General features: G+C 65.2%; 32 protein-coding genes (1 of these 32 only partly in view). 19 read left to right on the top strand and 13 right to left on the bottom strand.

Annotated features, from left to right (window positions below; all coding sequences use genetic code 11):
* Positions 1-458 precede the first annotated feature (458 nt).
* The 4 genes from RBB39_RS05310 to RBB39_RS05295 all read left to right on the top strand — a co-directional run bounded on the left by RBB39_RS05310 (position 459) and on the right by RBB39_RS05295 (position 4042).
* Positions 459-1808, top strand: a complete 1350-nt coding sequence (locus RBB39_RS05310) for an MFS transporter (protein WP_045992599.1) — start codon at positions 459-461, stop codon at positions 1806-1808.
* A gap of 278 nt (positions 1809-2086) precedes the next feature.
* Positions 2087-2776 (top strand): SDR family oxidoreductase, encoded by a 690-nt coding sequence (locus RBB39_RS05305; protein ID WP_045992600.1) that lies wholly within the window; start codon positions 2087-2089, stop codon positions 2774-2776.
* Between the two features lie 64 nt (positions 2777-2840).
* Positions 2841-3320 carry a peroxiredoxin gene (locus RBB39_RS05300; RefSeq protein ID WP_108450219.1) on the top strand — a complete coding sequence of 160 codons (480 nt, stop codon included), beginning with the start codon at positions 2841-2843 and terminating at the stop codon, positions 3318-3320.
* Positions 3321-3604: 284 nt separating this feature from the next.
* Entirely contained in the window at positions 3605-4042 is a 438-nt protein-coding gene (locus RBB39_RS05295) for a GFA family protein (RefSeq protein WP_108450220.1), read from the top strand.
* 178 nt (positions 4043-4220) lie between these two features.
* On the opposite strand, the gene RBB39_RS05290 is transcribed toward RBB39_RS05295, so the two are convergent.
* A complete protein-coding gene (locus RBB39_RS05290) occupies positions 4221-5777 on the bottom strand; it encodes a phospholipase D family protein (protein ID WP_240184322.1) in 1557 nt (518 codons plus the stop codon).
* A gap of 338 nt (positions 5778-6115) precedes the next feature.
* Here RBB39_RS05290 and RBB39_RS05285 point away from each other — a divergent pair, with 338 nt between their 5' ends.
* Genes RBB39_RS05285 through RBB39_RS05270 form a run of 4 tightly spaced genes read left to right on the top strand, consistent with a single transcriptional unit; the run spans position 6116 to position 11382 of the window.
* Positions 6116-6658, top strand: coding sequence for a fimbrial protein (locus RBB39_RS05285; protein ID WP_306168875.1), 543 nt, complete (start codon positions 6116-6118; stop codon positions 6656-6658).
* On the top strand, positions 6655-7446 hold the full coding sequence (locus RBB39_RS05280) for a molecular chaperone (protein WP_306168874.1): 792 nt from the start codon (positions 6655-6657) through the stop codon (positions 7444-7446). Before RBB39_RS05285 ends, RBB39_RS05280 begins: the two co-directional genes overlap by 4 nt.
* 9 nt (positions 7447-7455) lie before the next feature.
* The gene (locus RBB39_RS05275) at positions 7456-10065 is read left to right on the top strand and encodes a fimbria/pilus outer membrane usher protein (RefSeq protein ID WP_306168873.1); all 2610 of its coding nucleotides are present in this window, start codon (positions 7456-7458) and stop codon (positions 10063-10065) included.
* Complete coding sequence (locus tag RBB39_RS05270; protein ID WP_108450119.1) at positions 10066-11382, top strand: fimbrial protein; 1317 nt, start codon at positions 10066-10068, stop codon at positions 11380-11382.
* A gap of 18 nt (positions 11383-11400) precedes the next feature.
* Here RBB39_RS05270 and cobA read toward each other — a convergent pair whose 3' ends face one another.
* A complete protein-coding gene (gene cobA / locus RBB39_RS05265; RefSeq protein ID WP_306168872.1) occupies positions 11401-12366 on the bottom strand; it encodes a uroporphyrinogen-III C-methyltransferase in 966 nt (321 codons plus the stop codon).
* Positions 12329-15160: a nitrate reductase gene (locus RBB39_RS05260; protein ID WP_306168871.1), complete on the bottom strand. Its 2832-nt coding sequence runs from the start codon at positions 15158-15160 to the stop codon at positions 12329-12331. The genes cobA and RBB39_RS05260 overlap by 38 nt, the downstream gene beginning before the upstream one ends.
* 693 nt (positions 15161-15853) lie before the next feature.
* Between RBB39_RS05260 and RBB39_RS05255 the strand changes: the two genes are divergently transcribed.
* From RBB39_RS05255 to RBB39_RS05230, 6 genes are all read left to right on the top strand, one after another.
* A complete protein-coding gene (locus tag RBB39_RS05255; RefSeq protein WP_045994380.1) occupies positions 15854-16453 on the top strand; it encodes an ANTAR domain-containing response regulator in 600 nt (199 codons plus the stop codon).
* Complete coding sequence (locus tag RBB39_RS05250; protein WP_306168870.1) at positions 16450-17544, top strand: CmpA/NrtA family ABC transporter substrate-binding protein; 1095 nt, start codon at positions 16450-16452, stop codon at positions 17542-17544. The genes RBB39_RS05255 and RBB39_RS05250 overlap by 4 nt, the downstream gene beginning before the upstream one ends.
* Before the next feature lie 315 nt (positions 17545-17859).
* Positions 17860-19173 (top strand): NAD(P)/FAD-dependent oxidoreductase, encoded by a 1314-nt coding sequence (locus tag RBB39_RS05245; protein ID WP_306168869.1) that lies wholly within the window; start codon positions 17860-17862, stop codon positions 19171-19173.
* Positions 19173-21740, top strand: coding sequence for a nitrite reductase large subunit NirB (gene nirB / locus RBB39_RS05240; RefSeq protein ID WP_124802556.1), 2568 nt, complete (start codon positions 19173-19175; stop codon positions 21738-21740). Before RBB39_RS05245 ends, nirB begins: the two co-directional genes overlap by 1 nt.
* A gap of 86 nt (positions 21741-21826) precedes the next feature.
* Positions 21827-22192, top strand: coding sequence for a nitrite reductase small subunit NirD (gene nirD / locus RBB39_RS05235; protein ID WP_124802558.1), 366 nt, complete (start codon positions 21827-21829; stop codon positions 22190-22192).
* A gap of 485 nt (positions 22193-22677) precedes the next feature.
* Positions 22678-24081, top strand: a complete 1404-nt coding sequence (locus tag RBB39_RS05230) for a PhoH family protein (protein ID WP_124802560.1) — start codon at positions 22678-22680, stop codon at positions 24079-24081.
* A 102-nt stretch (positions 24082-24183) separates the two neighbouring features.
* On the opposite strand, the gene RBB39_RS05225 is transcribed toward RBB39_RS05230, so the two are convergent.
* The 4 genes from RBB39_RS05225 to RBB39_RS05210 form a co-directional block, all read right to left on the bottom strand.
* Entirely contained in the window at positions 24184-25749 is a 1566-nt protein-coding gene (locus tag RBB39_RS05225; protein WP_185696364.1) for a sensor domain-containing diguanylate cyclase, read from the bottom strand.
* Between the two features lie 186 nt (positions 25750-25935).
* Positions 25936-26598: an alpha/beta hydrolase gene (locus RBB39_RS05220; protein ID WP_108131499.1), complete on the bottom strand. Its 663-nt coding sequence runs from the start codon at positions 26596-26598 to the stop codon at positions 25936-25938.
* 114 nt (positions 26599-26712) lie between these two features.
* Entirely contained in the window at positions 26713-28482 is a 1770-nt protein-coding gene (locus RBB39_RS05215; protein ID WP_124802564.1) for an SLC13 family permease, read from the bottom strand.
* A gap of 282 nt (positions 28483-28764) precedes the next feature.
* Positions 28765-28971: a cold-shock protein gene (locus RBB39_RS05210; RefSeq protein WP_045994373.1), complete on the bottom strand. Its 207-nt coding sequence runs from the start codon at positions 28969-28971 to the stop codon at positions 28765-28767.
* A gap of 401 nt (positions 28972-29372) precedes the next feature.
* Here RBB39_RS05210 and RBB39_RS05205 point away from each other — a divergent pair, with 401 nt between their 5' ends.
* Positions 29373-31022, top strand: coding sequence for an FMN-binding glutamate synthase family protein (locus RBB39_RS05205; protein WP_045994372.1), 1650 nt, complete (start codon positions 29373-29375; stop codon positions 31020-31022).
* 101 nt (positions 31023-31123) lie between these two features.
* On the opposite strand, the gene RBB39_RS05200 is transcribed toward RBB39_RS05205, so the two are convergent.
* On the bottom strand, positions 31124-32119 hold the full coding sequence (locus RBB39_RS05200) for a cation diffusion facilitator family transporter (protein ID WP_306168868.1): 996 nt from the start codon (positions 32117-32119) through the stop codon (positions 31124-31126).
* Between the two features lie 259 nt (positions 32120-32378).
* Between RBB39_RS05200 and RBB39_RS05195 the strand changes: the two genes are divergently transcribed.
* A complete protein-coding gene (locus RBB39_RS05195) occupies positions 32379-34313 on the top strand; it encodes an alkaline phosphatase D family protein (protein WP_222569211.1) in 1935 nt (644 codons plus the stop codon).
* Between the two features lie 132 nt (positions 34314-34445).
* Here the strand turns inward: RBB39_RS05195 and RBB39_RS05190 are convergent, their stop codons facing one another.
* The gene (locus tag RBB39_RS05190) at positions 34446-35579 is read right to left on the bottom strand and encodes an AI-2E family transporter (protein WP_045994370.1); all 1134 of its coding nucleotides are present in this window, start codon (positions 35577-35579) and stop codon (positions 34446-34448) included.
* A gap of 333 nt (positions 35580-35912) precedes the next feature.
* Here RBB39_RS05190 and RBB39_RS05185 point away from each other — a divergent pair, with 333 nt between their 5' ends.
* Positions 35913-36785 (top strand): SIMPL domain-containing protein, encoded by an 873-nt coding sequence (locus tag RBB39_RS05185; RefSeq protein ID WP_306168867.1) that lies wholly within the window; start codon positions 35913-35915, stop codon positions 36783-36785.
* Positions 36786-36987: 202 nt separating this feature from the next.
* Here the strand turns inward: RBB39_RS05185 and serS are convergent, their stop codons facing one another.
* Positions 36988-38265 carry a serine--tRNA ligase gene (gene serS / locus RBB39_RS05180; RefSeq protein ID WP_045994369.1) on the bottom strand — a complete coding sequence of 426 codons (1278 nt, stop codon included), beginning with the start codon at positions 38263-38265 and terminating at the stop codon, positions 36988-36990.
* A 341-nt stretch (positions 38266-38606) separates the two neighbouring features.
* Here serS and RBB39_RS05175 point away from each other — a divergent pair, with 341 nt between their 5' ends.
* Both RBB39_RS05175 and RBB39_RS05170 read left to right on the top strand, forming a co-directional pair.
* Positions 38607-41774, top strand: a complete 3168-nt coding sequence (locus tag RBB39_RS05175) for an FAD-binding and (Fe-S)-binding domain-containing protein (protein WP_306168866.1) — start codon at positions 38607-38609, stop codon at positions 41772-41774.
* 97 nt (positions 41775-41871) lie between these two features.
* Positions 41872-43815, top strand: a complete 1944-nt coding sequence (locus tag RBB39_RS05170) for a sodium:proton antiporter (protein WP_045994367.1) — start codon at positions 41872-41874, stop codon at positions 43813-43815.
* Between the two features lie 56 nt (positions 43816-43871).
* On the opposite strand, the gene trpC is transcribed toward RBB39_RS05170, so the two are convergent.
* The 3 genes in view from trpC to RBB39_RS05155 are tightly spaced (at most 45 nt apart) and all read right to left on the bottom strand, a layout consistent with a single transcriptional unit that may run on beyond the window.
* Positions 43872-44672 (bottom strand): indole-3-glycerol phosphate synthase TrpC, encoded by an 801-nt coding sequence (gene trpC, locus RBB39_RS05165; RefSeq protein WP_045994366.1) that lies wholly within the window; start codon positions 44670-44672, stop codon positions 43872-43874.
* 45 nt (positions 44673-44717) lie between these two features.
* Positions 44718-45737 (bottom strand): anthranilate phosphoribosyltransferase, encoded by a 1020-nt coding sequence (gene trpD, locus RBB39_RS05160; protein ID WP_045994365.1) that lies wholly within the window; start codon positions 45735-45737, stop codon positions 44718-44720.
* A 19-nt stretch (positions 45738-45756) separates the two neighbouring features.
* Positions 45757-45824: the final stretch of an aminodeoxychorismate/anthranilate synthase component II gene (locus tag RBB39_RS05155; RefSeq protein ID WP_045994387.1), read on the bottom strand. The gene runs 514 nt beyond the window's last position; 68 of the gene's 582 nt are visible here — the last part of the coding sequence; its start codon lies off the right edge, out of view; it ends in the stop codon at positions 45757-45759.

The following is a 45824-nucleotide window of genomic DNA, read 5'->3' as shown; positions in this document are numbered from 1 at the left end:
AGCGGCGGGTGACCGCTCCTCCTTGTTCTCTTTTTGTTCGCATCTCTGTTCGCACATCTTCTTGAGTCGTTCCCCTTTCTCTTTCTCTCCCTTCTCTCTCCCTCTACCTTCTCTCTACCTTCTCTCCTTCTGCTCCTTCTCTCTCTTCCTGCTCCTTCTATCTTCGCCGCGCTCCTCTACCTTCTCCCTTTGGCACCAAGTCGGCGCACAGGGGCGGTGTCGAGTGCACAATGATGCAGCGCAATGATGCGATCCTGCTGAAGTGCTATTCCGCATAAAAACCACAAGGTGTTGATATAACGAGATTTCAATAGAAACAGGCATCCCGCTTGCTTAGTAGTGGTTAGCGAGAGCCAGACGTAGACCAGGCCCCAGCGGTACGAGTGCGTCGGACCCGACCTTCAATGGCGAAGGCCACACAAGTTCGAGTGTTCGTCCACCCAGCGAGGGCTGTGTTCATGAATCTGCGCAACAAGGCCAACAGGATTCGCCTGTTTTCCTTCTCGACTCCCCAGATGCGAGCCTTTCACTTCTCCTGGTTCGCCTTCCACCTGTGCTTCTTCGGCTGGTTCGGCATCGCGCCATTGATGGCCGTGGTCAGAGATGACCTCGGACTGACCAAGACCCAGATCGGCAACACCATCATCGCCTCGGTGGCCATCACGGTAATCGTGCGTCTGGCCATCGGCGTCCTGTGTGACCGCATCGGGCCGCGCCTGGCCTACACCTGGCTGCTGTGCCTGGGCGCCATCCCGGTGATGAGCATCGGTTTCGCCGACAGCTTCGAGTCCTTTCTGATGGCCCGCCTGGCCATCGGCGCGATCGGCGCCTCCTTCGTCATCACCCAGTACCACACCTCGGTGATGTTCGCGCCCAATGTGGTGGGTACAGCCAACGCCACCTCCGCCGGCTGGGGCAACCTGGGCGGTGGCACTACCCAGATCCTGATGCCGTTGATCTTTTCTGGCCTGTTGATGCTGGGCGTCAGCGAGACCCTGGGCTGGCGCCTGGCCATGGTGGTCCCAGGTGTGGTGATGTTCATCGCCGGTCTGTGCTATTACCGCTTCACCCAGGACGCGCCCGACGGCAACTTCAAGGACCTGCGTGCACGCGGCGAGCTGCCGGAAGCCTCCGGCGAAGGCTCCATGTCCAGCACCTTCGGCGCCGCCGCCCGGGATATCCGCGTGTGGGCGCTGTTCGTGGTCTATGCCGCCTGTTTCGGCGTCGAACTCACCATCAACAACATCGCCGCCATCTACTTCTTCGACAACTTCGACCTGACCCTGGCCACCGCCGGCATGATCGCCGGACTGTTCGGCCTGATGAACCTGTTCGCTCGCACCATGGGCGGGGTCTTCTCTGACCTGTTCGCCCGCAACGCCGGGCTCAAGGGTCGCGTACGCTGGCTGTTCATCGCCATGCTGTGTGAGGGCGTGGCACTGATGTTCTTCTCCCAGATGCACGTACTGGCGCTGGCCATCGGCCTGATGCTGGTGTTCAGTCTGTTCGTGCAAATGGCCGAAGGCGCCACCTTCGGCGTGGTGCCCTTCATCAACCGTCGCGCCCTCGGCGCGGTGGCCGGTATCGTCGGCGCCGGCGGCAACGCCGGTGCGGTGGCGGCGGGATTCCTGTTCCGTTCCGAATCGATCAGCTACCAGCAGGGGCTATTCTACTTGGGCGCGGCGGTGATCCTGGCCTCGCTGTGCGCGCTGCTGGTGCGCTTCAGCCCCGAGGTCGAAGCCGAAGAAGCCGCCGCCTACGAACAGGCTGCCTCAGGCGAGACAAGGGGCGCGCTGTCGCTGCGCTGAGTCCGCTGTTGCGACCCCTGGCAAGACGACCTGGGCCCGGCATCCTGCCGGGCCTTCTCGTATCGGGCCCAGCCTGACGAGCCCCTCCCGTGCAGGTCCGTCCGCCAATATCCGACAGGACTCATCCTTTTCTGCTACCCGATATCCGGGAAAAGATGCCCCTTGAAAGTCGCAGACGCCGCCCGAAGGATTGCAACAAAGGCAATGGACGAGCATGCTGAATCAATCATACAGAGATAGCCCGTCAAGCCCCGTCACCGAGAGACCAGGAGGAAGCGATGCGAGAACGAGTGTTGCTGATCACCGGAGCGTCAAGCGGCATCGGGGCCGCCACGGCCAGGGCGGCCGCTCGAGAGGGCTATCACCTCGTCCTGGCGGCCCGTTCGAAGGACGGACTCGAGGCCCTGGCTCAGGAGCTGGGACCGGAGAACGTGCTGACGGTCGGCGTCGACGTGACCGACATCGAGGCCCAGAAGACCATGGTGGACGAGACGCTCGAGCGTTTTGGTCGTCTCGACGCGGTGTTCGCCAACGCCGGACGTGGTGGCTCTCCCGGCGGCTTCAGCGAGGCCGACCCGGAAAGCTGGAAGTCGATGCTGATGACCAACGTGTACGGGTTGGGGCTGACCATCCAGGCCTGCCTGCCCGAGCTTAGGCGTAGCCACGGACACATCCTGCTGACCGGCTCGGCAGCGGGGCGTACCACCATCCCCGGCTCCATGTACGGTGCCACCAAGTGGGCGGTCTCCGGCATCGGCTACAACCTGCGCGAGGAACTGCGCGGCAGCGGGATCCGAGTCACGCTCATCGAGCCCGGCATGGTCAACACCCCCTTCTTCGATGAACCACCGGAACATGCCCTGGAAGATCGCGACGTCGCCAACGCCGTGATGTACGCCATCTCCCAGCCGCACCATGTCGACGTCAACGAGATCCTGGTGCGTCCCACGCCACCGCTGGAAGAGTGAACGTCTTCACTCTTCGGACACCACCATCACCGACGCGATTTCACCACACCCAGATGGAGACCTCATGACCATTGCTACCGGCGAACGCCTGCCCGACGTGACCCTCTTTACCAACGGCGACAAGGGTCCAGAGTCACTGACCACCGACGCCTTCTTTTCAGGACGCAAGGTGGTGCTGTTCGCTGTCCCCGGCGCCTTCACTCCGGGCTGTTCCAACACCCATATGCCCGGCTTCGTGGTCAACGCCGACAAGCTGCTGGAAAAGGCCGACGCGGTCGCCTGCCTGGCGGTCAACGACGCCTTCGTCATGGGCGCCTGGCAGAAGGACCAGAACGCCGAAGCGATCACTATGCTGGCCGACGGTAACGCCGATTTCACCCGAGCCATCGGCATGGACAAGGATGCCAGTGCCGCAGGCATGGGCGTGCGCAGCCTGCGCTACGCGATGATCGTCAACGACGGCGTGGTCGAGTATCTGGGCGTCGACACCGAACGCGGCGTGATCGAGGCGTCCAGTGCCGAGACGGTGCTGGCCAGGCTCTAAGGCTTGTACGAAAAGTGCCTGCGCTCGGTAATACGGCGTTAAAAACCGGCTGGTGCGCCAGCCCGGTCAAGATGCTCATTTACACCTCGTAAACTGCGCTTTCTCACCGATTTTTGCCTTGACTAACCATCGCTCGTCGGCTTTTCGTACTAAGCCTGGCGCTGCAAGCGGGGGCTGACGCCCCCGCCTTCAAGCCCCTGCCTTCACCCCCCTTCTTCAAGGCGGTCATCCAGCACAGTTCTGCTAGTCTTGGGGGGTAGCCCCCACTGACGAGAACACGGTCCATGAACGCGACAGCAGACCAGGCCATGCGCCTGAGCGGTACCTGCCTGTGCGGTGCGGTGACACTCAAGGTAGCACTTGAACAGCAGAGCGTCGGCGCCTGCCACTGCCAGATGTGTCGAACCTGGGGCGGCGGCCCGCTGTTGGCACTGGAGTCGGTCAGTCAGCTGACACTCGAAGGCGAAGAGGCTGTCACCTTCTATTCATCGTCCGACTGGGCCGAGCGTGCCTTCTGTCGCCACTGCGGCACCCACCTGTTCTACCGATTGAAGAACGGCGAGCACACTTCGGTACCCGTTGGCCTGATCGACAGCGGAGAAGCCTGGCGGTTCGACCTCCAGATCTTCATCGACGAGAAGCCCCACTGGTACCACTTCGGCAACGACACCCGCAATCTGACAGGCCAGGAACTGTTCGAGGCGTTTTCCAAGGACAGCTGAGACTGGTTCCTCCAGGCCCTTGGCCAGCGTTGGTGACTTGCGCCACGTTCAGCCAAGCCCGCCGTTTTCACTCCGGTGACATACAGACGGCCAGCGCAATGCTGGCCGTCCTGTCTTTGTATCGAGCCGTGTCGAGCCGAGTCTTGCCCTGGCATCTCGGCACTTGCCGCTCGGGACGCTAAAGCATCCACTCCACCGGCAGCACAGAGATCAAGGTTACCGCCGCCCGGCGGAAGATGCCCACGTTGGGCTCGCCGTCGTACTGCACTACCCCTTGCGGCGTACGCTCCAGCCAGATCATGCTGCCGTCTTCGTCCAGCTTGACCTCGTAGGCGTTGTCGAGCACGTCGGTATTGAACACCCGCTGCATTTCCTGAGCGAGCTCCGGACTCTCGATGATAAAGCCGAGTTCGGTATTCAGTCGCGCCGAGCGTGGGTCGAAATTGAACGAGCCGACGAACAGCCGATCGCCGTCCACGGCGAAGGTCTTGGCGTGCAGGCTGGCACCCGAGCTGCCGAAGGGGCCGGCAGACTCGCTGCGCCCCGGCGCATCTGGCGCGCGCTTGAGCTCGAACAACCGGACGCCAGCCTCCAACAGCTCGCGTCGCCGCTTGGCGTAGCCGGCGTGCACTGCGGCCACATCGGTCGCCTCCAGTGCGTTGGTCAGAATGGTCACCTCCACGCCGCGCGCCTCTAGATCGGCGAACATGCGAGTGCCCTTCTCTACCGGCACAAAATACGGCGACACCAGATGCACGCTGTCCCGGGGCGGCCCCAGCAGGCCACGTATGCGTCCGGTCAGCAGGTCTTCATCGGCGGCCAGCCCCAGGCCCTTGGCCGGATCGTCACTGACCATTCTGGTGTTGGCCCAGACCAGCTCAAGGCTACCGTCCTCGATCGACTCGATGAACTGGCTTTCGTCCAGCGCCTGCCGGTACTCCAGCGAATCAGGGGTACGGACGATTTCCGCCGAGGCCTGCTCGAAGCGTGCCAGCCCCTGGCGCCCCACCGAGTCGAGCACCCGACTGGCCGGGTAGGAGGACTGGCTGGCCCAGTACAGATCGAAGTCTTCAGAGACCTGCTCGACCACCGGCCCCACGGCGACGACATCGAGATCGGCGAACATCACGTTATCGCCGGCGCCGAAATACTCGTCACCGATATTGCGCCCGCCGATGATGGTGGCCTGGTTGTCCACCGTCAGTGACTTGTTGTGCATGCGCCGATTGGCCCGGGAGAAGTCGGTCAGGTAGCCGATAAACCGCGGTGAGCGCACCACGAAGGGATTGAACAGGCGTATCTCGATATTGGGGTGAGCATCCAGCGCTGCCAGCTTGTCATCGAGCCCTGCAGTGTTGGTGTCATCGAGCAGCATGCGGACGCGCACGCCACGATTGGCGGCGTCCAGCATGGCCTGATACAGCATCGAGCCGGTGATGTCGTCGTGCCAGATGTAATACTGGACATCGAGGGTCCGCTCTGCCGCTTCCGCCAGCAACAGTCGTGCGGCAAAGGCGTCGTGGGGATTGCGCAGGGTATGGATACCACTCTTGCCGGGATGGGCATCCACATAGGGTGCCAGCATCTCGCCGAGCGCCGTGTCGCGGGCCTGCTCCAGCGTCAGATGCTGTGTCTGGCTACGCCCTTCCAGGGAGGGCAGGCCGCTGCATCCAGTTAACAACACGGCCACCGATAGCCACAGGGCAAGCATCAGCGGTTTTCCGATAACGGGCATTCGAGAGTTCCATTCGTCGCTGGGTTGGCCGTTACAGCATAGCGAAGTTGCAGAAGAACCACCGCAAGGCTTTTTCTCATCGCCGGCCTCCTCGGCCGCCCCCTCGATCAACCTCTCGATAGCCCTCTCGATGCCCTCTCGATGCCCCCCCAACGCCGCCACCGTTGCCACCCGAACGCCATATTGACCACAACGAGCGATCGCAGCCTTCGTTCGTCGCTGCACTGATTTACGTCAAATCTAATTTTACTTTTTCTAATAGCCTTTCCCCTATCCCCTCACGCAGGCCTTCTCCACCGCCGTGAAAAGCCGACTGCCCCGAACAAGAGGAAACCACGATGCCCGTCCGTCACTTCTCCATCACCCGGCTGAGCCTTGTCGCTCTGTTGCTTGCCGGTACCTCGGCCCAGGCCGCCGACGGCACCATCAGCTTCACCGGCGAAATCGTCGCGGCCAACTGCACCATACCGACGGCCGCCACTACCGTGACGCTACCCAAGGTGTCCACCAGCGCCTTCGGCGCCTCCGGCACCCGAGCAGGCCAGAAGGCCTTCCAGCTCGTGCTGAAATGCGCCGCCGGCGCTACCGGCCGCAACAAGGTCTCGGTGCGCTTTACCGGAGATGACACCCAGGTGGATCCGGTCACCGGGTTGTTCCTGCTCACCAGCGACAGCACTGCCAAGGACGTGGGGATCGCCGTCTACGATGCCAACGACGATTGGGTCAAGGCGGCCGACAACGACAGCACCCCGCCGGTGGACATCGTGGCAGGCGATGACACGACGGTCATTTCCCTAAGCGCCTGGTACCAGTCCACCGCCGCCACGGTAACCGCCGGCACCGTCAAGGCCAGCGGCAATATCGAGATTGTCTACCAATGACCGCGATAGAAGGCCCCGGCGCCTCGCCCTTTGCCATGCGGGCGTGGCAGCGACTGGTGATACACGCCCTCGGCCTGGGTCTGAGTCTGTGTCTTGCGCTCATGATCGCGGCGTTGCCAGGCCACAAGGCCGAGGCCAGCATCACCATCAATGGCACCCGCGTCATCTATCAGGAGGCCCAGCGGGAGCAGACGCTCCGGCTGGAAAACCAGGATAGTGTCCCGGTGCTGGTCCAGGCCTGGGCCGACCGCCACGCCGGAGGGCGCCCGGCGCGGGACGCCGAGTCGCCATTTCTGGTGACGCCATCGGTATTCCGTCTCGACCCCGGAGAGAGTCAGACCCTGCGTATCCTGCGCATTCGCGACGTGCAAAGGTCCGACCAGGAGTCGCTCTACTGGCTCAACATCAAGGAGGTGCCACCGCTACCCCAGGGGACCACCAACCGACTGCAGCTAGGCATCCTGACACGCCTGAAACTGTTCTATCGTCCGACGGGCCTCGCCGGTGAACCCGGCGACGCCATCGCCAATCTTCAGTGGCATCTGGCGCCTGGCCCCGACCTGCGCCTGGTGTGCGACAACCCCTCGAACTACCACGTGTCGTTGATCGGCGGTGCCTGGCGGCAGTTCAGCGACCACGATGATCTTTCCCTCGACATGCTGGCTCCGCACAGCGAGGCAAGCTGGTCACTGCAGACGAGGCCTGCGCCAGGGTCATCACTGTGGTACCGGGCGATCAACGACTACGGCGCCGTCGTGGTGCGCGAGGCCATCCCGGACACCGAATGAACCGACGACATGGCACTACCGTCTACCGAGTCGACGCCGCTGGCCGCTGCCAGACATCCTCCCCCCTGCCGGTGGTGCTTCACCGCCGGGCGCTACCGGTGGCGAGCGGCATTGGTGGTCGCGGCGGCAGTGGTGGCGACGGTGACAGGGCCACGGCCGGTCCAGGCCGACGAGGTGACCTTCGACCCAGCCTTCCTCGAAGACGCCAGTCTCGACATGCGTCGCTTCTCCCGCCCGGACTACGTGGTACCAGGCGACTATCTGGTCGATCTGACGCTCAACCAGACGCCACTGGGACGCTATCCGCTGCGTGTCGAGGACACCCCGGACGGAACACAGCGACTTACCCTGCCCCTCGACGCCTGGTTGGCCGCGCGCCTTGAGCCGGCCATCGAACAGGAAGTGCGAGACATCTGCCGGCTGGACGCCAACTGCTTTCTGGGGGTGGACGCCGCCCTGCCCGGCGCCAGCCTGGATCTCGACATCGGTGACCTGCGCGCCCACCTCAGCGTGCCCCAGGCGTTGCTTCATCGGCTGCCTCGTGGCCAGGTCGACAGCGCGCGCTGGGAGCCCGGCACCACCGCCCTGCTGGCCAACTATCAAGTGAACGGTTATCGCTCGAGCACCGACGAAGGGCACTATCAAAGTGCCTTTCTCGGCACGACGCTCGGCGCCAACCTTGGCCTGTGGCAGTTTCGCAGCAGCCTCAACGTTTCCCGCAGCGATGACGGCGACGTCGACTGGGACAGCCTTCATCACTACGTTCAGCGGCCCCTGCCGGACCAGGGCTTGCTGCTGCGGGCCGGCGAGATCAACACCCGAGGGGACTTCTTCGATTCGCTGGCGCTGCGCGGAGTCACGCTACGCACAGAGACCCGCATGCTGCCCGACAGTCGACGTGGCTACGCTCCCGTGGTCCGCGGCAGCGCCAGAACCCAGGCGCATGTCACCATCTCCCAGCAGGGGCGGCGTCTGCTCGAGACCAGCGTGCCTCCCGGCCCCTTCGAGATCGACGACCTCTATCCCACCGGCTACGGGGGTGATCTTGAGGTGAAAGTCACCGAGGCCGATGGACGCGTCGAGCGCTACAGCGTGCCCTATGCTGCCGTCCCGGGCCTGCTGAGACCGGGGCAATCGCGCCTCTCGCTGGCCGCCGGTCAGTACCATGCCAAAGGCCTCGATGACCCTCCCTCACTGCTGGAGGCCGGCTATCGACGGGGGCTCGACAACGCCATCACCGCCTACGGCGGCGCCCAGCTCAGCGAACACTACTGGTCTCCGCTGATCGGCGCCGCCTTCAATACCCCCGCGGGGGCCATTGCTCTCGATGCCCAGTACGCCCACGCCGACCTTCCCCAGGGAGGGCGCAACGGCTGGAGTCTCGAGGCCTCCTACAGCCGCCACCTGCAATCCACCGATACCGACATCAATCTGGCGGCGTATCGCTACTCGACCACGGGGTTCGTGTCGCTGGCAGACGCCGCCTGGATTGCCGACGCTGACGACGACGGCGCTCAGGCAGATGAAGGGTACGAAGACGACAGCACGACCATCGATCAACGCAGTCGTCTGCAGCTCAATCTGAGCCAGCCCCTCGGGCCACATACACGCATCTCCGCAACCGGCAGCCTGGCGGACTACTGGCATCGCGGCGGCACCGAGTCGTCCTACCAGCTGAGTCTGAGTCACCGCATCGGGCGCGTCAGCCTTGCCCTCAACCTGTCGCGCACCGACAACCGTGAAGGAGAGGCCGAGCACCGGGCGCTGGTATCGCTGACGCTGCCGCTGTCCAACGCGTCCTTCGCCCCACGTCTGGGTGTCTCCGCCAGTCGTGACAGCCGCCATCATGACGATACCCACCTCGACCTCACCGGCACCCTGGGCGACGAAGGCGAGCTGTCCTACGGGCTATTCGCCAATCAGACCCGCGGCCCGAAGGAGCGCTACCGCTCCTATGGGCTCAACCTGTCGAGCGGAACCTCCGTCGGCCGCTTCACCGCGGCAGGCTCGAAAAGCGACGACTACCGACAACTTTCCATCGGCGCCAGCGGCGCCGTGCTGATACACCGCCACGGCGTGACCTTCGGCCAGAGCACCAGCGATACCGTAGGCCTGGTCAGCGCCCCGGGGGGCGCCGGCGCTCGCGTCACCAACGCCGCCAACCTGACCCTCGACGATGACGGCGAGGCATTGGTCCCCTACTTGACGGCCTACCACGACAACGCGGTCCAGCTGGACCCGCGCGGCGCCGCCACCTCGGTGGAATTTCAGCGAACTTCGATCGATGTCGCGCCCTATGCCGGCGCGGTGGTGCCACTGCGCTTCGCCACTCGAACCGGGCTGCCGGTGGTGATCGTGCTGGAGCAGAACGGCCGGGGCGTACCGCTGGGCGCCGAAGTCAGCGCCACCGACGGACGCAAGCTGGGGGTGGTCGGCGCCGGCGGCATGCTGCTACTGCGCGATCTGACGCCCGGTACCTCGCTCCAGGTGACGTTGGGAGGCGAACGACGTTGCTGGGCACGTCCTGTCTGGACGCCTCCGACGGACAGCGACGAGATACCGATCGTCACCAGCCCCTGCCAGCCAACGCCACTGAAAGACCTGCTGGAGACAACGTGAATGCGCACCATCGGCTTGAAGACCCGCAGCGCGAGCGCTCCGCTGCGTTTCGCCATCAGACTTCTCGGCTTGCTGCTGTCGATCGCCGCACTGCTGTCGGCGACCTCGGTGGAGGCCAGCTGCCGACGCATCAACCCACCATGGAGTGACCAGCCTCTGACGGTAAATTTTGGCGCCGAGATCGTGCTCGACGAAAACGTGGCCGTCGGCACGCCCATCGCCACGGCGGTCATCCCCGGCAGCCAACTCTATGCGATCAAAGGAGGCTGGGTCGCCACCTGCAACAATCAGGACGATGCGATCAAGTACTGGTGGCTCGAGCAGCACTACTCCCAGTCCAGCGGCTCCCACCCGGTCCCCGGCATCAGCGTGGACAGCGCCGACGGGCGCGTCTACATCATGCAGGACAGCGGTAGCCGCAATCCCTACGGCGGCGGGGGCAGCGGCAGCGTCGGCTATACCACGGAATTGCTGGTCAACGGCAGCGCCCATGCGTTCGCCTGGGTCTCCGCTTCCCCCAACAAGAACATTCCCCCGATCGGCGAGGAGATCCACGGCATCCCCTGCAGCGACGCCCTGCTGGGAACGGGTGAGGCCGAGGGTTATCCCCCCCTGATAGATATCAACTGCCCCATCGGTGACTACGCGGTCAACTGGCGCCAGCTTCCCCCCTTCCAGATCAAGGTCACGCTCTACCGCATGGCCGGTTCCCCAGGCACCAGCGGTGTACAGCTTCAGAACAACAACAACGCCGGCTTCAGCCTGTTCTCGCTGATGAACCGCCAGAGCACGCCACCTTCAAATAATGGAGACCTGTTCAATCTGGTCAGGCTGCAGCTGGCCCAGCGCACTCGGGTTCGAATCAATCCCTGCCATGGCATCAACAATGTCTCGGTGTCACTGGGAGAGGTAGGCAGCCATCGCTTCACCACCCTGGGCCAGCCTGCCTCAGGCGTCGCCGACACCCCGGTACATGTCACCGCCTGGTGTCACTCCGACGGCGACATCAAGTGGGCCGTACTGGGCAAGTCGGCAGCCTACGATCCCGGCGGGAATCAGGGTATTCTGGCCCTGGACAGTGCGGAGGAAAGCGCCAGCGGCGTGGGTATCCAGCTGATCCACACCGGTAGCCTGGCGCCACTGCCGATCACCCCCGAAGGCAGCGCCTTCGACGCCTACCGCTGGATCGACACCAACCTTCATGCGCAGGGCGGCAACATCTTGATGCTCGACTTTCTGGCCCGCTACGTGAAGACCGGCACCGTCACGCCAGGTACCGCCAATGGCCATGCCACCCTGGTGCTGTCGCCTAAATGAGTTTCCACCGTCTTCGCTCTACGACAGGCAGGCAGCCGGTTCAGCAACGCTCGCCCGGCTGCCGGCGACCCGCGACACCACCCCGCCGACGATGATCAGGCAGGGGGATGGCAAGGGGTTCTCCGCCAGGCGCTGATCGATATTGCCAAGGGTGCCCACCAACGAGGCCATCTCGGGAAGACTGGCGTTGGCCACCAGCATCACCGGCCAGTCCTGTGGCAGGCCTGCGCCACGCAGGCCACGGGTAATCGCGCCAAGCTTGTTGAGCCCCATGTAGAACACCAAGGTCTCGTCGCGTCGGGCCAGTGATGCCCAGTCCGGCTCGCCCCCCTCGCGACACTGCTGGGCGGTGATCAGGCGAAGGCTCTGGGCGTGGCCGCGATCGGTCAGCGGAATCCCCATGGCGGCGCAGGCGCTGGCCGCCGCCGAGATGCCGGGCACGATCTCACGCGCAATGCCGGCCTCGTCGAGGGCGTCGAGTTCTTCCCCGAGGCGCCCGAAGATGCCCGGATCGCCGCCCTTGAGGCGCACCACCGCCTTGCCCTGGCGCGCCAGCGCCACCAGCAGGGTGCCGATCTGCGCCTGATCGACGCTGTGGTGGCCCCTGGCCTTGCCGACATAGTGGCGCTCGACACCGGCCGGAATCATCGCCAGCACCTCGGGCCCCACCAGGCGGTCGTAGACCACCGCGTCGGCGTGTTCGATCCGATCCAGCGCCTTGAGCGTCAGCAGTTCACCCGCACCGCTGCCCGCCCCCACCAGCGCGACCCGGCCAACAGCGCCGCCTGACCGATGGCCAGCGCCGCTGGCAGCGGACCGGGAGGCCAGCCGGTCGGCCCAATGCTGGCTTTGCCCTGCCAGTCGCCCCAGCAGCATCGACAACCCGTCCAGACGACGTGCCAGCCAAGGCGTCGTCCCCGCTTCAACAAGGTGACCCAGCCGGTCTCTAGGCCGACTGGGGTTGTGCACGCTCGATGCGACCACGGCTCTTCTCCTCTTCCACCAGACTCTTCAATTCGGGAATACAACTGCCGCACTGGGTGCCACAGGCCAGCCGCGCGCCGAGCGCCTCGACGCTGTCGTCGCCGGCACGAATCGCCCGCTGGATCGGGGTGCGCCCCACCTGATGGCAACTGCACACGATCGGCCCCTGGTCAGCGGCGCCGTCATGACAGGCCGCCAGCACTCGCCGCCGATGCTGCTGACCCATGGCCTCGCCACGTGCGGCCTCGTCGAAGCGCTCGCACAGCCAGCCAAGCCCCGGCAGTTCGCTGACCGGGCCAACCATCAGCCACCAGCACAGGCGTCCTTGCTCGAACCCCGCCAGGCGCCAGCGACCACTGGCCGGGTCCTGGGCCACCGGGCCCAGCTCCCCCGGCAACTGGCGTGCGGCCCAGTCGAGCCAGTCGCGTTCGACGCCCGCTTTCTCGACGCTCCCTTTCTCAACACCCCCTGGCTCGATCGGCTCACCGGCCAGTTGCCATCGCTCCGCCGAGGCCAGCGGGACCCGCGTCCAGTAGTTCGTCCCCTCGACCACCCGGGCCGCCAGGCCCGAACCCTCGGGTGGTCCCTGCTGGGCCAGTGCCCGGGAAACCACCAGGGTCGCCTCCCAGGCGTGCTGCAGCGGCGTGACCGCCACCGCGCCATGCTTGGTCTCCGGCTGGCCAGAAAGCGGATCAACGTCCGGGGCGAACAGGCTCCCCGCCAGCGGCGAGTGACTGAAGCGCGGTGTCCAGTGGATGGGCACGAACACTTCCCCACGGCGCTGGGCGGCAGAGACCCTGACGCGGGCGCGCATCTCGCCGCTGCGCGAGCGGATCCTGGCGAGCCCCTGGTCACACAGCCCCAGGGCCTCGGCGTCATCCCGATGGACCTCGACGAAGGGCTCGGAGCGGTGATTCATCAGTCGGCTGGCCCTGGCGGTACGGGTCATGGTGTGCCACTGATCGCGCACCCGCCCCGAATTCAGCCGCAGCGGATAGTCGGCGTCAGGCGCCTGGCGCGGCGCCCGCGCGCTCACCGGCCACAGCCGTGCCCGGCCACTCTCGGTGTAGAAGCGGCCGTTTTCGAACAGCCGCGCGGTGCCTCGTGGTGCGCTTGCCGTCACCGGCCACTGGATCGGTGCGAGATCGTCGTACTCGACCCGGGACAGCCCCGCCAGCCCGGAAATATCGAAGGCCCGCCGTCCCTGGTTGTCGAGGCCCGACAAGCGCGCATGCTCGTCGAAGATCTCGCTGGGGTGGTCATAGGCGAAGGCCTCGCCGAAGCCCAGGCGCTCGGCCACCCGGCACAGGATCCACCAGTCGTGGCGGGCCTCGCCCGGCGGCGGCAGGAGACCGCGCTGGCGCGAGATACGCCGCTCGGAGTTGGTGACGGTACCGTCCTTTTCCGACCAGCCGCTGGCCGGCAACACGATATCGGCAAGTTCCACCAGGTCGGTGTCGGCCATGCATTCCGACACGATCACCAGCGGACAGCGCTCGATGGCGCGGCGCACCCGGTCGGCATCCGGCAGGCTCACCAGAGGGTTGGTGGCCATGATCCACAGCGCCTGGATGTCGCCGCGCTCGACGGCCTGAAACAGTTCGACCGCCTTGTGGCCGGGCTCCCGGGGCAGTGTCGGCACCAGCGCCTCGGTCGACCAGAAGCGGGTCAGCCGTTCGATGGCGCCCGGGGTGTGATAGTCCATATGGGCGGCCAGCTGGTTGGCCAGCCCACCGACCTCGCGCCCGCCCATGGCGTTGGGCTGGCCGGTGATGGAAAAGGGGCCGGCGCCGGGCAGGCCAATCTTGCCGCCGGCCAGGTGGCAGTTGAGGATGGCCTGGCACTTGTCGGTGCCGCTGGTCGACTGGTTCACGCCCTGAGAGTAAAGCGTGACCACGTGCAGCTGGGTGGCAAACCAGTAGTAGAAGGTCTCGAGGCGCTCGGCGTCGAGATCGCAGGCCGCCGCCACCGCCTCGATGTCCGACGCCTCGTCCAGGGCGGCGGCAATCGTCTCTTCGGCGCCGTCCACATGGCGCTTCAGATAGACCTCATCGAGCCGTTGGCGACGGGCCATCCAGGCCAGCAGGCCATTGAACAGCAAAGCATCGCTGCCGGGACGCAGCCCCAGGTACAGATCGGCGATCTCGCAGCTATCGGTGACCCGAGGATCGATGACCACGACCCGCATCAGCGGATTGCGGGTCTTGGCCAGACGCAGCCGCTGATACAGCACCGGATGGTTCCAGGCCAGATTGGACCCCACCAGCACCACCAGTTCGGCCTCTTCCAGGTCCTCGTAGTTGCAGGGGACGGCGTCGGCGCCCAGGGTGCGCTTGTAGGCTGCCACCGCCGACGCCATGCACAGCCGCGAGTTGGTATCCAGGTGCGGTGTCCCGAGAAATCCCTTGAACAGCTTGTTGGCGACGTAGTAGTCCTCGGTCAATAGCTGCCCGGACAGGTAGCCGGCAATGGCCTGTGGGCCGCTACCCTCGGCAATCGCTCCCAGACGCTCGGCGACGGCGTCCAGCGCGCTGTCCCAGTCGGTCTCGCGACCGTCCACCCTGGGTCGCGTCAAGCGCCCCTGAACGCCAAGGGTCTCCGCCAGGGCCGAGCCCTTGACGCACAGGCGACCGAAGTTGGCCGGGTGATCCCGATCCCCCCTGAGGGTAACCGCCTCGCCATCGCGACGAAGCTCGACGCCGCAGCCGACCCCGCAGTAGGGACAGGTGGTACCTGTGGCCTCGCCGCCTGCACCGCTGTCGATCTCCGTGCTGTCGCTATCCGTCCGGGTCATCGCGCTCTCCTGTCGGCCATCTTGCTGCCTTGGCATATCGTCGGCATCTCATCGGCAGATCATCGCTCCGCTAGCGGCCGGGCCTTGATCGGTCGGGCCTTGCTGCGGCCCAAACGCACAACGCCCATCCCGTCGAGCGAGGCTCGAGGAGATGGGCGTCGTTGCCGGATGAAATCCCGCGCTGGATTTCGTGTGTGCTAGCGCCCGTTGCGGACGAGTTGTCGGACCGGCCCACCCGCCACCAGCGTCGGGACCCTTCCTGGCCCGGCTTAGTGATGCCCATGGCACCAACAACGGCACTAGCTTTGCCAGTAACCAAAGCAAACCCTGTGCCAGAACACCACAATCGCCCCCTGCAGTGTGGAATGCCGGTGCCAGCCAATTGAAGCCACGACGTTTTTTTCTGACGTTTGCCCAGGCGATGGTGGCGATAAGACGTCTGACAGACCCCAGGCTCGCACCACAACGAACGATGGAGGCCACCGTTTACGCACCCTTTCGGTGCGCGAGCGCCTGCCCGGCATATCTGCGGGGGCACGGTGGCGGCTTTGCAGGGGGTTATCTCCCTGACAGAAAACGACAAGATCGAAAATGGAACGCCTTTTGCGCTGACAGGTGCAGAGGCACCCAAGGTGCACCCCTCATCACGTCGACTCGAGCTCTATCGAGCGACAGCATCATCGAGCCACGCCCATGCCCGAACACGACACCTTGAAGGTCCTGCTGGTCGACGACGAGATAGTGCGCGCCGCCATGGTCGAAGAGGCGCTTGCGCTGGACGGACACCAGGTGGTCTGCCGACTGTCAAGCCCGGCCAGCCTCAACGACATGGTGCAGCAGCATCAACCCGACGTGGTCATCATCGACATGGAATCGCCTGACCGGGACACCCTGGAAAGCATGGCGCTGCTGCAGCGGGAAAACCCTCGACCGGTGGTGTTCTTCGCCGACCAGCACGACCCCGAATCGCTCAAGGCAGCGGTGAAGGCCGGCGTCAGCGCCTATGTGGTGGACGGTCTGGCGGCCAACCGCGTCAAGGCGGTCATCGATGTCGCCATCGCCCGCTTCGAAGCCTTTCAGGGAATGCGCCGCGACCTCGACAAGGCACGCAATCAGCTCGCCGACCGCAAGCGCATCGAACAGGCCAAGGGCCTGTTGATGAAGCATCAGAGCTGCGATGAGGAACAGGCCTACCGCATGCTCCGCAAGCTGGCCATGGACCGCGGCCAGCGCATCGCCCAGGTCGCCCAGAACGTCATCGACATCCTCAAGCCACTGGAGAAGGGATCATGAGTCCATCGCTGTCTTCTGACGCGGCCAGCACGTCCAGAACTGGCGCGCCGCATCCACCCGAGCTCGCCAGCCTGACCCTGGGATTCGTGCCGCTGCTGGATGCTGCGCTGTTGATCATCGCCCGGGAAGGCGGCTTCTTCGCCGCCCAGGGAGTCGAGGTCAGCCTGTCACGCGAGAACGCCTGGTCCACCCTGCGCGACAAGGTCGCCGCCGGCCTGCTTGACGGCGCCCAGATGCTGGCGCCGATGCCGCTGGCCATGAGCCTGGGGTTGTCCCGCGCGCCTTGTGACACCCTGGCCGCCGCGGTGCTGAGCCGCCAGGGCAATACGCTGGTGCTGTCTCGCCGCCTGGCCGAGGCGGTCGGCGCTTCGGTCGACAGCGGGGAGCCCGGCGCCTTCGGCGCGGCCAGCGAACTGGCCCGGCGCTTCAAGGCCTCGCTGAAAGAAGGCACCCGGCCACGCCTGGCCATGGTCTACCCCTACTCCTGCCAGCACCTGTTGCTGCGTGACTGGCTGGCCCGCGGCGACATCGACGTCGACCGCGAGGTCGAACTGGTCGCGCTGCCGCCCCCGCGCATGGTGGACGCCTTGCGCGAAGGCGAGATCGATGGCTTCTGCGTCGGCGAGCCCTGGGGCAGCCTGGCCCAGCATCGTCAGGTGGGTCGAGTGGTGGCCAGCGGTGCGGAACTGATGCCGGCGCATCCCGAGAAGGTGCTGGGGGTGACGGCCTCCTGGGCGCGGCGCTACCCGAATACCCTGTCCGCGCTGCTGCGCGCCCTCCAGGCCGCCGCCCTGTGGCTGGACAAGGCGCCTGAGGCCAGACGCCAGACCCTGGCCTGGCTGGCACTGCCCCCCTACCTCGATGAAGCCGTAGGCCATCTCGACGAGCTGCCGCTGGAAGCCGCCCCGGGCTACCCCTGCATCGGTGAGCGACTGCGCCCCCTGACGGCCGACTTCGAGGGGCTGATCCAGCGGTTGTCGCCGCTGCTCGAGGCTCGCGGGCGACAGCTCGACACCGCCACCCTGGAGGAGTGCTACAGCGCTGTGCATTACGACGCCGCCACGCACCAGTACGGTGCCGACACGCCCTGAACCCTGCCTGACCGATGCTGACGCCCGCCACCAGGGCCTGCACCAACAGGCTGTTTTACCTGCACAAAACGTAAAACAGGCATGAAACTTGGATAGCCTGTAGCAAGTGCCGGCGAATGCCGGCGGCGGTCAACGGCGATCGCACCGACACTAGACAAAGACGTCTCTTCACCCTCCGACGCCGGAGGTGTGAGAGACGTCTTTGGCGTTTTTGGAGCCCATGCGATGTCCCGTTCCATCAGGTCCCGTTCCACTGGACCTTCTGACTCCAGGCCCCGTTCCTCTAGCCTGCCTGACTCAAGGTCCCGTTCCGAAATGACCCAGGCCGGCTCGTCTTCGCCGACGAGGTCTGACGACGCACGTCTTCCCCACCTGGTGATCGTCGGCAACGGCATGGCCGCGCATCGATTGATCGAGACCCTGGCGGCCCAGAGTGGTGCCCCACGACACATCACCGTGATCGGTGCCGAACCGCACGCGGCCTACAACCGCATTCTGCTGTCGAGCTGGCTGGCCGGCGATGTCGAGCAGGATGGATTGACGCTGACACCGCCGCATGACTCCGCCGTCACTGTCGATCAGCGCCTGGGCGCGCGGGTGGAGCGGATCGATCGTACCCGGCGCCTGGTCGAGTGCGACGACGGCGAGGTGATCCCCTACGACCACCTGGTGCTGGCACTGGGTTCGCGCAGCGCCATGCCACAGATCCCCGGCATCACTCTGACGGGCGTGTCGGGCTTTCGCGATCTGGACGATGCGGCGCGCCTGGCCGACGCAGCAAAGGCTGGCGGCGCGGCGGTGGTGGTCGGTGGTGGCCTGCTGGGCCTGGAGGCCGCCGCCGGCCTCGCCGCCAGAGGCATGCAGGTATGCGTGCTGCAACGCTCACCGCGCCTGATGAACCGGCAGCTGGACGCCACCGCCAGCACCATGCTGGCAAGCGAAATCGAAGGCCGCGGCATCCATCTGAAGACCGGGGCGCGGTTGGCCGCGATCGTCGGCGATGAAAACGGCCAGGTGGTCGGTGTGCGCCTGGAAGACGACGAGCGCCTGCTGCCGGCGAACTGCGTGGTGATCGCCGCCGGCATCACCCCCAACGCCGAGCTGGGCAGGGATGCGGGGCTCGATTGCGATCGCGCCATCGTCGTCGACGACACCCTGGCCACCTCGGACCCCGACATTTCTGCCCTCGGCGAATGCTGCCAGTTCGAGGACACCACCTACGGCCTGGTGGAGCCGATCTGGCATCAGGTCGAGGTACTGGCCAGTCGCCTGTGCGGCGAGCCCTCGGCGCCTTACCACGAACGCGCCTGCGCCACCAAGCTCAAGGTTTCCGGCGTCTCGCTGTACGCCTTCGGCCCCACCGAGGCCGAGGACGGACATGAGGTCCTCAGCTATCGCGACCAGGGCGAATACCGCCGACTGCTGCTGCGCGACGGCCGACTCGAGGGCGCCGTGCTCTACGGCGATACCCGCATGGGCCCCTGGCTATTCCGGCTCGCCGAGCAAGGCCAGCGACTGGACCGAGCGCGCCACTCGCTGCTGCTGGGCCAGGCCGATACCGAGGCCCTGCTGGCGGACGACGCCACCACCGACACCGACCCATCGACCACCGAACAGGATGCCGCCTGATGTCCAGCACAAAGCACAATCTCGCCGCACACAATGCTCCCGACAGCGACGCCACGGATACCCGCCCCACCCTGGTCGTGGTAGGCAACGGCATGGTAGGTCACCACCTGGTCGAGCAGCTGGTCGAACGTGATCAGCACCGCCGCTACCGCATCGTGGTGTTCGGCGAGGAACGTCATCTGGCCTACGACCGAGTGCACCTGTCGGAGTACTTCAGCGGCCGCGACGCCCAGTCCCTGGCGCTGTCCACCGCCGACTACTACGCCGAGCACGGCATCGAGCTCAAGTTGCACCAGGCGGTCACCGCCATCGATCGCGATGCACGGCGCGTTCACACCGACGCTGGCTACCTCGACTTCGACCGTCTGGTGCTGGCCACCGGTTCCTTCCCCTTCGTCCCGCCGATTCCCGGCAATGATCGCGAGGGCTGCCTGGTCTACCGCACCCTGGACGATCTCGACGCCATTCGCGCCGCCGCCGCCACCGCCAATACCGGCGTGGTGGTGGGGGGCGGACTGCTCGGGCTGGAGGCCGCCAACGCCCTGCGCGGCCTCGACCTGGACACCGCGGTGGTCGAATTTGCCCCGCGTCTGATGCCGATGCAGGTGGACGAGCAAGGCGGTGAACTGCTCAAGGAAAAGATCGAGGGCCTGGGCGTCCAGGTGCTGACCGAAAGAGCGACCCGCGAGATCGTCCCCGGTGAAGCCAGCCGTCTGCGCATGGTATTTCAGGACGACAAGGTGCTGGAGACCGATCTGATCGTGTTCTCCGCCGGCATACGCCCCCGGGACGAGCTGGCCCGCGAGTGCGGGCTCGAGATCGGCGAACGTGGCGGCGTGGTGATCGATGACCACTGCCTGACCAGCGATCCCGCCATCCTCGCGGTGGGCGAGGTCGCGCTGTACAACAACAGCATCTTCGGTCTGGTCGCCCCCGGTTATCAGATGGCCAAGGCCGCGGCCGACACCCTGTGCGGTGGCGATTCGACCTTCACCGGGGCCGACATGAGCACCAAGCTCAAGCTGATGGGGGTCGACGTGGGGGCCATCGGCGACGCCCACGCTAACCGCCATCCCGGCGCCAAGCAGTACCGATACTTCGACCAGATCCAGCAGGTCTATCGCAAGCTGGTGGTCTCCGGTGACGGCAAGCGCCTGCTCGGCGCCATGCTGGTGGGCGACAACTCCGCCTACGACAGCCTGATGCAGTACTACGCCAATAACCTGGATCTGCCGGCGGACCCCGCCTCGTTGATCGTGCCCTCCAGCGAACCGGCGCCGGCGCTGGGCCCGGACGCCCTGCCGGACAGTGCCACCATCTGCTCGTGCCACAACGTCACCAAGGGCGCCATCAGCGCCGCCATCGACGCCGGCTGCGAGGACCTCGGCGCGGTCAAGGGGACGACCAAGGCCAGTACCGGCTGCGGCGGCTGTGCGGCGCTGCTCAAGAACGTCTTCGACCATGAACTGGCGGCCCGCGGCATGGAAGTCGACACCTCCCTGTGCGAGCACTTCGCCCACACCCGCCAGCAGCTCTTCGATATCGTCCGGGTCGAGGGCATCAAGACCTTCAGCGAGTTGATGACCCGACACGGCACCATCCTGGACGACGGGGCGCCGAGTCTCGGCTGTGACGTCTGCAAGCCGGCGGTGGCCTCGATCCTGGCCTCCTGCTTCAACGAACCGATCACCGACGCGGCGCATATCCCGCTGCAGGATACCAATGACACCTTCATGGCCAACATGCAGAAGAACGGCACCTTTTCCGTGGTGCCGCGTATCGCCGGCGGTGAGATCACCCCGGACAAGCTGATCGTGCTGGGCCAGGTGGGCAAGAAGTACGGCCTCTACACCAAGATCACCGGCGGCCAGCGCATCGACCTGTTTGGCGCGCGTCTCGAGGACCTGCCGGCCATCTGGGAGGAACTGATCGACGCTGGCTTCGAAACCGGACACGCCTACGGCAAGTCGCTGCGCACGGTGAAATCCTGTGTCGGCAGCAGCTGGTGCCGCTACGGCGTCCAGGACAGCGTCGGCATGGCGCTGCGACTCGAGCATCGCTACAAGGGACTGCGCTCGCCGCACAAGCTCAAGTTTGCGGTGTCCGGCTGCACCCGCGAGTGCGCCGAGGCCCAGAGCAAGGACATCGGCGTCATCGCCACCGAGCATGGCTGGAACCTGTACGTCTGCGGCAACGGCGGCATGCGTCCGCGTCATGCGGAGCTGTTCGCCACCGACCTGGATGACCAGGCCCTGATCCAGGCCATCGACCGTCTGTTGATGTTCTACGTACGCACCGCCGATCGACTGCAGCGGACTTCTGTGTGGCGCGAAAACCTCGAGGGAGGCCTCGACTACCTCAAGGCGGTGGTGCTCGACGACAGTCTGGGCATCGGCGAGGAGCTCGAACGCCAGATGCAGCACGTCATCGATACCTACGAGTGCGAGTGGGCGGGCGCCCTGGCCGATCCGGACAAGCTCAAGCGCTTTCGCAGCTACGTCAACGACAGCCGTCCCGACCCGGACATCATCGTCACCGAGGAGCGCGGTCAGCTCCGCCCAGCCTGAGCAAGCCTCAGCCAACCACCGTTTCCGCCCTCGTGACCACACCTCGTCACGAGACGGGCCGCCAACAACGCCACAAGGAGTTTTCCATGACCGCTTCTTCCATCAGCCGTTCGCTGGACTGGATACCGCTGTGCCAGCGCAGTGACCTGGTGCCCTTCTCCGGTGTCGCCGCCTGGATCGACAGCGCCGAGGGCCCCGCCCAGGTGGCGCTGTTCTACCTGCCCGGGCATAGCCCGGAACTGTTCGCCATCGACCACCACGACCCCATCGCCAAGGCCAATGTGCTGGCCCGAGGCATCGTCGGCGACATCCAGGGAGAGCCAGTGGTGGCCTCTCCCCTGTACAAGCAGCACTTTCGCCTCACGGACGGCCGTTGCGTGGAAGACGACAGCGTCTCGCTGCGCACCTGGGCGGTGGCCTTCGACCAGGACAGGGTAATGATCGCACCCTGAGCGCCGCAGCATTTCGGCCCGGGCCTGTGCGGCACGAAAGCTGGCGGGCTCGGTCCTGACCGTCATCTCGGGGGATACGGCCGTCGCGGCCGAATCGCAGAGGACCGGCCTGGCGTGAGTGGGAAGGTTGACCGAAGAATTGACCTGATAGCGCAGCGTTGACACTTCGCCCTTGCAGCATTTTTGTCATCGTCCATGCTTGACTCAAGGGCACCGCTGGACCGAAACAGGGTCCAATGTAAAGAAGCGCCGTTGGCAGCACGTCTTGCGCCACAGCGGGACAAACTGCAAGTAACGGCCAACCCGCCCAAGGGTTTGAGAACCGATTGAGAATCGGTTGAGAACCGTTTCATGGCCACAGGAGGAGCCTATCGTGTGCAATCCGACACCTTGGCGGCTGTCACATTCCTGACATCGCGCGCTGAGAGTGTCGACATCAAGGCGTCATGTTGACGCCCAAGGTGACAATCAGGAGAGCTGTGCCGATGGTACGCATCGACAAGAAGGCCACCCGACTGTACGTGCTGGACACCAACGTACTGATCCATGATCCCAGCGCCCTCTACCAGTTCGAAGAGCACGAAGTGGTTATCCCCATGACCGTGCTCGAGGAGCTCGACAAGCACAAGAATGGCATCCGCGAAATCGCCCGCACCGCCCGGCAAGTCAGCCGGACCCTCTCTGACCTGACCGCCAACGTCGACATCGACCAGATACGCCAAGGTATTCCCATCACCCGCGTCAGCGGACCAGATGGCCGACTGAGACTGCTCTGCTACTCCGACCTCACCCTGCCCGACAACCTGGAAGACAGCCCCGACAATCGTCTGCTCGGCGAGACCTGCCGACTGCGTCAGGAACGCCCCGACGCCTCGGTGATCCTGGTCACCAAGGACATCAACCTGCGGGTCAAGGCCGCCGCCCTCGGCGTGCCGGTCGAGGACTACCTGACCGATCGCGCCTTCGATGACTCCGACGCCATGACCGACGGTGTCGCTGTGTATGAGGACGCCGGCCGTGGCTTGTGGGACGCCATGGCGCTGGACGTCAAGGTCGAGCGCGACCATGACCGTGTCATCTATCGCCTGAGCGGCGAGATTCCCCAGCACTGGCACCTGGGCATGCTGGTGTCCGACGCCGACAGCGAGGCCAGCTTCGAAGCCATCGTGCGCGAACTCGCCCCCCACCAGGCCACCCTGGAGCTTTTGACCAACTATCGCCACGGCGCCAGCGTCTGGGGGGTACACGCCCACGACAGCCGGCAGAACTTCACCTTGAACCTGCTGATGGACGACGCCGTGGACCTGGTCACGGTGGCCGGTAGTGCCGGCACCGGCAAGACCTTCATGACCCTGGCCGCGGCCTTCCAGCAGACCCTCGATACCAAGCGTTTCGAACGGGTGGTGTTCACCCGAGCGCCGATCTCCATGAGCGAGGACATCGGCTTTCTGCCCGGCACCGAAGAGGAAAAGATGTCGCCCTGGATGGGCGCCTTCCACGACAACATGGACAACCTGCTGCGCGACGAGCATGACGGAAGCTCGACCTGGAACCAGGACGCCACGCGCCAGCTACTGGGCTCACGCGTGCAGATCCGGGCGCCGGGCTTCATGCGTGGACGCACCCTCAACGACACCTTCCTGATCATCGACGAGGCCCAGAACTTTACGCCAAAGCAGTTGAAGAGCCTGATCACCCGAGCGGGACGCAACACCAAGATCGTCTGTCTGGGCAACGTCGGCCAGATCGACACCCCTTACCTCACCGCCAATACCTGCGGCATGGCCGCAGTGGTTCAGAACTTCAAGAACTGGCCCCATGCCGGCCATGTGACGTTAAAAAGCGTCGAGCGCTCGCGCCTGGCCCTGGCCGGCGAAGAGCTGTTGTAGCACCTCCCCCCAACGAAACCAAAGCGCCCCCGCCTGCAAGGCGGGGGCGCTGGCGTTCGGCCCGGAGCTGACACGTTCACTTGTCCCGGTCACTTGTCACGGTCACTTGTCCCGGTTCATGGCCTTCTCGATCAGTTCCTCGGACTCGCTCTTGGGTGTCTTCTCGATCATCTCCTCCGCTTCGGCGTAAAGGCAGACGTAGGTCTGGCAGGAAGCGCAGTGCACCTTTTCATCGGGATTCTTGGTGCTGGGGACTCGCATGTTGTAGCTGCCGCAGTTCGGGCAGGGCTTAGGGATCCGCAGATCTTCGCTCAACGCCATCTCGATCTCCTTGTAGATGGTGGATGATGCCAGGGCCTTGCCCAACGCGAGGTTATCGCGTTCATACTCAGGAAGGAGGCCCTTCAATTGGTTGCGACCGGCACGCTTGGCATCGTAGAGCGCTCCGTCCACACGCCGCATGGCCATGTCGAGACTTTCGTCCTGCCCGACACAGATGGCTCCCATGCTCACTGTTACCTTGAGGGCACGACGGTCGACCTTCAAGGTCGATGCTTCCACGTTGCTTCGAAGACGCTCCAGTATGTCCCAGGCGTCTTCGGCATGAACGTCACCGAGCAGTACCAGAAATTCTTCGCCCCCGATACGCGCCAGCAGGTCATAGGGGCGCAGGCTTAGACGACAGGTATCGGCGAAAGCCTTCAGCACCATGTCCCCAGCGGCGTGGCCGTAGGCATCGTTCAGCGACTTGAAATGGTCAAGATCCAGCATCGCCAGCACCGCTGGCTCGCCACGGCGCCGCAACCGGGCGAGTACCCGCGCTCCTGCCTCGAGGAAGGCTCGGCGATTCATCACGCCGGTGAGGACATCGGTGCTGACCAGCTTGGCGACACGCGACTCCGCCTGCTTGCGCTGGGTCACATCCAGCAGCAGGCCATCCCAGACCACGGTGCCGTCATCGAATCGCTGGGGCGTGCCCCTGGCCTCGAACCAGCGCTGTCCTTCCGCGACGGTCTCCTGAGCATCACCCAGGGTGATGTCCAGGTGCCAGGGTGTGAGGCTGACCAGGGACTGGGCGAGCGCCAGCGTCAACTGCTCACGCGCGTCTTCGTCCAGCCTGGAAAGCACGACCTCGACGTCTTCCAGGGCACTTTGACGAGACAGCCCCGTCTGGGATTCGAAGCCAGGTCCCAGGTAGTCAAACGACAAGCCTCCCCCGGGCGACTGGCGCAGCCGGAACACCACTCCCGGGAGCCTCGCCATGCGGCTTTCAATGGTGCGGCTCAGTCGCTGAGCTGATGCCGCCTGCAGTTGCAACCGGCTGACGTCGTGCTTCATCAGCATCCAGCGGGCAGCGCACCACGACACCGGGTGGATGCTGGTACCAAGGTGACGTAGACGACCAACCCCGTCACAGGCCACCACGCCTTCCCAGCTCCCGCCTCCCTCGCGACAACGCGCAAGGGCCAGCTCCAGTGTCTCGGCTGCCGTACTGCAATGAACATCGGTCAGGCTCAGCCCCCTGATATCTGCCAGAGACTTGCCCAGTTCATTGCACTGACGAGCGTTCGCCCAGACGATGGTTCCTTCATGGTCAAGCAACAAGGCGGACCCCGGCGCGGCGCCCAGCAGGGCCTCGGCCCCCGACTCCCCGTCACTGACCGTCATGGTCTGTGGGGGTGTGCCACTCTCAGCCTTTGTCTTGTCGCGACGGAAAAACCTCCATACAGACATCACCCTGCATCCCGTAAGCTTTTTCTTAATTTTTTGTACGAAAAAAGCTTAGAAGAACCAGACTTCCTTCGCAGGATGAAAAGTCTCATGTTCGCAGGCTGAGCAAAGCAGCCTAAGGACTCACTGTCCCAGCAGCTCACTCATCCACTCGCCGATATCCCCGATCTGCTGCGGGCAGACCGCGTGAGCCATGGGATACTGACGATAGACGGTGTGATAGCCAAGCTCCTCCAGACGAGCGAAGGCGGCTCGGCCCAGGGATTCGGGTACCACCGGATCCATGCTGCCGTGATGGATTTCCACCCTCAGGTCGCGATTGGCCTCGTTCAGCTCGATCGAGTTCGCGGTGGCAAAGTAGGTGGACATCGCCAGCAGACCACCCAGCGGCTTGTCAAAGCTGAAGGCGGCCTCGTAGGCAACGGCCCCACCCTGGGAAAACCCGGCGAGCAGGATACGTCGGCTGTCGATGCCGGCATCGATCTGGGACTGTATGACGCCCTTGATCCGCTCGGCCGACAGCCGCAGCTGCATCTCGTCCACCCGACGGTCCAGGCTCATCTCGAGAATGTCGTACCAGGCGGGCATGACCATGCCACCATTGATGGTGACCGGCAGGCGCGGTGCATGGGGCAGGATAAATCGGATCTGAGCGTAACCGGGCCTTGGCAGCATGGGCACCACCGGCTCGAAGTCACGCCCATCCGCTCCCAGGCCGTGAAGAATGATCATGCAGGCGTCCGCTTCGCCTCGGGGCTCGATGACCAGCTGGTCGTTGTCGCTCATGGGCAGATCTCAGTCTATGTTGCAAAGCACAACCTCCTAGCCTACCGCAATGCGCCAGAGGGGACGAGCCAAACAGGTGAAGTCACCCGGCTACCGAGAAGCACACAGGGCTTTTTAGAAGGGCCAGAAAAAGGGGGTCAGCACCAGCACCACGACCGCAGTCAGCAGATTCAGGGGGCCGCCGAGCTTGAGGTAATCCTGAACCCGGTAGCCACCGGGGCCCATGACCATCAGATTGGTCTGATAGCCAATCGGGGTGAGAAAACTGGCCGATGCGGCAAACATCACCACGACCACGTAGGGCAAAGGATTGACGCCGAGACTCTCGGCCCCTGCCATGGCGATGGGGAAGGTAATGACCGCTGCGGCATTGTTGGTCACCAGCGAGGTCAGCAGCGCCACCACACAGTAGGTGCCCACCAGCAGCGCCCAGGGACTGTCGCCGACGACACTCAGCAGCCCACGGGCCACCACATCTGCTGCCCCGGACGTCTGCAGTGCGGCGCCCAGGCCAAAGGATGCGGCGATGGTCAGTAACACCTGGGTGTCCATGCCGCGACGGGCACTGCGGACGCTGACACAGCCGCTCAACAGGGCTGCCGTGGCGCCCAGCATGGCGGCGTTCATCATGCTCATCAGCCCGGTGGAGGCCAGCACCACTACCGTCGCCAGGATCGCCCAGGCGCGCAGCGCTCGGTCGAAGGCGGGCCTGGCCTGACCATTGACCTGGCTGATCAACAGGAAGTCCTGAGACTGTCGATGACGTTCGATAAAGGCCGGGCGCGCCTCGAGCAACAGCACATCGGAGGGTTGCAGACGAATCTGCCCGAGGCTACCCGCCACCCTGCGCCCACCACGACAGACCGCCAGCACAGCGGCGCCATAGAGCGTGCGAAAATGGCCATCGCGAATCTTCTGCCCGATGAACTGGCACTGGTCGGAGACTACCGCTTCCACCAGGCGGCGCTCGCGAAACTCCTTCTCAAGATGCGACTCCCCCAGACGGGATGGCCTCAGACCGCGCATCTGCTGCAATTCCACTGCCCCCTCAGTGGTGCCGGCAAAGACCAGGTGATCCCCGCCCTTGAGACGTTCACCCGGCCCCACCACGCTGACCACATTGCCACCGCGTTCGATTTCCACCAGGAAGAGCCCGGAAAGATGCCGCAGCCCGGCCTCTTCGACGGTGCGGTCGACCAGCGGCCCCTGCGGATCCACTTCCATTTCGATGGTGAACTCGCGCAGGTTGGCGAAGGCCTCCTCACTGCCGGGGCGCCTGGACAGCAGACGAGGCGTTACTACCAGCAGGTAGACGACCCCAACCAGTGCCATGGGCACGCCCACCCAGGCGATTTCGAACAGCCCCAGGTGGAGGTCCGGGAAGCGCTCCTGCATCAGCGAATGCACCACCAGATTGGTACTGGTGCCCATCAGGGTGACGGTGCCGCCGAGGATCGAAGCGAAGCTCAGCGGCATCAGCAACAACTGCGGGGCAATCGAGAAGCGACGCCCCCAGCTGATCACCGCAGGGATGAAGGTGGCCACCACCGGCGTGTTGTTGAGCAGCCCGCTGACGGCGGTGACGGGCCACACCAGGCGTGACAAGGCGTGACGTTCGCCGGAGGGGCGTCCCAGCACGTGACGAATGATCAGATCGATACCACCGGTATCACGCAGGCTGGCGACCAGGATGTAGAGGAAGGCGACCGTGAACAAGCCACTGTTGGAAAAGCCGCCCAACGCCTGCTCGGCGTCGATGACCCCAAGGCTCAGAAGCACCACAAGAGCCCCCATCAGCACCATGTCGGGGCCGAGGCGTGTCAGCGCCATAAACGGGAAGACGGCACAGGCAACGGAAAGGGCGATCCAGGCATCCAGCGACATGAGGTGGCCTTGCTGAAGAGAATCAGCCTATTGTGCCTCCCTCACCTTATTCTAAATAGTTACAATGTATTATTTTTTTATCTCTTTCAGGCATATAGACCCTTTACCCTATGCCACAGCGCCTTTGCGAGAGATTCACCTCGTTTACGGATGTCCTTCACCGGCACCCACCCGGGGCGCAGAACGACACATCAGAAACGCAAAAAGGCCCGCCGAAGCGAGCCTTTTCCATGCATCAAGTGCGATGCATCACGCCGCCTGAGCGGCCATCAAGCGATCGACTTAGTCGATGACCTTGATGTTGGAAGCCTGGAGGCCTTTCTTGCCCTGAGTCACCTCGAAGGAGACCTTCTGGCCATCCTGCAGGGACTTGAAGCCGTCGGCTTGAATCTCGGAGAAGTGAGCGAACAGGTCGTCACCGTTGTCGTCCGGAGAGATGAAGCCGTAGCCCTTAGTGTCGTTGAACCACTTGACGGTACCAGTTGCCATGATCGAATCCTCGACTAGCGTATATACATTACCGGGAGATACCCGAGTTGCAGTGGGTAAAACAAGAAACCTTCCCCCGGAACATCGTCGCCAGGATGCTTCGATGACCTCTGAGACGTTCAACTTGCTAACCAACTGCGAGCAGCATGCGCCGTCTTGGCGCTCAGGTCAAACACTATTTGCACTTGGTTACGAGACGATGACGCTTTGCAGTCACCTGCAGCAGCACCTCACGACTGGCCGCCTGCCGCCTTTAGCGCGGCCTCTCTCCCGAGCCATGCCTCCGCCTTTTGCTCCACTGTGCCTGGTCGTCACCCGGTGCCGCGTGCTCTATGCCGGTGACAGGTAATGTGCTTGCATGAGTAAAGAACACAAGAAAACCGTGACTCAGGGAGAACGACATGGCCTCGTACCTTTCACGCCACGCCTCGACCCGCTTCGGCGCCTACTACATCGCCGTCGCCGGCCTGATCGTCAGCCTGCTCGGGCTACTGGCGTCACTATGGTGGCTGACGGGGGTGCTGGCGTTTGGCGCGCTGACCGCGCTGGGCACCTATGACATCGTCCAGCGTCGCCGCACGGTCAGTCGCAACTACCCGATCCTGGCGCATATTCGCTACTTCTTGGAATCCATCGGGCCCGAGTTCCGCCAGTACTTCATTGAGGCGGACACCTTCGAGTCGCCCTTCTCCCGCGAGCAGCGCTCGCTGGTCTATCGACGGGCCAAGAGCACCATCGACAAGAAGCCCTTCGGCTCGCTCCGGGACATGAACGCCCCCGGCTACGAGTGGATGGGGCCATCGCTGTCACCGGTGGAGATCACCGATCATGACTTCCGCGTGGTCGTCGGCGAGCATCGCGCCAAGCCCTACAAGGCCAGCGTGCTCAATATTTCCGCCATGAGCTTCGGTGCCCTGTCGCCCAATGCCATCAGCGCCCTCAACGAAGGTGCCAAGCTCGGGGGCTTCTACCACACCACCGGGGAAGGGGCGATATCGCCCTACCACCTGCGCGGCGGCGACCTGGTGTGGCAGATCGGTTCCGGCTACTTCGGCTGTCGTCGCGACGACGGTGGATTCGATCGCGACAAGTTCAAGGAGAATGCCCGTCGTGACGAAGTGAAGATGATCGAGATCAAGCTGTCCCAGGGCGCCAAGCCTGGCCATGGCGGCATCCTGCCGGGGGCCAAGGTGACCGCCGAGATAGCCTCGACTCGCGGCGTGCCCGAAGGCCAGGACGTACTTTCGCCGTCCAAGCACTCCGCCTTCTCCACCCCCTGCGAGATGATCCACTTCATCCAGGAGCTGCGCACCCTCTCCGGCGACAAGCCGGTGGGCATCAAGCTGGCCCTGGGCCATCCCTGGGAATGGTTCGCCATGGTCAAGGCCATGCTGGAATGCGGCGACCGCCCCGACTATATCGTGGTCGACGGTGGCCAGGGCGGCACCGGCGCCGCACCGCTGGAATTCATCAACCGCCTCGGCATGCCGCTCAACGACGCCCTGATCTTGGTCCACAACACCCTGGTCGGCGCCGGACTGCGCGACGAGATTCGCATCGGCGCCAGCGGCAAGATCATCAGCGCCTTCGACATCGCCCGTACGCTGGCGCTGGGCGCCGACTGGGTCAACATGGCCCGTGGCTTCATGTTCTCGCTGGGCTGCATCCAGGCCCAAAGCTGCCACAACGACCAGTGCCCCAGCGGGGTCGCCACCCAGGACAAGGCCCGCGGCAACCGCCTGGACGTCGAGGACAAGTCGGTGCGGGTGAAGAACTTCCACGCCAATACCAAGTTCGCCCTGTGCGAGATGCTGGAGGCGGCGGGGCTGCATCACCCCAGCGAACTTGGCCCCGAACACATCATCAGGCGCCTCTCCAATGGCAAGGCGCTGCCCTACATCAGCCTGATCGACAGCCTGGCACCCAAGGAATTGCTGGAGGGCGGCGCCAAGAACCATCCGCTGTATCGTGAGTTCTGGGATCTGGCAGATGCGAACAGCTTCGATGCCCCCTGCGCCCTGCACAGTCTGCGACAGACCAAGCTTCTCTAGTCGCCGGCCATCCTCGCCCTCCCTGCCTCCAGGGGGGGCGGCCACCCCCCCTTCCCTTTCGGCTTGCCTTGCGCCTGCCTGACTTCATGCAGTGGTGTTGCTCAGCGATGATCGACGCAGTCCCCCACCTCTTCCAGTTGCATCGTGACATGCTCGATATCGAACCCTTGGGTCAGCACCTCCCGCACTGCCACCAGAGTTGTCTGGTGGTCTTCTCCCGAGCGCACGCCGACGTGCATCGACACCAGATGCCGTCCGGGTGTCAGCGACCAGGCGTGAACATGATGAACGTCGCATACCGCCGGTACCGTCTCGACGACGGCCCGCTTCATGGCATCGATGTCCAGGGATTCCGGAACGCCTTCCAGCAGGATGTGCCCACTCTGGCGCGTCAGTGTCCAGGCATTCCTGAGGATCAACAGCGCCACCAGCACCGACAGCAGCGGGTCGATCGGCGTCCATCCGGTCGCCATGATCACCAGCGAGGCAACGATCGCCGCAACGGAACCGAGCAGATCGCCCAGCACGTGCAGCGCAGCACCGCGAATATTCAGATTGTCGCGATCGCCGCCGTGAAGAATCACGAAGACCACGATATTGACCAGCAGTCCCGCCACCGCCACCGTCAGCATGACAGGCCCCAGCACCTCGACCGGACTCAGCAGGCGGCGGACCGCTTCGATCGAGATCCAGACCACGATGGCGATCAGGGTCAAGCCGTTGACGAAGGCGGCGAGGATCTGCACCCGGTCATAGCCAAAACTGCGGGCGTCGTCGGCAGGTCGCTTGCTGAGGCGGGCGGCAAACCAGGCCAATATCAGGGCAGCGCTGTCGGTGAGCATATGGCCTGCGTCGGCCAGCAGTGCCAGCGATCCGGAGACAACACCTCCGATCACCTCGGCCACCATGAAGGACGCGGTCAGCAGGATGCCCCAGGCCAGCCGACGCTGGCTGTCGGTGTGCACATGGCCGATGCCATGGCCATGGCGGTGCGCGTCATGGCCGTGCGGATCGTGCCGATGCTGGTCTCGCTCAGCGTGCTGGTGAGCAGAGCCGTCCGCTGGGGCGCTTTCGGTCGTTCGATGTTCATGAACCATGGGAGTCTCCCGGGAAGACGCGTTCCTCATCCTTGATGCTAGCATTTGTCAGGTGCTGACCTGGACCGGTCGCGCAGCCAGGGCAAGACCAGCGCTACCAGACCAGTCAGCGCAACGGCCACCTCGGGACAGTCGGCAAGGCATACGCCGACGCTCTGGCCTCCTTGCCGCTTACCGTTGATACTCTTGATGTATTCGCCATGCGCGAGGTCTCCCCCCGGAACGGGGCTTACCGACAGCGAACCGACACAGGACCGCCATGACCGACACCGGAACGTCTCCCGACGACCTTCCCGCTATCCTCGCCGGCCCCATCCTGCGACGCTTGAGTCCCGAACGTCTGCGCATCTGGCTGGTGGCGAGCCGTCCGCTCAGCTTGACCCTCGAGCTGTCACCCAGCGGCGAGTCACCGCGCCGACAGCCGCTTGGTGAGGACGATTACCGGCTGGTGCCACTGGGCCGCCATGCCCTGCTCTACCTGATCGATGCACCGCTGGATGAGCCTCTGCCCCAGGACACCCGGATCGACTACGACCTCAAGGTGACGGACGAGCGCGAAACCTCACTCGGCGAGCTGGCGCCCCATCTGTGCCATGAAGGGCACGAGACGCCGGCATTCGTGCTGGCATCGAGCCACCGACGCCTGCTGCATGGCTCCTGCCGTCGTCCTCACTACGATGGCCCGGACGGCCTGGCCCATCTGGACAGCTGGCTCGCCCAGCGTCTCGACTGTCCCGAACAGTGGCCGGCCTGGCTGTTGATGACCGGCGACCAGATCTACGCCGATGACGTCGCCGGCCCCTTGCTGGTGGCGATACACGCGCTGATCGAGCGCCTGGGGCTGTTCGACGAGACCCTCGAGGGCTCAACCATCGACGACAGCCAATCGCTCTACGCAAGCCCCTTCAGCTACTATCGACGCGAAGAGTTGCTGCCCGACGTCAAGAGCTCGGCTGCCCTCAAGGATCGCTTCTTCGGGGGCGTTCGCAAGCCGGTGTTCACGTCGGCCAGCGCCGCCAATCACCTGATGACCTTCGCCGAGATGGTGGCCATGTACCTGCTGGTCTGGTCGCCGACGCCGTGGCGCCTCATCGAGTGCCAGCCTCCTGCGCTTGAAGAAGAGCGACGAGAGACCTACGACGACCAGGCCCGGATCATCGACGACTTCGTCGCTACCCTGCCTGCCGCCGCCCGCGTCATGGCCCAGTTGCCGAGCCTGATGATCTTCGATGACCACGACGTCACCGACGACTGGAACCTTACCGCGCAGTGGGAAAGCACGGCTTACGGCCACCCCTTCTCCAAGCGCATCATCGGCAATGCCTTGCTGGCCTATCTGCTGTGCCAGGGCTGGGGCAACGCCCCCGAGCGGTTGAAGACACCGCTGGACGAAGCCCAGGCGCTGTTGAGCGACGCCAACGATAACCAAGGCTGGCTCGACAAGGATCAGCAGGATGCCTGTCTCGAGCGCCTCTTTCGCTTCGAGGGCTGGGAATTTCAGGTGGAGGGCAGTCCACGTCTGGTGGTGCTGGATACCCGCACCCGACGCTGGCGCAACGGGCGCAAGCCCGAACGGCCATCCGGCCTGATGGACTGGGAGGCGTTATCGGAATTTCAGCAGGAGTTGATCGACGCGCCGTCGGCGGTCATCGTCTCTCCGGCGCCGATGTTCGGGGTCAAGCTGATCGAGACCATCCAGAAATTGTTCATCCTGGCGGGCAAGCCGCTGCTGGTGGATGCCGAGAACTGGATGGCCCATCGTGGCGCCGCCAGCGTGATGCTCAACATCTTCCGCCACTCGCGGACCCCGGGGCACTACGTCATCCTGTCTGGCGACGTGCACTACTCCTTCGTCTACGACGTGCGTATCCGTCACCGGCACCAGGGCCCGATGATCTGGCAGATCACCTCCAGCGGTCTCAAGAACTGCTTTCCCGACACCCTGCTGGATACCTTCGACCGGCTCAATCGCTGGCTTTACTCGCCACGCTCGCCGCTCAACTGGTTCACCCAGCGCCGGCCCATGGCGGTGGAGCCCAGGGACCCGGACCGCGCCAAGGCCGGAGAACGCCTGTGGAACGGGCCCGGCATCGGCCTGGTCACCCTGGCCGAGGACGGCAGCCCCGAGGACATCCGTCAGCTCGACGCCCGCGGCATGGAGGTGGTGTTCCCACCGCCCGAGAAGGCGCCATAGCCCCGTCCTTGGCTCACTTGCGTTCGAGTGGTCCGTATCGCTGGCTTATGCGCCCGGTCGGCTTACTTGCGCTGGACCGCCTCGACCTTGCGTTCAGGTGGTCCATATCGCTGGCTTATGCGCCCGGTCGGTTTACTTGCGCTGGACCGATTCGACCTTGCGTTTCAGCTTGCTCATGCGAGCACGCTCGGCCAGTGGCCGGCTGGCGTCCTCCACCGGGCCACCCTTGGCTGGCCCCAGCAGGTGGGCCATCCAGCGGGTCTGGGGGTGGCTGTCGAGGGCGATCTTCAACGTCATCGTCAGCACCACCGACAGCAACATGCCGGTGACCCCGAAGATCCAGCCCCACACCACCAGCGACAGGAAGGCGACGAAGGTGGACAACCCCAGCGCCCGCCCCATGACCCGCGGTTCGACCAGATTGCCCATGACGAAGTTGATCGACAGATAGGCAAGGCTCAGCAGCAACGCATCGCCCATGCCCCCGTCCGGAGATACCAGCACCAGCAGCACCGCCGGCACCGCGGCGATGGCCGAACCGATGTTGGGGATATAGTTGAGCGCAAAGGCCAGCACCGCCCACAGCAGCGGGAAGTCGACCCCCACCAGCAGACAGGCCACCCACACCAGGGCCCCGGTGACCAGGCTGATCACGGTCTTGACCGCCAGGTAACGCTTGAGGGTGTGGCTGAACTCGTTGAAGCGCTCGAGGCTCGGGGCGGGGTTGGCCAGCGCCCGGGATATCTTGTCGCGGAAGTTCAGCGTCTCGAACAACATGAACATCACCAGCAGCGCCACCACGACACTCTGCATCATCAGATTGCCGAGCTGGCTGAGCAGTGCCGGAAGCCATTCGCCAAGCTTCTGGGTGTCGAGAAACCCGGCCAGCCGCTGGGTGTCGATGGCAAGCCCCATGCTGGCCAGTCCATCGAGCAGGCGCAGGTAGTATTCGTAGAGCTTTTCCTCGATCCCGGGCAAGGCCTCGGCAAAGGTACCGACACTATTGGCCAGCAACAGCGCCAGCAGGATCAGCATGCCGCCGATCACCACCAGCGTGACCCATACCGATAGTCTCAAGCCCAGCCCCCGCTCGTGCAGCCACTGCACCGGGGCGGTACACACCACCGCGATGAACAGCGACAGCAGCACCGGCACCAGCAGGTCTGCCCCCGCGCGCATGCCGGCGACGATGACCACCAGTGCAGCCAGGGCCAGCGTCAGGTTCAAGGGGAGCCTGCGCTCCTGCGCCTCGACTTCATCTTCCATGGACGGTAGCTCCTCTCGTTAACCAGCCGTCGGCTCGACGGCGTTATCGGCGCCATCATGCCCCGCCAATCGTTTCAGCACAAAGAATCATGACACATGGCGCAACATTGCCAATGTTCCGTGTATCACTCCGGCGACATTGGCCGGCCCAGGCTCAACCATGCAAGGATCGTGGAGACGCTTGAGATCCGGGAACGTCTCGCCAGGGACACCGTCCCAGTCAGTAGGCCCTGGCCGGTGCGGGTACCTGTCAGACTTTTCTGCGACGCGCCCCCTGTTGTTCGCCCTGTTGTTTGCCCTGTCGTTCATCCCCCACGTTACAAGGAGAATCCGATGTCACTCGCCACTCCCTCCGCCCGGTCACGGGCGATGCCGAGCCTTCGCCTGCGCCACCTCCACCGGCTGGCGACGGTGGGGCTCGGCCTGGCGCTGGCTTCTATGGCCGCCACGCCCTCCCTGGCCGCCGAGTCACCCACGCCACGCTATCTGGATATCCAGGCCCAGTCCGAGCTCAAGGTCGCGCCGGACGAGGCGACCTTGAACGCCCGGCTGTGGGAGCTGACACCGGCCATCGCCCAGGAAAAGGACAGTGGTGACCACGGCCAGGCCCTGGCTGAGGCCCGCCAACGCCTGGAGGATCGCGCCGCCGAGCTGATCTCGGCGCTGGAAGACGCGGGTCTTTCCCGCGAGGCGATCAACGCTGGATCGCTGCGGGTACAGCAGGAGATGCTGCATCAAACGCGCCAGGGCAACGACAACCCCATCCCCATGGTACGTACTCGCCTGGAGCGTCCGGTGACCCTGGCGATCAGCGATCTCGATAGCCTTCCGACCCTGCTCGACGCCCTGACCGAAGCCGGCGTCAATGCACTGGACGGCGTCAGCTACGATCTTGCCGACCGCGACGCGGCCAGCGACCGCGCTCTGACCCAGGCTCTCGAGCGCGCCAGGGCCAAGGCCGAACTGATGGCGGACGCCCTGGGAGAGGAGCTCGGTGAGGTGATCCATGTCAGCGAGACCAACGCCCCGGTGTTTCAGCCACGCATGATGGCGATGCGCGCCGACATGGCCGAAAGCGGCGGCAACGCCGACTACAGCCCCGGCAGCATCACCATCGACGCCGGTGTCCAGGTCCGCTGGGGGCTGGCCGAGGCAACCACGGATATCGATCAGGATCGCCAGCAGGTCCCGGCTGCGCCGCAATGACGATAGCGGCGACGTCAGCCCGACGGCCATGGCATCGGTGGCCAACGAGTCGCACCCGCCCAACGGAAAGCGGCCGGGGTCCGGTGCCATGTCGCCTAAGCCCGTGACGTAAAAAGCCCGTGACGCAAAAGCCCCGGTGGTCTCGACCACCGGGGCTTTTGCTTAATCAAGGGCAAGCGCGCCTGCCCCTCTCGAGGGCGGATCAGACGTTGATGCGCTCGACCCCGCCCATATAGGGACGCAGCACCTCGGGAACGGTGATGGAGCCGTCCTCGTTCTGGTGGTTTTCCATCACCGCGATCAGGCAGCGGCCCACCGCCAGGCCGGAGCCGTTGAGGGTGTGCAGAAGCTGCGGCTTCTTTTCACCCTTGGCGCGGAAGCGCGCCTGCAGGCGGCGTGCCTGGAAGTCCTCGCAGTTGGACACCGAGGAGATCTCGCGGTAGGTGTCCTGGCTCGGCAGCCAGACCTCGAGATCGTAGGTCTTGGCGGCGGAGAAGCCCATGTCACCGGTGCACAGGGTCACCACCCGGTAAGGCAGCTCGAGCGCCTGAAGGATCGCCTCGGCGTGGCCGCGCATTTCCTCCAGCGCCTCGTAGCTCTTGGCCGGATCGACCAGCTGGACCATCTCGACCTTGTCGAACTGGTGCTGGCGGATCATGCCGCGGGTGTCGCGACCGTGGGAACCTGCCTCGCTGCGAAAGCAGGGAGTATGGGCGGTCAGCTTCAGCGGCAAGGCGCCAGCGTCGACGATCTCGCCACGCAGCAGGTTGGTCAGCGGCACCTCGGCAGTCGGGATCAGGTGGAATTCGCGCTCGTCGTCGAGCTTGAACAGGTCCTCGCCGAACTTGGGCAACTGGCCGGTGCCGTAGAGCGAGTCACGGTTGACCATGTAGGGCACGTAGCACTCTTCGTAGCCGTGCTCCAGGGTCTGCTTGTCGAGCATGAACTGGGTCAGGGCGCGGTGCAGGCGAGCGATCGGCCCGCGCATCACGGCGAAGCGGGCGCCGGTCAGCTTGGCGGCAACCTCGAAGTCCAGATCGCCCTTCTTGGCTCCCAGGTCGACGTGATCCCTGACCTCGAAGGCGTACTCGCCGGGGTTGCCCCAGCGCGACACCTCGACGTTGTCGTCTTCGCTTGCGCCTTCGGGCACGCTGGCGTGGGGCAGGTTGGGGATCCCCGCAGCGATGTCTTCCCACTGGCCCTGCACCTCGGCCAGCGCCACCTTGGCGGCGTCCAGGCGCTCGCCCAGGTCACTGACCTCGTCGAGCAGCGGCTGGATGTCCTCGCCGGCGGCCTTGGCCTTGCCGATCGCCTTGGAGCGAGTGTTGCGCTCGTTCTGCAAACGCTCGGTCTCGGTCTGCAGCTCGCGACGGCGGGATTCCAGCGAGCCAAGCGCCTCGCTGTCGAGAGAGTAACCGCGGGTGGCCAGTCGTTGGGCGAGCGTATCGAGGTCGCCGCGCAGCAGTTTCGGATCGAGCATGGAGTCTGGTCCGTCGCCTGAGTGAAAAGAACATGTCGGATGCGGAAGGCGTCACCTGGGGGCGTGCGTCACCATCGCCAGCGTCGGACGCTGCTCTCGGGCCCCACCGTGAGGACAGCCGAAAAGCGCCCCGCTGGTGTGCCCTGGGACCACCCTCCGCGCAGGCGACACATTGTAGGCAAAAGCGAGAGGCGGCGCCATCGACCGGGGGCGAGCGCCGGCTTCTCTCGCGATCGGGATGCACCTACCCCCCGAGACGCGGTAAAGTGGACGCCCTCCCATTCTCCTGCCCTGTCGATAGCGCCAGCCGCGCCGCCGCGGGGCCTGTATCGACCGAGACCATGATCGCACCACTGCCCCTAGCTGATGCCGCGACCCCACTGGACCAGCACTACGTCGACTTTCTCAAGGCCCTGAAGGCGGAAGGTTTCGAGGGCGAAATCGCCCCGGACTACGCCAGCCGCACGGTACTGGCCACCGACAACTCGCTCTACCAGCGCCTGCCCCAGGCGGCGGTGTTTCCGCGTCACGCAGCTGACCTCGAGCTGCTCGGCCGGCTCGCCGGGCGGGAAACCTTCCGCAAGGTGGCCCTGACACCACGTGGTGGCGGCACCGGCACCAACGGCCAGTCGCTGAGCGACGGCCTGGTGGTGGACGTCTCCCGGCACATGAACCAGATCCTCGAGATCGACGTCGACAACCGCCGGGTACGGGTCCAGGCCGGGGTGGTCAAGGACCAGCTCAACGCCGCCTTGAGGCCCCATGGGCTGTTCTTCGCACCGGAACTGTCCACCTCCAACCGGGCGACCATCGGCGGCATGATCGCCACCGACGCCAGCGGCCAGGGCAGCTGCGAATACGGCAAGACCCGCCACCATGTGCTCGAGCTCGACAGCGTACTGATCGGCGGCGAGCGCCTGATCAGCGCCGCGGTCGACGAGGACGAACTCGAGACCCTGTGCGCCGAGGACTCGGCCCGGGGCCGCGCCTATCGCGCCGCCCGCAAGATCATCGAGCAGGAGCGCGAGCGCATCGAGGAAATCTTCCCGCCGCTCAACCGCTGCCTGACCGGCTACGATCTGGCCCACCTTCGCGACGACGACGGCCGCTTCAACCTCAACAGCGTGCTGTGCGGCGCCGAGGGCTCGCTGGCGCTGACCAACGAGGCGGTGCTCAACGTGCTGCCGATCCCGCGCCACTCGATCCTGGTCAATGTGCGCTACCCGAGCTTCATGGCGGCCCTCGCCGACGCCAAGGCGCTGATGGCCGGCGGCTCGTCACCTGAAAAGCCGCAGGCGCTTCGCCCCACCTCCATCGAGACCGTGGACGACAAGGTGTTGAAGCTCGCCATGGAGGACTTCGTGTGGGACTCGGTGGCCGAGTTCTTCCCGGTGGATGACGGCCCGGCCATCGAGGGCATCAACCTGGTGGAGTTCAACGACGACGACCCCGAGCGCCTCGAGGCCCGGGTCGACGCCTTCTGCCGGGGACTCGAAAGCGACACCAGCGTCACCCGCCTGGGCTTCACCCAGGCCATCGGCCGTGACGCCATCGGTCGGGTCTACGCCATGCGCAAGCGCTCGGTGGGCCTGCTCGGCAACGTCAAGGGCGAGAAGCGCCCGCTGCCCTTCGTCGAGGATACCGCGGTACCCCCCGAGCACCTGGCCGACTACATCGCCGAGTTCCGCGCCCTGCTCGATGCCCGAGGGCTCGAGTACGGCATGTTCGGCCACGTCGACGCCGGAGTGTTGCATGTGCGCCCGGCGCTGGACATGAAGGACCCGCGCCAGCAGGCGATGATCCGCGAGATATCCGATGAGGTGGCGGCGCTGACCCAGCGCTACCACGGCCTGCTGTGGGGGGAGCACGGCAAGGGCGTGCGCTCGGAGTACGCCCCAGCCTTCTTCGGTGAGCTCTACCCCAGCCTGCGACGCCTCAAGGGTGCCTTCGACCCGCACAACCAGCTCAATCCCGGCAAGATCGCCACGCCGCTGGTGGAGACCGACGAAGCGGCCGACAGCCAGCCCAAGTCCGGCGCCAGCCAGCCCAAGCCCGGCGCCAGCCTCAGCGACCCAGGCCTGCTGGCCATCGACGCGGTGCCCATGCGCGGCGACTTCGACCGTCAGATCGACGAGCGGGTATGGCAGGCCCACGCCGACGCCGTCTACTGCAACGGCAACGGCGCCTGCTACAACTATGATCCCGACGACGCCATGTGCCCGTCGTGGAAGGCCACCCGGGATCGTGTGCACTCGCCCAAGGGCCGCGCCAGCCTGATGCGCGAATGGCTGCGCCTGCAGGGGAAGGCCGGCATCGACGTGGTCGAGGAGTCACAGCGCAAGAAGGATGAGACCGCGCTCGGCTGGCTCGCCCACCTGCCCCGCCGCGCGCTCAACAGCCTGCGCGGCAAGGACGACTTTTCCCACGAGGTCTACGACGCCATGGCCGGCTGCCTGGCGTGCAAGTCCTGCGCCGGCCAGTGCCCGATCAAGGTCAATGTCCCGGCTTTCCGCTCCCAGTTCCTCGAGGTCTACCACGGACGCTACCTGCGACCGCTGCGCGACTACCTGATCGGCGGGCTCGAATTCCTGTTGCCGGCGCTGGCGCCACTGGCCCCGGCCTACAACGCGGCACTCGACAACCGCCTGGTGGACCGGCTGATGGCCCGCGGCCTCGGCATGGTCGATAGCCCCCGGCTGTCCCGCGCTCGGCTCAAGAAGCAGCTCAAGGCCTGGGGCGTGGCCGAGGCCACTCCGCTGACGCTGGGACGCCTCAGCGAGCGCCAGAAGGCGCGCAGCGTGATCCTGGTGCAGGACGCCTTCACCAGCCACTTCGAAGCCAGACTGGTCGCCGACGTGGTGGAGCTGCTGTCGCGCCTCGATATCCGCGTCTTCGTCGCGCCCTACAAACCCAACGGCAAGCCGCTCAACGTCCAGGGCTTCCTCGGCGCCTTCGAGCGCACCGCCCGTAAACGTGCCCGAGAGCTCTCCACCCTGGCCGCCAGCGGCGTGCCGCTGGTGGGCATCGACCCGGCGATGACCCTGACCTATCGCCAGGAGTACGTGAAGGCACTGGGTGAGCAGGCCGTACCTGAGGTGCTGATGCTGCAGGAGTGGCTTTCGAGTCTGGGCGCCTCGCTGGTGCCCTCGGGGCTCGACCTGAGCGAGGAAGCCCCCTTCCAGCTGCTGTCCCACTGCACCGAGAAGACCCAGGCACCGGGCAGTCCCAAGGCCTGGCAGCAGTTGTTTGAACGCTTCGGGCTGCGCCTGGCGCCGCTGCCTTCGGGCTGCTGCGGCATGTCCGGCACCTACGGCCACGAGGCACGCAACCTTACGACCTCGCGTACCATCTACGCCCAGTCCTGGGAACCGGTGGTGCAGGAGCACGGCGGCAGCGGTCGCCTGCTGGCCACAGGCTACTCCTGTCGCAGCCAGGCCCGACGTTTCTCCGACAGCCAGCTGCCGCATCCGCTACAGGCGCTGCTCGGCGCACTTCGTCGGGCGAGCTGAGTCAGACCATCGTTGACGCCTATGATGGCGATGGTTTGCATGATCGACGCCGCGTCAGTACGCTGCGCGGCTTTTCCCGTTTCGGAGTCGACCGACCATGGAGCATGCCGGACTCACCCTGGCGGCCGTTGGCCTGCTGGCGCTGGGCTCACAGTGGCTAGCCTGGCGCCTCAAGGTCCCCGCCATCCTGACGCTGTTGATCGCCGGCATTGCCGCAGGCCCGGTGACCGGCCTGCTCGACCCCGACGCCCTGTTCGGCGAGCTGCTGTTCCCGCTGGTGTCGCTGGCAGTGGCGGTGATCCTGTTCGAGGGTAGCCTCACCCTGAACTTTCGCGAGCTGGGAGGGCATGGCCGCACGGTGCGCCGCCTGGTCACCTGGGGAGCCCTGATCACCGCTCTGTGCGGAGCGCTGGCCGCCCGCTGGCTGCTGGGCCTGAGCTGGGAGATGGCGAGCCTGCTGGGGGCGCTGCTGGTGGTCACCGGCCCGACGGTGATCCTGCCGCTGCTGCAGACCCTGCGGGCCCGCGAGCACCTGACCCAGATCCTGCGCTGGGAGGGCATCCTGATCGACCCGGTGGGCGCCATCGGCGCGGTGCTGGTCTACGAATTCGTCGCCCTGGGCTCCGGCACCCAGGCACTGCCGCATACCCTGATGCTGTTCGCCCAGACCGCGTTGATCGGCTTCGGCTTCGGCGTCGCCGGCGGCTATCTATGGGGCCAGGTACTGCGCCAGCACCTGCTGCCGCAACGGCTGCACAGCTTCGGCACCCTGATGACCATGCTCGGTCTGTTCACCCTGTCCAACACCCTGTTTCACGAGTCCGGCCTGTTGACGGTGACGGTAATGGGCGCCTGGCTCGCCAATATGCGTGGCGTGCCCACCCGACCGATCATCGAGTTCAAGGAGACCCTGTCGATCCTTCTGATCTCGGGTCTGTTCATCCTGCTGGCGGCACGTCTGACGGTCGAGCAACTGGCACTGCTGGGCTGGCCGGCCTGGGCCTTTCTGGCGGTGCTGTTGCTGCTGGTGCGTCCGCTGGCGGTGTGGCTGTGCACCCTGGGCAGCGGCCTGGACTGGCGCGAGAAGAGTCTGCTGGCGTTCATCTCGCCCCGCGGCATCGTCGCCGCCGCGGTGGCCTCGCTGTTCGCGCTGCGGCTGGAAGAGATCGGTGTGCCCGGCGCCGACCGCCTGGTGCCGGTGACCTTTCTGGTGATCATCGCCACAGTCGTATCCCAGAGTCTGCTGGCCCGTCCGCTGGGCGACTGGCTGAAGGTGCGCCGTCCCTCGGCCCACGGCGTGCTGATCATCGGCGCCAACCCGGCGGCCCGGCAGATGGCCCACTGTCTGCGCCAGGCCCGGCTCGGCGTGCTGCTGACCGACTCGAGCTGGGACGCGGTGCAGGCCGCCCGCGCCGAGGGGCTCTCGGCCTACTACGGTGACCCGCTGTCCGAACACGCCGCCCAGCATATGGAGCTGAGCGGTATCGGCTACCTGATGCCGCTGTCGCCCTACCGAGAGCTCAATGATCTGGCCGCGCTGCACTTCGAGCATCTGCTGGGCCAGGGCCAGGTATTCCGCCTGGCGGTCAACCTGGGGCGCCAGGCCCGGCGCCAGCACGCCACCGCCATCGAGCATGTTCCCTACCTGTTCGGCCGCGAGATGACCTTTGCCCAGCTCTCGAGCCTGGTGGAGCGTGGGGCTCGCTTCGAGGTCGAAAGGCTCGACGAAGCACCCCGCTCACGGGCGCTGCTGCGCGCGAGCGGCGACAAGCGTGCAAGTGGAGAAAGGGGAGAAAGGGGAGAAAGACGCCCAGGTCACGTCCACAGCACAGACACCCGGCAAGCGCCCCTCCAGGCCAAGGACGTCGCCAGCGCGAGACGTCAGGGGGCTTTCCCCGGCGACACCGACTCGGCGCCGCTGATCTGTGTCGGCACTTCAGGGCGGCCGCGCATCGCCACCGCCGACGCGCCGCTGACACCACGCAAGGGCGATCATGTGATCCGCCTCGTCATGCCAGACCGGCAAAGTAGTCGGAAATAAAAACACCTCGGGCCGGTCGATGACCGGCCCGAGGTGTCTTCAGGCGAGTACAGGACTTAGAAGAACAGTCGCCGCAGGGCCTCGCCCGGATCTTCTTCGCGCATGAAGGCCTCGCCCACCAGGAAGCCGTGGACGTCGTTCTCGCGCATGCGCAGCACATCGTCTCGGCTGTGGATGCCGGACTCGGTGATCACCGTGACCTCGGGCGGAATCCGCGGCAGCAGTTCCAGGGTGGTCTCGAGTCGGGTATTGAAGGTATGCAGGTCGCGGTTGTTGATCCCGACCAGATCCAGATCGAGCGCCAGCGCCCGCTCCAGTTCCTGGGCGTCGTGGACCTCCACCAGCACGTCCATGCCAAGCTCGCCAGCCTGCTGGTGCAGGTCGCGCATCTGGGCGTCCTCCAGGGCGGCGACGATCAGCAGGATGCAGTCGGCGCCGATGGCCCGCGCCTCGCTGACCTGGTAGCCGTGGACGATGAAGTCCTTGCGGATCACCGGCAGGCTGCACGCCTCGCGGGCGGCAATCAGGTAGTCCTCATGGCCCTGGAAGAAGTCAGCGTCGGTCAGCACCGAGAGGCAGGCCGCCCCACCCCGGGCGTACTGAGCGGCGATGTCGGCCGGGCGAAAGTCCTCACGGATCAGCCCCTTCGAGGGTGACGCCTTCTTGACCTCGGCGATCACCGCGGCGTCGCCGTCGCGGATCCGCTCGGCCAGCGAGATGACGAAACCGCGCGGTGCATCCTGCTCTCGGGCACGCGCGAGCAGCGCCTGTTCGCTGACCTGGCGGCGTCGGCTGGCGACCTCCTCGTCCTTGCGCTCGAGGATTCGCTCGAGGATCGTCGGGGTGGCATTGGCCATGTTGTGATTCTCCTTGCGGCCCGTCGGGCTCTTTTCAGAAAGGTCCTACTGAGCGAACACCCGGGTAAAGTGGGCCAGTTCCTTCATCTTTTCCAGCGCCAGCCTGGTTCCCTGGGCGTCCTGGGCCATCAGCACGCCTTCCTTGAGGGAATCGGCCACGTCGGCGGCGTAGAGGGCGGCCCCGGCGTTGAGGGCGACGATATCCGCCGCAGGCCCCTCGCCGGAAAGCGCCTTCTCGACCAGGCGCAGGCTGTCTTCGGCGGTCTTGACCTTGAGCGGAGCGAGCGACTGACGCTCGATACCGACATCCTCGGGGGTCAGGGTATAGCGGTGGATCTCGCCATCCTTGAGTTCGGCGATGCGGGTCGGCGCCGCCAGCGAGATTTCGTCCAGGCCGTCTTCGGCGTGGGCCACCAGCACATGCCGACTGCCGAGCTGACGCAGCACTTCCACCATCAACTCCAGCAGGTCGGCGTGGTAGACGCCGAGCAGCTGATTGGGCGCACTGGCAGGGTTGGTCAACGGCCCCAGAATATTGAACAGGGTGCGCACGCCCATCTCGCGGCGCGGACCGATGGCGTGACGCATGGCCGGGTGGTGGTTGGGCGCGAACATGAAGCCGACGCCGACCTCCTCGATGCAGCGGCCTACCTGTTCGGCGTCCAGATCCAGGCCGATGCCGGCCACCTGGAACAGATCGGCGCTGCCCGAGGACGACGACACCCCTCTGTTGCCGTGCTTGGCCACATGGGCGCCGGCGGCGGCGGCGACAAAGCTCGAGGCGGTGGATACGTTAAACAGGTTGGCGCCGTCCCCACCGGTGCCGACGATATCCACGACGTTGTCGCAGGACAGCGTTACCGGCGTCATCAGGTCGCGCATCACCTGGGCGCAGCCACTGATTTCCTCGGCGGTCTCGCCCTTCATCGCCATCCCCATCAGAAAGGCGGCGACCTGGGCGTCACTGGCCTCGCCGGTCATGATGGTGCGCATCACCGCATAGGCCTGCTCTCGGCCCAGGTTCTCCCGGCGCATCACCGCCGCGATGGCATTGGTCATCTGCATGCAAGTCTCCTGATGGTAGTCAGTGGCGCTCGAGGAAATTGGCCAGCATCTCGTGTCCCTGTCGCGACAGGATCGATTCCGGGTGGA

Origin of the sequence: Halomonas sp. MMSF_3323 (assembly GCF_030733595.1) — a bacterium.
Lineage (GTDB): Bacteria > Pseudomonadota > Gammaproteobacteria > Pseudomonadales > Halomonadaceae > Halomonas > Halomonas litopenaei.
The sequence above is the reverse complement of the archived record's forward strand: the minus strand, read 5'-3'. Positions and strand labels throughout refer to the sequence as shown.

What these genes read in the sequence shown, in the direction of transcription:
- RBB39_RS05210 (WP_045994373.1), bottom strand. Translation starts at nt 28,971, where the DNA reads ATGGCAACTGGTACCGTCAAGTGGTTCAACGACACTAAGGGCTACGGC.
- RBB39_RS05300 (WP_108450219.1), top strand. Translation starts at nt 2,841, where the DNA reads ATGACCATTGCTACCGGCGAACGCCTGCCCGACGTGACCCTCTTTACC.
- RBB39_RS05295 (WP_108450220.1), top strand. Translation starts at nt 3,605, where the DNA reads ATGAACGCGACAGCAGACCAGGCCATGCGCCTGAGCGGTACCTGCCTG.
- RBB39_RS05290 (WP_240184322.1), bottom strand. Translation starts at nt 5,777, where the DNA reads ATGCCCGTTATCGGAAAACCGCTGATGCTTGCCCTGTGGCTATCGGTG.
- RBB39_RS05205 (WP_045994372.1), top strand. Translation starts at nt 29,373, where the DNA reads ATGGCCTCGTACCTTTCACGCCACGCCTCGACCCGCTTCGGCGCCTAC.
- RBB39_RS05305 (WP_045992600.1), top strand. Translation starts at nt 2,087, where the DNA reads ATGCGAGAACGAGTGTTGCTGATCACCGGAGCGTCAAGCGGCATCGGG.
- RBB39_RS05275 (WP_306168873.1), top strand. Translation starts at nt 7,456, where the DNA reads ATGGCACTACCGTCTACCGAGTCGACGCCGCTGGCCGCTGCCAGACAT.
- trpC (WP_045994366.1), bottom strand. Translation starts at nt 44,672, where the DNA reads ATGGCCAATGCCACCCCGACGATCCTCGAGCGAATCCTCGAGCGCAAG.
- RBB39_RS05255 (WP_045994380.1), top strand. Translation starts at nt 15,854, where the DNA reads ATGCCCGAACACGACACCTTGAAGGTCCTGCTGGTCGACGACGAGATA.
- RBB39_RS05285 (WP_306168875.1), top strand. Translation starts at nt 6,116, where the DNA reads ATGCCCGTCCGTCACTTCTCCATCACCCGGCTGAGCCTTGTCGCTCTG.
- RBB39_RS05225 (WP_185696364.1), bottom strand. Translation starts at nt 25,749, where the DNA reads ATGACGGTCAGTGACGGGGAGTCGGGGGCCGAGGCCCTGCTGGGCGCC.
- RBB39_RS05215 (WP_124802564.1), bottom strand. Translation starts at nt 28,482, where the DNA reads ATGTCGCTGGATGCCTGGATCGCCCTTTCCGTTGCCTGTGCCGTCTTC.
- RBB39_RS05230 (WP_124802560.1), top strand. Translation starts at nt 22,678, where the DNA reads ATGGTACGCATCGACAAGAAGGCCACCCGACTGTACGTGCTGGACACC.
- RBB39_RS05270 (WP_108450119.1), top strand. Translation starts at nt 10,066, where the DNA reads ATGCGCACCATCGGCTTGAAGACCCGCAGCGCGAGCGCTCCGCTGCGT.
- RBB39_RS05170 (WP_045994367.1), top strand. Translation starts at nt 41,872, where the DNA reads ATGGAGCATGCCGGACTCACCCTGGCGGCCGTTGGCCTGCTGGCGCTG.
- RBB39_RS05250 (WP_306168870.1), top strand. Translation starts at nt 16,450, where the DNA reads ATGAGTCCATCGCTGTCTTCTGACGCGGCCAGCACGTCCAGAACTGGC.
- RBB39_RS05220 (WP_108131499.1), bottom strand. Translation starts at nt 26,598, where the DNA reads ATGAGCGACAACGACCAGCTGGTCATCGAGCCCCGAGGCGAAGCGGAC.
- RBB39_RS05280 (WP_306168874.1), top strand. Translation starts at nt 6,655, where the DNA reads ATGACCGCGATAGAAGGCCCCGGCGCCTCGCCCTTTGCCATGCGGGCG.
- RBB39_RS05175 (WP_306168866.1), top strand. Translation starts at nt 38,607, where the DNA reads ATGATCGCACCACTGCCCCTAGCTGATGCCGCGACCCCACTGGACCAG.
- nirB (WP_124802556.1), top strand. Translation starts at nt 19,173, where the DNA reads ATGTCCAGCACAAAGCACAATCTCGCCGCACACAATGCTCCCGACAGC.
- RBB39_RS05195 (WP_222569211.1), top strand. Translation starts at nt 32,379, where the DNA reads ATGACCGACACCGGAACGTCTCCCGACGACCTTCCCGCTATCCTCGCC.
- trpD (WP_045994365.1), bottom strand. Translation starts at nt 45,737, where the DNA reads ATGCAGATGACCAATGCCATCGCGGCGGTGATGCGCCGGGAGAACCTG.
- RBB39_RS05260 (WP_306168871.1), bottom strand. Translation starts at nt 15,160, where the DNA reads ATGACCCGGACGGATAGCGACAGCACGGAGATCGACAGCGGTGCAGGC.
- RBB39_RS05200 (WP_306168868.1), bottom strand. Translation starts at nt 32,119, where the DNA reads ATGGTTCATGAACATCGAACGACCGAAAGCGCCCCAGCGGACGGCTCT.
- serS (WP_045994369.1), bottom strand. Translation starts at nt 38,265, where the DNA reads ATGCTCGATCCGAAACTGCTGCGCGGCGACCTCGATACGCTCGCCCAA.
- RBB39_RS05245 (WP_306168869.1), top strand. Translation starts at nt 17,860, where the DNA reads ATGACCCAGGCCGGCTCGTCTTCGCCGACGAGGTCTGACGACGCACGT.
- RBB39_RS05310 (WP_045992599.1), top strand. Translation starts at nt 459, where the DNA reads ATGAATCTGCGCAACAAGGCCAACAGGATTCGCCTGTTTTCCTTCTCG.
- RBB39_RS05190 (WP_045994370.1), bottom strand. Translation starts at nt 35,579, where the DNA reads ATGGAAGATGAAGTCGAGGCGCAGGAGCGCAGGCTCCCCTTGAACCTG.
- nirD (WP_124802558.1), top strand. Translation starts at nt 21,827, where the DNA reads ATGACCGCTTCTTCCATCAGCCGTTCGCTGGACTGGATACCGCTGTGC.
- RBB39_RS05185 (WP_306168867.1), top strand. Translation starts at nt 35,913, where the DNA reads ATGTCACTCGCCACTCCCTCCGCCCGGTCACGGGCGATGCCGAGCCTT.